This window comes from Mucilaginibacter sp. UYNi724, assembly GCF_054057495.1.
In genome coordinates this window covers 1-56,437 of record NZ_JBSRZI010000005.1, presented here as the reverse complement: position 1 = coordinate 56,437, position 56,437 = coordinate 1, and the positions used below count along the sequence as shown (strand labels likewise).

Sequence of the window (56,437 nt, the reverse complement as noted above, 5' to 3'; positions counted from 1 at the left end):
ATACTTTCTGGCGCGCACATGACGGTTTTCCCCAATGTGATGGCTTTGATAAAAGAGAAAAAGATGGATGATGTGCTGCTTACCGGCGGCGGCATTATCCCTGCCGATGATATGGCAGAACTGAAAAAGATCGGCGTGGGCGAACTGTTCCCACCGGGTACCAGCACTGCCGATATTGTAACTTACATTACCAACTGGGTACATACCAACCGCAATTTCTAACCATCAAAATCATGGCATTCGAAAACATCCTTGTTCAAAATAAAGGGCGCATCCAATACATTGTCATCAATCGCGAAAGCAAACTGAACGCGCTAAACAAGATCACACTTGGCGAGTTGCACGAAGCTTTGACAGATGCGTTTAAAAATAACAGTGTTGGTGGTATCATCATCACCGGCGCGGGCGCTAAAGCCTTTGTTGCCGGTGCCGATATTTCTGAATTTGCAGACCTGGATGTAAAAGGCGGCACCGACCTTGCCCGCACCGGCCAATCTACCGTGTTTGATGTAATTGCTAACGGCAACAAGCCTGTAATAGCCGCTATTAATGGATTCGCGTTGGGTGGTGGGTTAGAATTGGCCATGTCCTGCCACATCCGCATCGCGTCTGATAATGCCAAAATGGGCCTGCCCGAGGTTACATTGGGCTTGATTCCTGGTTACGGTGGCACCCAGCGTTTAACCCAACTGGTTGGCCGCGGCAAAGCGCTTGAACTGATCATGACCGCCGATATGCTTACCGCTGCAGAGGCGCTGCAAGCAGGCTTGGTAAACCACGTAGTGTTCCAGGATGATCTGTTGCCAAAAGCCGAAGAAATCATGAACAAGATACTTACCCGCGCGCCTCTTGCGCTGGCATCAGCCATAAAAACCGTTAATGATTTTGGCACCGAGTGTATCAACGGTTTCGAGACCGAGATCCGCGAATTTGGCAAATGCTTCGGCACCGAAGATTTCAAGGAAGGTGTAGCTGCCTTTATGGAAAAACGCAAGGCCGATTTTAAAGGGAAGTAATACTGTTTGTGCGGTATGCAAAACCTTACCATCATAGAAGCCCCTACCAATTTGGGTTTAAAACAGCTAACCGCGGCTGAACCCGGCGTTAACAAACTGCCCCGCTGGCTAAAACAGCATGGCCTATATAATGCATTACAGCCACAAAACATTTTCCATGTTGCTGCCCCGCCCTACCGTGTGGAGCTCGACGAAGAATCGGCCGTGCTAAATGCAGATGCTATTATAGCGTATTCAAAAAAATTATCGGCAGAGATCACAGCGGCACTAACAGCAAAACAATTTCCGTTGGTTATAGGTGGTGATTGTAGTATTTTAATAGGTTGCGCGCTTAGCTTAAAAAGCCTTGGTAACTACGGCCTTTTCTTTTTAGACGGCCATACCGATTATATAACCCCATCCTTTTCTGAAACTAAAGCCGCAGCCGGTATGGACCTCGCCATCGTAAGCGGTAACGGGCCGGATAAACTCACCAATATCAATTCCCTCCACCCCTATTTTGAACAAGCGAATGTTTTTGCTGTAGGCAACCGTTGCCTGGAAGGTGATTATGTAAATCTTATCACTAATAGCAATGTCAATTATCACCCGTTGCATGCAGTTCGTAAACAGGGCATCAATAACATCGTATCACAGTTTTTAGAAAAGACTGCCCATCTCGATGGCTTTTGGATTCACCTTGATCTGGATGTTTTAGATAATGAGGTAATGCCCTGTGTTGATTCGCCGCAACCTGGTGGGTTAACCTATCCCGAACTATTTGCTCTTCTTTCCCCCCTCTTTCGCTCGCCAAAAGTCGCGGGAATAAATATCACCATTCTTGATCCAAATCTCGACCCCGAGGGTATTTACACAAGCAATTTCATCAAGTATTTCGTGACACTTTTTGGGGTATAAAACTACCGGATCACCTGCCTCTAAATTTCAAGCCTTTCTTCTAAAAATAACTATTTCATCTAAATTTCATTCGTTTCTGGCCCGTATGACACTATTCTGACCAAATAAAGCAAAAAGTCAAAAAATAAAATACTGTTAATCAATCGATTGAATTAACGTGACAATAGGATGAAAAATCAGTACCGGTTTCATGCTTTACTTTGCCCCGTGCTAAACAAAAAAGCACATAATCTAATATCATAATATCATGAAAAGTACATTAAAAATCGCAACATTGGTTTTAGCCTTCGCCGGATTATCATTCGCCGCTAAAGCCCAAACAACAACTTCGACTTCTACAAGCACTACTACTAAAAGCGGTATACGCTATAGCATCGGTGTTGATGCAGGCATCCCTGTGGGCGACCTTAAAGACACCCACAAATGGAACCTTGGTGGTTCGGTACAGGCCGATATCCCGGTAGCAAGCCAGGTATTTGTAACTATTAACGCTGGTTACAACAACATTTTTGGTAAAAAAGATGTAGGCGGTGTTGCCGGCATTGACGTTACGGATATTAAATTATTGCCGGTTAAAGCGGGTATCAAATTCTTCCCTGTTCAAAATTTCTACATCCAGGGTGAAGCAGGTGCAGCGTTCTTGTTAAATAGCGATGATACATACCATGACAAATCTGTAGCGTTTGTTTACGCGCCGCAAATTGGTGTTCAATTCCCGGTTAGTGCAAACGGTAACTTTATTGATGCCGGTGTACGTTACGAGGCTACCACCAAATTCAACAGCGCTGTTGATAACAGCAAACCAAGCTTTGTAGGTGTGCGGGTTGCTTACGGTTTCTAAAGCCCTAAACATCTACCTATAAAACAATAAAAAAAGGAGGCTTATGGCCTCCTTTTTTTATTGTAAAGCCATTTTGGATATACTATCAATTATAATTCTGATAACTTAGCAAATATTTGTAATTTAACCTGCAAATACATTTACCTGTACACACGTATACTGCTATGAAGAAAATACTCATCATTGATGATGAAGTTAACGTAGGAATTTTGCTATCAAAATTTTTGGTGCGCAATGGCTTTGAGGTAAGTACGGCTGCTAACGGCAGCACCGGAATGGAGTGTTTAAAAAAGGCCGATTTTGACCTGGTACTGTGCGATTTTAGGCTGGAGGATACCGATGGCCGCGAGATGCTTAAAAACATCAAAGCCCTATATCCAAAAACAGGTGTTATTATTATTACCGGCTACTCGGATATTAAGATGGCCGTTGAACTTATCAAGATGGGAGCTTACGATTACATCACCAAGCCCCTCTACCCAGACGAGATCCTAAACACCATTACCAAGGCGATTGAAACCCAGTATGCCTTACAGGAAATGGCCGCTCATGATTACAGCGCCGACAGTAACGGCAAACCGCAGAAAGAAAACAAAAAGCAGATCCTATCCGGCGAGTTTGTAGTGGGTACCAGCCGGGCATCAAAAGAATTATTAAAGCAAATTGAGTTAGTAGCACCAACCAATTACAGCGTAATTATATTAGGCGAAAGCGGTACCGGCAAAGAGTCGGTAGCCAAGAGCATCCACCTGAACAGCCCGCGCCATAACCAACCTTTTGTTGCTATGGATTGTGGGTCGCTTACCAAAGAATTAGCCGCAAGCGAATTTTTTGGGCACGAAAAAGGGTCATTTACCGGCGCTTTATATACTAAAATTGGTCACTTTGAGATGGCCAACGGCGGCACTTTGTTTTTAGATGAAGTTGGCAATTTGTCTTACGAGATCCAGGCGGCATTATTGCGCACCGTACAGGAGCGTAAAGTAAAACGCATAGGCAGTACCAAAGAAATAGACCTTGATGTCCGCATCATCATTGCCACAAACGAAAACTTGCAGGATGGTATCAGTAAAGGCCGTTTCCGCGAGGACCTTTACCACCGCTTTAACGAGTTTAGTATACATATGCCGCCACTGCGCGAGCGTGGCAACGATATTATGATGCTTGCCGAGCATTTTCTAAAAATTGCAAATCAGGAGCTTGACCGCAACGTAACCACTTTTGCCCCAGAGGTAATAGAGTGTTTTATGAACTACCGCTGGCAGGGGAACATCCGCGAGATGAAGAACGTGGTGCGCCGTGCAACTTTGCTAAGCGAAGGCAATGAAGTCACGATGAAAACGCTGCCGCTGGAGATCTCTAATTTTAAAGTATCGGCATACGAGCCCTCAAATCCATTGGCCGCAAACGAGGCCAAAGAGCCAAAGCACGATCTTAAAAATGCAGCCCTTGGTGCCGAACACGAAACAATTTTAAAGGTGCTGCGCGAGGTAAATTTTAATAAAACTAAGGCTGCCGAAATTTTAAACATCGACCGTAAAACGCTTTACAATAAAATGAAAGCCATCAATCTAAAATAACATGGGCGAGAGCGAACAAAACAAAGCGGTAAGCAGCGACGCGATGGATATGCTAAAGCACGACATCAAGAACCAACTCTCTAACATTTACCTTGCTTTAGAGGGGTTACGATACGAGGTGGAAGACAAAGGCGGCGACCTGGAATTGTACATGGATAGCATCACACAATCTGCCCAAAAAATAGATAAACTACTGGGCGGCTTTTAACCTAAAATATGCAAGAGCGCTAAAAACTTTTTGGCGCTTTTTTGTTATATATTCGTATCACAATTAGCTTTCCGGGGGTAACAATGTCCATTTTTAATTATAAGCAGCGCAACAACATTATACTGGTGAGTATAATTGTGCTCGGCTGTTTTTTATTGTACGCCCTAAGCGATCTTTTTAGCTCTATACTGGGTGCCATTGTGCTCTTTACCATCTTCCGCCCGTTTTATTTGTATATGACCGAAAAGCGGAAAATTAACAGTGCACTCGCTGCCATTGTCATCATCCTGATATCGCTTATCGTTATCGTGATCCCGTTCCTTTCGTTAAGTATAATGGTGATAGGTAAAATCGGCAGTATCAACCGCGAATCTATCAACATTGATAAATGGACCGAGAAGATAGACGCTTTTACCGGGGCAAACATAAACCAGCCCCACTTTGCAGAAGAAACCCTGCAAAAGCTTGGTGCTTACGCGGCCGATTTGTTCCCTTCATTATTAGGCAGCGCTGCAAGCATTGTACTTACCCTTTTGGTTATGTACTTTTTGCTATACTTTATGTTTGTGCAGATGCACGCGTTTGAGGTTGGCCTGTTAAAATACGCCCCCTTTCGCGAACAGCATGCCTTAAAATTCGCTACCGAGTTGCGCAACTCTACCTACTCTAACGTTTTAGGGCAGGGGGTTATAGCGCTTACGCAGGGCACATTACTGGCCATGGGTTTTTACGCGTTTGGCATCCCCGATGCTATATTCTGGGGGGTAATAGGCTCGTTCTTGTCTTTCCTGCCGGTGGTTGGTGCGCCAACCATGTGTATACCTGCAAGCGTTATACTTTTTGCAGGCGGACATAATTTAAAAGGCATTTTACTTTTGGCTTATGGCCTGCTGTTCATTGGCAATGTAGATAACGTGCTGAGGCTCATTATTAACAAACGCATTGGCAATACACACCCTATCATATCCGTTATAGGAGTTTTTATAGGATTGCCGCTTTTTGGTATTCTTGGCCTGGTTTTTGGGCCTGTGTTGCTTTCCTATTTCTTATTATTATTAGAGATTTATGAAACTAACCGTATGGCGGCCGATAGGCTGGAGCGAATACGGCCCGGGCCGGAAATGCAATAAAGCGCCCATATATATACCGAGATAAAAATTTATTTAATAATTAATAAAACAAATATTCAACTTAAAAATTAATACAATATGAACGATAACACAAAAGTGGTTGTCGCCCTACTTGCAGGATTAGCGGCAGGAGCGGCACTGGGAATCTTATTTGCACCAGAAAAAGGTACCGAAACACGCGACAAACTATCTGAATCATTAGCAAACCTTGGCGATTCTATCAAAGAGACTGCTGCTAACGAAATTGATAAGCTGGTAGGCCTTAAAGACAAGGTTGTTGACAACATTAAAACAAAAGTAAAAGGCGCCGAAGCAGAATATCAAGACGACCTGGAACACGCATAATTTACCGTTACGGTCTTATTTGATACGCCGTAACTAATAACACGATATGGAACCCGAAAAAGAAGAAGCAACGCGCCCGATTGTCGACCAGATAAAGGATTACGCCGAAACACGTTTTAAGCTTATTAAATACGAAGTTATTGAGCGCAGCACCTCCATCATAGCCGATGTTATAATCGAGATCGTAATTATAATAACCGGGGTGCTAACCTTTTTATTCGCAAGTTTTACCCTGGCTTTGTTCCTTGCAGATATACTGCATTCCTACTGGCAGGGGTTTGGCTGCGTGGCGTTACTGTATCTGTTAATTACCGTTTTAGTTATGGTTGCCAAACGTGGTTTTGAGCGCCCAATAATTAACGCGATGATAAGAAAGCTATTTAAATAAGACCATGGAAACACCGATCAGAAATATATTTGAACTACAGGGCGAAATTGGCCGCCTTAAAAATTTAGAGGCTGAGCAGGCTGTTGCGTTAAAGGCGCGCTTTAGCGGCCCGGCTGCTATATTTTCAACTGCAATGTCATTGTTCCCGGGTTCATCAACTATTGACGGGGTTAAAAATGCCGGCTTTTTTCAGCAGGATTTTTTAGGCCTGATATCGCGTTTTGTGCTGCCGTTAGCTTTGAATAAAACCTTGTTCAAACACTCTAACTTTATTGTAAAGACGTTGGTGGGTATCCTTTCGCAAAAGGCATCGCATTATGTTAGTGAAGATAACGTAGTTGGTGTTTGGGATAAAGCAAAGGGCTTATTCAACAACCTTTTCAAAAAGAAAGAAAAGAACGAAACCGAAATATTACTTGATAAAGACGACGTGCCGGCATACCAGGCATATTAAAATAATCATCCTGTTGCGAAACAAGACATTGAAGGGATAAGCTTATATAGTTTATCCCTTTTCTTTTGTTAACCTTTTCTACGAGGGACATACAGATTACCTACTTAAAAATTTATGTACTTTTGCCTTTTTATGGGAAAAGACAAGATAAGGCGCTTCGCCGAAATAGAAACTTTCAGTAATGTATTGCAACTGGATGCCGGCAAACCTTATAAAGGCAACTGGGCTACCGGTTTTTTTAAGAACAACAACCCGGTGGTTTTAGAACTCGCCTGCGGCAAAGGTGAGTACACGGTTAACCTGGCCACCATGTTCCCCGATAAAAACTTTATCGGGATAGATTACAAGGGTAATCGCATTTGGCGCGGCGCAAAAACCGCTACCGAAGATGGGGTGAACAACGTTGCCTTTTTACGCATCCAGATAGAGAACATGGTAGATTACTTTGGCCCCGGCGAAGTAGACGAGATCTGGATCACCTTCCCGGACCCGCAGCCCCAATTGAGCCGCGAGAAGAAACGCCTCACCTCTCCCCGCTTTTTGGATATGTACCGCATAGTGCTTAAACCGGGCGGTTATATGAACCTAAAAACCGATAATGACCAACTGCATGCTTATACAGCCGAGAAAATAACAGAGCTTAACTTACAGCTATTCGCTAAAACCGAAGACCTTTACCATTCGGAATATGCGGACGAGGTGCTCTCCATCAAAACCTACTACGAGAAAAAATACCTGCAGCATAATAAAAACATCAACTACCTTAAGTTTACCTTTTAACCCCTGCAATGGCCGACTACAACTTTTTCGATAATGTTTATGATGTGGTCAGACAAATCCCGAAGGGCAGGGTAACATCTTACGGGGCAATCGCGGCATATCTTGGGTCAAAGCAATCATCGCGTATTGTGGGTTACGCCATGATGGCCAGCGGAACGGCCAACCCGCCGGTGCCGGCGCAAAGGGTAGTAAACAAACAGGGTTTGCTAACCGGTAAATTCCATTTTGGTGGCGATACCATGGAACAAATGCTGCAAAACGAAGGCGTTGAAGTGATAGATAACCAGGTGCAAAATTTTAAAGAAATATTTTGGGACCCTGCTATAGAATTGGCGCTTTAACACCATCACTCTTTTTGCTGTAGTCGGTAAAAATCGCTACAATAAGCCAAAATATCCCCAGCGCAGTATGGTTTCGCACGCTCATCATACAGGAAAATGGTAGAAGCCGCTACGAGCATCCGATACTTACCAACAGTTCAATAACCTGGTGCACCCGTAAATCAGACCAATGATTTTAAAGCAGCTGCAACAATTCCATGCGGTTACCAAATGGGTCAACGAAAGCAAAACGGCGGCGGCCGGGTATAATAGGCTCTTCTATAATTTCAACATCATTATCTTTTAGGTACTTGCGGGCAGCATCAACATCTGATACCTCCATCGCCACATGGCGTATGGTGCGCGGCAGGGCAGCTTCCACGCCTATGTGCAACTGTACGTCGCCTATATTTAACCAGTAACCCGGCGATGAAAAAAGATGATCGGGCCTATCAATTAATTCCAACCCCAACACTTCGGTGTAAAAGGCTTTTGCTTCTTCCAGCCTTTCGGGCGGTACGCAAACGTGGAAATGGTCAACCCGTTTAAAGCTTATCATTTATTGGTGCTCTGCAAATGTTAACACGTAGTTGTTGTTATCTGATATCGAAAATTCGGTAGCGCCGTAAAAGGTTGTTTCGAGGCCTTTAAGCACGGTAACTTTATCTTTTATATCTTCAAAAAACGCATTGATATTTTTCACATTGATATATAACAATAACGACCCACCATCCGTTCGGCTTATTTGCGGCAACTCTTCGGCCAAGCTCTCAAACGACTGGAACATCATGGTAACCGCGCCGTTTGCCATCATAGCCCACACCAGCTCGTCGCCGGTTTCGGGTACGGTCATGGTTAGTTCAAAGCCTAATATCTTGTAAAAAGATACAGTGGCTTTCATGTCGGTTACAAAAATATTGGGAGATATGCTTTCCATGTGGTTACTATTATGCGGTAAATTTATGATTTATAGGGCCGGATGAAAATAAACATTAATAAGCAAATCCTTTATGCAAGAGGTACAATTGTCCTAAAAAGATTGCTTTGTACCTCACAATGGCGATTATTATTTAATGTTAAATTTGATGCCTATGCAAACTACAAACTCAAAATCGCAAACTGACCTAACCCGCTGCACCTGGTGTGGAACCAACCCACTTTACATGGAATACCATGATAAAGAGTGGGGCAAAACTGTGCACGACGATGGTGTTTTCTTTGAGTTTCTCACACTCGAAGCTGCACAGGCCGGCTTAAGTTGGATCACTATTTTGCGTAGGCGCAATGCGTATAGCAAAGTATTCGCCGGGTTTGATGTGAAAAAGGTGGCCGCCTTTGATGAAGTGGATAAAGAGCGTTTATTAAACGATGCCGGCATCATTCGCAACCGCTTAAAAATAAGTTCGGCCATCAGGAACGCGCACTTATTTATGGATGTGCAAAAGGAATTTGGCTCGTTTGATACATATCTGTATAGCTTTATGCCCGGCGGCAAACCCGTTACCGAATATACCGGCCCGCACGTCAGCACACCCGAATCTGACGCGATAAGTAAGGACATGAAAAAGCGCGGCTTCAAATTTTTCGGTACCACTATTTGTTATGCCTTTATGCAGGCCACAGGGATGGTTAACGACCATGTGCCAAACTGTTCGTTCAGGTAAATAATAAAGAACATCGCCCCCTTAATTTAAAACACCGAAATATTTCATCATTCAATATTCGGCATTCTGTGTTCGATATTAACCTCTTGAAATCGTATTTTTGAAATCATCGGTGTAATCCCAAAATCATCGGTACAATCAACAAAAAATGAAAAAGCTTTTTCTATTGGATGGTATGGCCCTGATATACCGGGCGCATTTTGCTTTAAGTAAAAACCCGCGTTTTACATCGGGCGGCTTTAATACGTCGGCAGTGATGGGTTTTACAAACACCCTGCTGGAGGTTTTACGTAAAGAAAAACCCACCCACATGGCCGTGGTTTTTGACACCGATGCACCAACAGAACGCCATACCGATTTTGCAGGTTATAAAGCCCACCGCGAGGCCATGCCCGAAGACCTGAGCAAAGCCCTTCCCTACATTTTTAAAGTAGTACTTGGTTTCAATATCCCGCTCATCACCAGCGACGGTTACGAGGCCGACGACATTATAGGCACCCTTGCCAAAAAAGCCGAAAAGAAAGGTTACCAGGTTTATTGTATGACGCCCGATAAGGATTTTGCGCAGCTGGTATCTGATAATATCCGCGTTTACAAGCCTGCCCGTATGGGTAATGATATGGAGATCTGGGGTGTTAAGGAAGTACTGGCCAAATGGGAAATAGAGCGCCCCGAGCAGGTGATAGATATCCTGGGCCTTTGGGGTGATGCGGTAGACGGCATCCCCGGCATCCCCGGCGTAGGCGAAAAAACTGCCAAGCTTTTGATAAAACAATATGGCTCGGTAGAGGAAATCATCGCCCACAGCCACGAACTGAAAGGTAAACTGCGCGAGAACGTAGAGAACTTTGCAGAGCAGGGCCTGATGTCGAAAAAGCTGGCAACCATCAACCTAAACTCACCGGTAGAACTGGACGAAGAAGGGTTGGAAATGTGCGCGCCAAGCAAGGATCTGCTTGAGCCACTTTTTGCCGAACTGGAGTTCCGTACGCTGGGCCGCCGTGTGTTTGGCGATGATTTCAGCATTACCGAAACCCGGGCGGTGTCGGGGCAAACTGATTTATTTGGCAATGCTACTGCCGAGGGCCGCACAACCCTATCTGTAGATGTGCAGGATATTTACGAAGCACCCGAGCCGGTTGACATCAAGAACATCAACACGGTTGAGCACGAATATATTTTAGCCGATACCTTTGAGAAACGTGCCGAACTCATCAACATCCTAAAACAACAAAAGCACTTTTGCTTTGATACAGAAACCACGGGTACAGATGCTAACCATTGCGAGTTGGTGGGCCTATCCTTTGCTATCAAACATCACCACGGCTGGTACGTACCGGCACCACATGACGAGGCCGAGGCTAAGAAAATAGTTGCCGAGTTTAAACCCGTATTTGAGGATGTAAACATTGGCAAAACCGGGCAGAACCTGAAGTTCGATATCCTGATGCTGAAATGGTATGATGTAGAAATGAAGGGGGACCTGTTTGATACCATGATGGCACATTACGTGATAGACCCGGATACCCGCCACGGTATGGATATCCTGTCAGAAAATTACCTGCAATACAAACCTATTTCCATTACAGAACTGATTGGCCCCAAAGGCAAAAACCAAGGCAACATGCGCGATGTGGAAATAGAAAAGATAAAAGATTACGCCGCCGAAGATGCCGATGTTACGCTACAGCTCCGCACCGTATTTGAGCCAAAAATAAAAGAAGTTGAAGCCGAAAACCTGCTGCATAAAATAGAGAACCCGCTAATATATGTACTGGCCGATATTGAGCACGAAGGTGTTAAAATAGACCACGAAACTTTAATTGAATTTTCAAAAGAACTGGAAATAGACATAGCCAAACTTGAGAAAATAGTGTTCGAAAAGGCTGGCGTACGTTTCAACATCGCGTCGCCAAAACAACTGGGCGAGGTATTGTTCGAGAAGTTACTGCTCGACCCAAAAGCCAAAAAAACCAAAACCGGCCAATACCAAACCGGCGAGGATGTGCTTTTAGGCCTTGCTGCCAAAAGCGACATTGTAAGGGATATCTTAGATTTTCGCCAGTTGCAACAGCTAAAATCAACCTATGTAGACGCTTTGCCTACCATGGTGAACCCGAAAACAGGCCGTGTGCATACCAGCTACAACCAGGCGGTAGCCGCAACCGGGCGTTTAAGTTCCAACAATCCAAACCTGCAAAATATTCCTATCCGTACCGAGCGTGGCCGCGAGGTGAGGAAGGCGTTCATCCCGCGTGATGCCAACCACAGCATCGTATCTGCGGATTATTCGCAGATAGAGCTTCGAATAATAGCCGAGATCAGCAAAGACCCTAACATGCGCCAGGCCTTTATCGATAATATAGATATCCACACCGCTACCGCCGCCAAAGTTTACGGCATAGGAATTGAAGATGTGGATAGCACGCAGCGCCGTAATGCCAAGGCGGTAAACTTCGGGATCATTTACGGGCAGTCGGCATTTGGGTTATCACAAAACTTGGGCATCCCGCGTAAAGAAGCTGCCGAGATCATTGAAAACTATTTTGCCCAGTACCCCGGCATTAAACAATACATGGCCGATACCATGGAATTTGCCCGCCAAAATGGCTACGTAACTACGCTGATGGGCCGCCGCCGTTACTTGCGCGATATTAACAGCGCTAACCAAACCGTACGTGGCTTTGCCGAACGAAATGCCATTAACGCCCCCATCCAGGGTTCGGCTGCAGATATGATCAAGATAGCCATGATCAACATCCACCGCGAGTTTAAAGCACTAAAGCTGGATGCCCGCATGACCATGCAGGTGCATGATGAATTGGTGTTTGATGTGCCCAACCACGAGATAGAAATTGTAAAACCCATCATCCTGGAAAACATGAAAAACGCCATCAAAACCGAGGTACCCATTATGGTAGAGATCGGTACAGGTTCGAATTGGTTGGAGGCACATTAACAAGAGCTTGCCAGGCTGAGCCTGTCGAAGACTTAACTAATTTGCTGGTCGAGATGCTCATTCTGACGTGTTTATTGATTCTCTAATTCGGCTTTTGCCTTCTGTATCCAATCGTCGTTTTCTTGAAGATATTTTGCCGGTTTTATGCCTATATTATCAATTCCCTGGCTAACATCAATTCTGCGGCTACGCGAACTCGAATAGCCAATTATATAGGGCATGCACGGGAAAGGAGCCGTCAGCACATTGGAGTAATCTAAAGTACCGGAAGTATTTTTACCCATGAGTAACACCTTTTTACTTTGGCGGGCTTCCAATAAAAACTCTTCAGTTGAACTGCCGCACCCTTTATCTATCAATATCACTACTTTGTTAGGGCTTGCCAAAGTGGTGTAACCTGTAATGTCAAAATCTTTTGTATTAGTTACCATCTTCCCCTTATTAGCTTCAAGGCTTTTAATGATCGTACGGATGCCTTGTTTATTCTCTTCCGACCTGTCTTCATCCGTAAGGAAACTTTTCCAACCTTCAATGTTAGCATCTGTTGATAACAGATCGTTACCAATATGTTTAACCGGGCCGGAGTAAACAAGGTTCATTAATGGTGCAAACGTCCAGTCAGATCCGCCTCCGTTACCCCGTAGATCAATTATCAGGTTAGGCATAATATTAAGTAATGCCTTGTTGGCGTTGATTATAGAATCTATATTTTTCCCGTTAGAGGAATCGAATGTAGATACTTTTAAGTAAGCCGTTTTAGGCGATAGTTTTTTGAAAGCAACAGGCTCATATTTGTACGAAGCCGGGTTTTCAACCGTGGTACCTTCGCGGTGCCAGTCGCCGTAAATTCTGTCGCCTTTGAAATAAAAACCCTCCCATTTTGGCATCCCGTTTAACACATATAAAACGCCCCGGGCCATTGTATCATTTATCATCTTACCTTCCCACTTGATCATTCCGGGTTTCCAGCCGGGCAGGTTAGAGCTGATGATCACCGCCACATAGTCTCGCAGCGGGGTTTTATCTTTCATAACCGCTATCTTATACTTTGCAGGATCATGAAAATCGTAAACCCCTTCAAAGCCATGTGATTGACGTAACTCTGCTATTTTTTTATCAGATAAAGGGATGATCTCTCGCTGGGCCATGTAAACCGAATCGAGCTTGGTTGCGTCGAATTTGGAACGGACAGAAACATGGTGATCTTTAAACTGCTGTAAATATTGTGAAATGATCATGAGACAATGTTCATCTGCATGCGGCCCCTTAGCTAAGGTCAAATACTGTTTAAACATCTTATCGTAGCCGGCTTTAGTCATAATGGCTTGCTTGTCTTTAAAGCCCGCATAATTCTTTTCCATAAAACCGGCAATGCTTTTTACTTCCGTTTCGCAGTTGCATTTTTGGGAATATGCGTTAATGCTTAAAACGGCGAACACACTTATAATAATAAGGTTCTTGAACATGATATTAATTTAAGTTGACCCAATTTAGGATTTTTATCACATTGAAGAAAGTAATCCATTCATTATTAGTTGTAACATTTTCTTTGCTTTCCGGCTTACCCCCTCATCTCGATTAGTCATTGCTAATTTCACAATAGACACCACCCACCAATTAGCATTAATGCCGATATTGTAATTAACCCTTGTTTCTAATTAAATAATATCACTTTTTTAAACACATTTTTCAAATTATGTGTTTGTTCCTTTGGGGAAATGTTTAGTACCTTAACCATCATATAATCCCGAATGAGAATTTTTCACCTGAGTGCCGAATGCTACCCTATTGCTAAAGTTGGGGGACTTGCCGATGTGGTTGGCGCGTTGCCAAAATACCAAAACCAGGCAGGGATGCAAGCCGCTGTGGTAATGCCTTTTTACAACCGCAAGTTTGTTCATGAAAACACTTTTGATATTGTTTTTCAGGGTACAACGCTACTGGGTACACGCAGGATCTATTTCGAGATATTAAAGGAACAAACCGATAAACTGGGTTTTGAGCTTTATCTGGTAAAGATCCCCGGGTTGCTGGACCGTGAAAATATTTACAGCTACCCGGATGAAAGGGAACAATTTCTGGCGTTCCAGATCTGCTTTCTGGATTGGATAAACTGGAGCGGACAAACGCCCGACCTGATCCACTGCCATGACCACCACTCGGGCCTGGTGCCCTTTCTGATGTATAATTCTTATTTGTACCGCAGGCTGTCGCACATCCCAACGGTGTTTACCATTCATAACGGCCAATACCATGGCGCGTTTGGCTGGGAAAATTTACATTATCTGCCCGAGATCGACTTTTATAAGACCGGCCTGCTGGACTGGAACGGCGGCATTAACCCGCTGGCATCTGCAGTAAAATGCTGCTGGAAGTTCACCACCGTATCGCCAAGTTATTTGCAGGAACTAAGTATCAGTTCTAACGGGTTAGAGTACCTGTTTTATGTAGAGCGCGATAAAGGAGTAGGCATCATCAACGGCATAGATACCGAAGTTTGGGATGCCGATACCGATCCTATGCTGCCCGAACACTTTAACGAGACAACTGTTACTAAAGGCAAGCAAAAAAATAAAGAGATCCTTTGCGAGCGTTTTGGCTTGTCGTTAGATAAACCTCTAATAGCTTTTATAGGCCGTTTAGTAGTCGAAAAAGGTTCAGATCAGCTACCTGCGGCTATAGAACGAAGCATAAAAGAACACGGCGATAAAGTAAACTTCCTGATACTTGGCGCAGGCGATAGCGCTACCGAAATATCGCTAAACTTATTGAAGGAACTGTACCCAAAAAACTGCAATGTGTTTATAGGCTATGATGAATCGCTGGCGCATTTAATTTACGCCGGGGCAGATTTTCTGCTGATGCCATCGCGCGTAGAACCATGTGGCCTAAATCAAATGTACTCGATGCGTTACGGCACCATGCCTATAGTGCGCAGTACCGGCGGCTTAAAAGATACCGTGATTGACTTTGGCGAAGAAGGCGGTTACGGCATACGCTTTAACAATGTTACGGTTGATGATATTTGCGTATCCATCAACCGCGCGGTTGTACTGTATAGAGACACCCGCAAAATGCAAACCTTGCGCAAACGCATGATGAACCTCGATTTTTCGTGGGACCGCTCGGCAAAAGAATATATAAACCTGTACCAAAGTTTAATTCCTAAGATATGACATCTAAAGTAATCAGTATTGTACTTGGAGGCGGCCAGGGCAGCCGTTTGGCACCACTTACACAAACCCGTTCAAAACCGGCAGTACCAATTGCGGGTAAATATCGTTTGGTGGATATCCCTATCTCTAACTGCCTGCATTCGGGTATCAACCGTATTTTTGTTTTAACGCAGTTTAACTCGGCATCGCTTAACAAACACATAAAAAACACGTATCACTTTAGCACGTTTAGCAAGGCATTTGTTGACATTTTAGCTGCCGAGCAAACGCCTACAAGCGGTGGTTGGTTCCAGGGTACGGCCGATGCGGTTAGGCAGAGTTTACACCACCTGGCTACGCACGATTTTGAATACGTGCTGATCCTATCTGGTGACCAACTGTACCAGATGGATTTTGAAGAAATGATACAGCAGCACATTGATAAAAAAGCTGATATATCTATCGCAACCATCCCGGTGAACGTAAGCGATGTGCCCGGTTTTGGCATCCTGAAAACAGATTCTGACAGCCTGATCACTTCATTTGTGGAGAAACCAAAGTCAGGTTTCGAAAGCCTGGTATCTGATGTTAGCGACGAAATGAAGGCCCAGGGCCGCATTTACCTCGCATCGATGGGGATCTACATTTTTAACAAAAACCTGCTTTACGAGTTGCTGGAAGGAAATGAACATACCGATTTTGGCAAGGAAATAATCCCGCAAGCTATAGCAGGCCACAAGGTTATAAGTTACCAGTACGAAGGGTATTGGACGGATATCGGTACTATCAAATCATTCTTTGACGCCAACCTTGGCCTTACAGATGATATCCCGCAGTTTAATCTGTTCAACAAAAACCAGATCTATACGCGTGCACGCATGTTGCCGCCAACCAAAATATCGGGTACGCTGATAGACCGCTCTATCATTGCCGACGGCTGTATTATTAACGCCGCCCACATCATCCACTCCATTATTGGCATCCGTACCCGTATTGGTGTAGAGAGCGAGATAGAAAGTTGTTATGTGATGGGTAGTGATAATTACCAAACGCTTGAGGAGATCGCGGTAGCGAAAGAAAATAATCAACCTATTATGGGTATTGGCGACAGGTGCTGCATCAAAAATGCCATCATCGACAAAAACACTTATATAGGCGACGATGTGAAGATTAATTGCGGCGAGCCGTTAGCAGATGGGGATTTCCCCACTTATACGGTTACCGATGGTATTGTAATTATTAAAAAGCGCGCCATTATACCAAACGGCACTGTTATTTAATTTAAAAGATAGCACAACAATTATGAGTTAATGAAGTTTAATTAATAAACTAAATAACTTAAAATTAACTCATTATGAAAAAGACTATCTGTATGATCGCGGTTGCCGCGATCACTTTTGGGAGTGTAGAAGCATTCGCCGCAACGCCTCTGCAAGCACAACAGGACACTACTAAGAAAAAACCGATGAAGAAAAAAATGAAGAGTAAGAAAATGATGAAGGACACCATGATGAAGAAAGACACCGCAATGAAGATGTAATTTTTTTAATCCTTTAAAGTATTTTATTCTTATAACAAAAAATCCCTCCCAACGTACGTCAGGAGGGATTTTTTGTTGATAGAGCTATAACATTACAAGTCTAAACTATCGCCAACGTTAGGCAATTTTAGATTGAGGCCTGCTTTGATAAATTTTTGGGCTACCTCATCTTTATCAATCTTAATAACCGGGAATGAATCGTAATGCACCCCGATAATGTTTTTACAGTTGATGAAATCTGCTGCTTTGATGGCATCATCGGCACCCATAGTGTAGTTATCGCCAATTGGCAATAATGCCCAATTTATGTTATCATCGGCCAATAATTTCATATCGTAGGTAAGCGCGGTATCGCCTGCAAAATAAATCACTTTACTTTCCGAGTAGATCAGGAAACCTGCAGGGTTACCACCTGCAGAACCATCCGGCATAGTGCTCGAGTGTACGGCGTTTACCATCTTAACGCGGCCAAAATCAAAGTTAAAGCCACCGCCAATGTTCATACCATGTACATTATCTACACCTTGTTTGCCCAACCAACCCGCAATTTCGGCAATGCAAATAACTTTTGCGCCGCTGCTTTTAGCAATGGTAACCAAGTCGGCAACGTGGTCGCCGTGCCCGTGCGATACCAGGATATAATCAGGCTTTAGGCTATTTATATCGATGTTCTTTGCCAGTTCGTTTGGTGTGATGAACGGGTCGAAGAGCAATGTTTTGCCATCGGCCACCAATTCAACGGTCGACTGCCCGTAATATGTAAGTTTCATAGTGTTGTAGCTGTTTTAGACGTAATAGTTTTATTTGCCAAACAGATTACCCAAGCCACCCATTCCGCCAAGCATTGCCTGGGTCATGGCTGCCATTTCGGTTTGGCTCAGATTTTCGGCTTGCTCAATAGCTTTGTTTATGGCAACAACCAAAAGCTCTTCAAGTTCTTCCTTATCGGCATCTTTTAATAAATCCGGATCAATAACCACCGATTTTACAACCTTATTACCATTTGCAGTTACGGTAATTTTTCCACCTTCAGCAGTGCCGGTAACGGTTATGGCATCTAAACGTTGTTTTACTTCGCCAGCCTTTTGCTGGGCTTCCATTAATTTATCGAACATAATAATTAAAATGTGCAGATATGTAAATGTGCGTATTTGCAGATAATTGCATATCCAGGTAAATATCTTTTCAATTCTCCATCTGCACATCTGCATATCCACGCATCTGCACATCCGAAGCTTAATCCTCAGCGGTATCGCCGGCCCCGTTGTAGGCGCCTTTGCGCACTACAGGCATGCCTGTCATTTTAAACAGGTCGTCCAGGTGCAGCAGGCTGCCGTTTACTACATTACCTAACAAAACAATGGTGACATCGTTTTTCATATCGCGCAAAAATATATGGCGGAAACCGTGCCACCAGCCGGTATGGTAAACTACTTTTTGGCCTGGGCTGGTAAACAAGCGCCACCCGTAACCGTAATTGAAATGCCCACGCACCATAGGGTTACGGTCTGTATAAGCCGAATCTTGCGTAGCTTGTTTTATTAAACGGCCTGCTTTAAGGGCCTGGTCAAAAACAAACAGATCGCCAACGGTACTGTAAATCCCTTTATCGCCCACTGGCCCATCTAAAAAGTTTTGCGCTACCGAGTATTTCCAGCTGTTACGGTCGTGCCCAACAACATCCACCGGGATCTTATCGTAAACCGCTTTAGAATAAACAGCAGTGTGCGTCATCCCCGCAGGTTTAAAAATATTTTCTTTCATGTAATCTGCATAATTCATGCCGGTCACTTTCTCTATAATGGCGCCAAGCACCATAAAGTTGCTATTGTTGTATAAAAAGCTGGCGTTTGGCTTATTAAAGCGTGCTGGCTTGTATTGGGCTATCAACGCCATGGCCTCTTTATTGGTAACACCTTTCTTTTGGTTAAGGTGCTGGCTACGATAAATGTTATCTAAAAAATAAACGTAATTCATCATACCGCTGCGGTGGGTAAGCAACAGGCGGATGGTTACCCCATCGTACGGAAAATCGGGGAAAAAGTCTTTAACGTTTTGGTCGAGTTTGATTTTGCCCTTTTCCCAAAGCTGCATAATGGCAGTACCCGTCATGGTTTTGGTTACCGAAGCAAGCTCGAACTGCGAGTTTAACTTCAGGCTGTCGCGTGTTAAGTGGTTAGCCCAACCGAAAGAGCCCTCATACACTATTTTACCTTTTTTTGCTACCAGTACGTTTCCGTTAAAGCCACTCACCTTGTGCAGGTGCTCCATAAATTCTTCTATCTTTTTATCGCCTTTTGCAGGGTCATATTTAAGTAGTTCGGTAGTATTAAAAGGTTTGCCGTTATCGGCGATGCCTTGTTTATTATCGCCTTTTCCGCGGGAGCATGAGGCTAAAGAAAGTAAAGAAAAAGCAAGGGAAATGACAGTTGTGCACACTTGTCTCATAGGTAAAAAATCAATCACAAAACGAAAGGCGAAAATTAAAAATTATATAAGTGGTAAAAGATTAAAATCTGATTAATGTTTCAAAAATATTAATAAACCGTAAATTTGGGTATGAGATCATTGGCGTGCCTAATATTATTTTTAACTGTTTTTACGGGCATTACATCTGCACAAGACGTGGCCAGCCTTAACAAAGAGGGCCAGCAACTGTACCGCCAAAAACAATATGCCGCCGCGATAGAGAAATATAAAAACGCGTTAGTTACCGAACCTGCAAACGCCCGCGCCAATTACGAAATGGCTTTAACCCTATTTAGCAGCGGCAAAGGGCCGGATGGCATCCCCTTCCTGGAAACGGCCATTAAAACGAATGCAAGCAACACACTTACCGCCGCATCTTATAGTTTAATGGGGAGTATTTACGGCAATGCAAAACAGCTGCCCAAAGCTATTGAAGCTTATAAGAATGGTTTAAAAACCGATAGTACCAACCAACGTATTTACTATAATTTAGGCATTGTACAATATCGCAGTAAGCTTTACCCAGATGCCGAACAAAGTTTTATTGGCGCCATTAAACGCGATTCTATGGATGCGGGCAGCACCAGGATGTACGCGCTGGTCACCTTTCATGAAAATAAGCGCGTGGATGCCGTGCTTGGCTTTTGCCGCTTTTTACAATTAGAGTCAAAGTCAGCCCGTAGTAAAGAGGCCTTTGGCAACCTGCAAAGCATGCTGCAACGCGGTACACTCGAGGCCGAAGTTGGTTATATACCAACAGCCACCACCAAAGCCGAAGCCTTTGCCCAAAACAAAACCATTACCAAAGTATTAGCCGGGTTTATGACGCGTAAATACGCTTCGCCCACTGCGTTGCTTAACGCGCAATTAAAAGAACTTTTTACCGCGTTTGCTGCCACGTCAGGTAAACAATATAAGTACGCGCAATATTTTTACAAGCTATCGCAGACGGATAATTTTGACACATTTGTACGGGTAATAAGCCAGGCTACCATCCCTGAAAACACAGCATGGGTAAAAGATAATGCGGATAAAGTTATGGCGTTGGATAGCTGGGCAAAAAGCAACGCTGTTAATTAAATAACGCCCGATAAGGCAAGCTTTACTTTCTCGCGATTTAATTTGCTTACCGGGACTTTAGTATTATCCGTCAGCAATAAACTGCCGCCGTCCTCGCGGAGCCAGCTTTTTATGAAGGTAATGTTTACGAGGTGCGATTGATGCGCGCGGATAAAGCCCTGCCCGGTTAGCATATCGGCATATTCCTTTAGTGTTTTTGATACCAGGATCTGTTCGCCGCCCGCAAGCACAAATTTGGTGTAAGTATTATCTGCCTCGCATCGTACAATGTCCACAATGTTTACGTAGCGCGTTTCGCTAAACATGGGCAGGGCGATGCGGACTGGCGCCTTTTTATCATCCCTCAAATAATCCAGTAAGTGATTAAGCCGGTCGTTCTTTTGTTTTTGGGCTATGGCTTTGCGGGCCTTATCCACTGCCAGCTTCAGTTCGTCAATATCTATCGGTTTTAGCAGGTAATCTAACGCGGCAAATTTGATGGCCTGTATAGCATACTGATTATAGGCAGTCACAAATATGATCTCGAAATTGATATCGCCCAATTGCTTCAACAGATCAAACCCTGATTGGGCATGCAACTGTATATCCAGGAACACCAGCTGTGGTTGGTGGAGTATAATTGCTTTCAGCGCGTCGTCAACACTATCGCTTAAAGCAGCTACCTGCACATCGGGCGCGTAAACCTGCAACAGCTGCTGCAAGTTTTCCCGGTTGGAGGTTTCGTCGTCAATTATCAGCGCTTTCATTATAGCCAGTTTTGCAGTTCAATGGTTATTAATGTCCCGTTATTATTTGATATTTTGTGCATCACAATGTTGGCGGTTTTATAAATGCTGTTCAGCAGTTTTATCCGGTCGGCACAAAGTTTCATACCCATGCCGCCAGTTGTATCTCCGCCAAAGCCATTGCCGTTATCTGTTACTGATAGCACAAGTGTAGCATCCGTTTTAATTATCGCAACATCGATCTTGCCTTTATCGCCCAATGCCGAAACCCCGTGTTTTACCGCGTTTTCTACAAAAGGTTGCAGCAACATGGCGGGAATCTCGATCTGCTGGTCTATCTCCTTTTCATCAACCGCGATACTAAACTTAAAGCCGAAGCGCATCTGCTCCATCAGCAGGTAATCGTTCAGCAGGTCGGTTTCATGCTCAATAGAGGTAAGTTCATTATTGGCATCATCCAACACATTACGGGTAAGGCGGGCAAACTTGCTCAGGTATTTATTGGCGTTCTCTATCTCATTTTTATTCATCAGGTTTTGGATCCCCGCCAGGGCGTTAAAAATAAAATGCGGGTTCAACTGCGCCCTTACCGATTGTAGCTGCAATGATGCTATCTGCCTATTTTGTGCTTCCTGTTTTAACTTTCGTTTTTGGCTATCGCGATACATGGCAAACATAAAGCCACCTGTAGTTAAAAATATCACTAATATATAACCTAATGTTTTTATAGAAATAGTGCGCTGTTTATCCAGTGGGGGCAACACCGTAAATTTAATGTTTGTGGCCAGGCTACGGAGTAATGTTATAGGCTCGCCACCCGGCTGGTATATTTTGGGCGTAAACGTAATTTGATATGTACCGGGCTTTTTCCAAAATTCTTTATAAAGACTAAACCTTGTATTGTTCTCACCTAAATTAATGCTGTCGGTATGTCCATCCACAGTTCTTTTAAGGCTAACCTTGTAATTATAAGCCCTTTCGCCATTACGTATAAAAAAACTCATGTTTTGAACAGAATCATCAGCTCTGAACTTAAGGTTGCTTTTTGATGTGGTTTCAATAAAGTCTTTATATCGTACAGGTCTTTGTTGCATTGTGTACTTTCCATCAATAAGCTTCCCAAATTGCTCTACAGTACGTTGGGTATCTGTTAATACTTTTGAATAATAACCATTATCGGGAATGTGCGAATGTTTGCTGACGTAATCAACAAAACTATTTACCGTTGCAGGCTCAACTTTTCTCCAGTCGATAAACACGGCGTCCTGCTCACTAAAATTTTTGATATTATAAATCTCCACCTTAATGAACTGGCCGGGCGTATAATCAAATTTATCTAAGTAAGCGTACCTGGTGCCATCGGCCAGGGTTTTGATATTGAAGGGCGGCCTCCAACCAATAAGCTCCTGGTTATTATTCTTAACAACCCGATATAAGTAATTTAACGCCTGGGGCTCCGATTGGATATTTTGGATGATAACCTCTGCAGAAGTTGTCCCGTCAATTAAGATGCTGGTAAATTCCCGCCCATTAACGGTTTGCTTTAGGCCTTCGTAAATTTTGCTTTTGCTTGTGGTGTCAAAACGTATCCCGATGTTTTGTTTACCAAGCCAATTAAAGTAGAAATGCTCGTTAGCAAATTTATTTAACCGCACTTGCTTATGGTAAAACTCCATTTTTTCGGGTGTTGAATTTGTGGTATCAACATAAGTTTTACCAACCAGGGCAAAGTGCCTCTCTTGCCCTGCATTAGGTTGGCGTTTTTGCGCTATGCTTCTACAACAAAGCGCGAGTAAGCACAAAATTATAAAAGCGGTCTTGGTAATTAGGAGTTTCATGATTCGCGGTGTTAAGTTAGTATTTGTTTGTTGATATAAAACTGCAGGGTTTACGCGTATTGCACAATCATGAAACAGTATCTGGCAGGGTTGCCTTAGTATCCGGCATTTTACAGTGTTTTAATTTTATTGCAACTGGCTTAAACCCACATAAAACCCTAAATTTGCCCTCGCAAAAACATACTATCCATATGAGTTTCAGAACCGAACATGATACCATGGGCGCGGTACAGGTACCCGCCGACAAATACTGGGGCGCACAAACAGAACGCTCGCGCAATAATTTCAAAATTGGCCCCGAGGCATCAATGCCGAAGGAAATTATAGAGGCGTTTGCCTTCCTTAAAAAAGCGGCGGCTTATACAAATACCGATCTGGGCGTATTGCCTGCCGATAAACGCGACCTGATAGCACAGGTATGTGACGAGATATTAGCAGGCGGGCTTGCCAGCGAGTTCCCGCTGGTGATCTGGCAAACCGGATCTGGCACACAATCAAACATGAATGTGAACGAGGTAGTAGCAAACCGTTCACACGTTTTACAGGGTAATAAACTGGGCGAAGGCAAAACTTTTATCCATCCCAATGATGACGTGAACAAATCACAATCATCAAACGATACCTACCCAACCGCTATGCACATCGCGGCCTACAAGATCCTGATCGATGTAACCATCCCGGGGATCGAAAAATTGCGCGATACCTTAAAGGCAAAAAGCGAGGCTTTTAAAAGCGTTGTAAAAATTGGCCGTACCCACTTAATGGATGCTACGCCGCTTACTTTGGGCCAGGAATTCTCTGGCTATGTATCGCAGCTTAACCATGGTTTAAAAGCTTTGCATAATACCTTCGATCACCTTAGCGAGCTTGCCCTTGGCGGTACTGCTGTTGGTACGGGCATCAACACGCCAAAAGATTATGATGTTAAAGTTGCCGAGTACATTGCCAAATTCACCAACCTGCCGTTCATCACGGCCGAAAATAAGTTTGAAGCCCTTGCAGCGCATGATGCAATTGTAGAAAGCCACGGCGCGTTAAAACAGATAGCGGTATCGTTAATGAAAATAGCTAACGACATCAGGATGCTGGCATCGGGCCCGCGTTCGGGTATTGGCGAGATACATATCCCGGATAACGAGCCGGGGTCGTCAATTATGCCGGGTAAAGTTAACCCAACCCAAAACGAGGCGGTTACCATGGTTGCCGCGCAAGTTATGGGTAACGATGTTGCCATTAGCATTGGCGGCTCTAACGGCCATTATGAGCTTAACGTTTTCAAACCGCTTATGGCGGCAAACTTTCTGCAATCGGCAAGGTTAATAGGCGATGCCTGCGTATCGTTTAACGACCATTGCGCGGTTGGTATCGAACCAAACTACGACGGGATTAAAAAGCACCTCGAAAATTCGCTGATGCTGGTTACCGCGCTTAACCCGCACATTGGTTATGAGAACGCGGCTAAAATTGCCAAGACTGCCCTAAAAGATAACCTATCGCTGCGCGAAGCCTCGGTTGGCCTGGGTTACCTCACCAACGAGCAATTTGACGAGTGGGTACGCCCCGAAGATATGATAGGGAGCTTAAAATAATCAGCCCCCCGGCCCCCTTAAGGGGAGCAGAATTTAGCCTCTTTCCGTTTTGGGGAGAGGCTTTTAAATTATCCCTTTCATGAAAAAAGCTTTCGCCTTTTACCTCCTGATAGCTATCGGGATAGCTTTCACCTTCTTATGGCAAACTGCCTGCAAGTTTAACCCAGATATGCAAACGCCGGGCGAGAGCTATTTGCAGGGCGAGTGGCAGCAGGATAGTGTAACAATGCAGCAACAATTGGTAAGTTATTCTTTATATAACCTTAAGTTTAATTGCGATTCGTTTTTTGTGAGCATCAAAACTATCAGTAAAGCAAACACCGGTGCAGATAGCTGTACCAAAAGCGGCCAATGGACAGAATATGCTAAAGGCGTTTACGAGCAGCGGAACGATACCCTGCATGTGCGCGGCCTGTTCTGCAATGCCGACTACAGCTATAAAGACCCATCGGGCTGCTTCCGATCGGGCATTTACGAAGAGCGGTTTAAGATAGTGAAGAAGTCAGATTCGCTTGTTCAGTTCAACCCAACATCAAGCGTGATAGCCATTAATACACGTTTAGTAAAAAGAAACTCCTGTACACCAAAGCCATTGTAAAAAATATGAAAACCAGCATTTTCAAAAAAATCATTTTAGGCATCGCCATCATTTACCTGCCTATCCAAACCATGGCATGGGGCACCAACGGCCACCGCATCAGCGGCCAAATTGCCGATAGTTACCTTAACGCAAAAGCCCGCGCCGCCATTAAAGCCATACTGGGCAACGAGTCCATAGCGATGACCAGCAACTGGGCCGACTTCATCAAATCAGACCCTCAGTATAGTTATTTGTACAACTGGCATTTTATAAACTTTGATAAGGAATACAGCTATCCCGAAATGCAGGCATTTTTAAAACAAGATACTGCTACCGACGCCTATACCAAGATCAACTTTTTAGTTGGTGAACTTAAAAAGAAAACCACCACTAAAAGCAATAAACTGCTTGCCCTACGTATGCTGATCCACGTTGTAGAAGACGTTCACCAGCCCCTGCACACCGGCCACCTGAGCGATAAAGGTGGTAACGACGTTAAGGTTATGTGGTTTAATAACCAAACCAACCTGCACTCTATCTGGGATAGCCAGCTGATAGATTTTCAGCAATTAAGCTATACCGAATATAGCATTTGGATAAACCATACAACTGCCGCGCAACGCGCCGAATGGCAAAAAGCACCGGTTAGCCAGTGGCTGTTCGAGTCTAAACAAATAGCAGCAAAGATTTATGCAAGCAATAAAGATGGCGATAAAGTAAACGTATACAGGTACAATTTCGAATACATCGGCACCCTTAACCGGCAGCTTGTAAAAGGCGGCGTTAGATTAGCGGGGTTATTAAATCAAATATTTGGGGCATAGCCCGATGTGCAGATACGGGGATATGCAGATATGCAAATTCCTTAATCTGCATTTGCATATCTGCATATTCGCATCATGAAAATACTAATGGTTTGCTTAGGCAATATATGCCGTTCGCCATTGGCGGAGGGTATTATGCAGAACCTGGCAGATAAGGCCGGGCTGGACTGGCAGGTAGATTCGGCAGGTACGGGCGACTGGCATATTGGCCGAGCGCCCGACAGGCGATCTGTAAAAGCTGCTGCCGACCAGGGCGTAGATATCAGCAAGCAAGTATGCCGTTTGTTCCGTACCAGCGATTTTGACGCGTTCGAACTGATATTGGTGATGGATAAAAACAACTTGAGTAATGTGCTTGCCATGGCGCGAAACAATGCCGACCGACTGAAAGTTAAAATGCTTTTGGGCGATCAGATAGTTCCCGACCCATATTACGACGATACGCAGTTTGTCCCGATTTTTAAACTGATAGAGGCAGGATGTAAGGAGATCATCAAACAATACAGCCATTAATTGATACCTTAGGTGGATGAACACTAAACCTATCATGATGGCGAGTGCCATTTTCCTGGCGTTTATTGGTGTTGCCTTCACCTTTATGCCGCAAGAGATTGCCACCTACACCGGCATGGGCTTTTCCAAACTTTACCAGTTGCAATTACAAATTTTAGGGGCGTTGTTTTTCGGTTTTGCTATGCTTAACTGGATGGCTAAGGGTGCCATTATTGGCGGCATATATAACAAGCCAATAGCAGTAGCTAACTTTGCGCACTTTTTTATAGGCGGCCCGGCTTTGGTAAAAGCCATTATTAGCAATATACACCTGCATTACATCGTTTGGATAGTAACGATTTTTTACGCGATTTTTGCGATATTGTTCGGTACCATATTTTCAAAGCATCCTTCCAATACATAAAATTATGAAAGCAATATTTTTGGCCCTGCTATTAAGCTGCACCATATTAATGGCAAACGCACAAAACGCGGCAATTGATAAAGTAACCACCTCATACATCGGTGTAAAAAACGCTTTGGTTGGCAGTAACGCTGCATTAGCTAAAACCCGCTCTGCGGAGCTATTAGAAGCGTTATCTGCATCGGTTAAAGGTTTAAAACCTGCACAGCAAAAGCTGTTGGCTACCTATCTGGATAAACTAAAATTTGATAGCCGCCATATTAGCCAAACCACGGTTATTGACCATCAGCGCGAGCACTTCGAAAGTCTGTCCAAAAACATGTACAGCCTTTTATCGGCGTTAAAACTTAACGGCACTACGCTTTACCAGCAGTATTGCCCCATGAAAAGAGCCGCGTGGTTAAGCGAAACCGAAGACATCCGCAACCCATATTATGGCGATGATATGCTGGATTGCGGAAAGGTAACAGCAACTTTAAAAGTGACGAAATAAGTCTTGTATAAAAAGGGATTATATTTTATTTCCAAACATTGGACAATAAATAAATGCTTTACAAGTTTGAAATGAGGCAGTTAATAGTGTACTTTTGTTTTAATGATAAAAAAGGGCGGCATATTGTTTATGGTATTGATGTACGTAATTACATCAACCGGCTTTGCCCTTAACTTGCATTACTGTGGTAATCACGTTGCCGATATCAAAATAAATGCCCCGGCCAAAAGCTGCGTTAAGCCAATGGCTAAAAGCAAAATGAAATGCTGTAAGGATACTAAGCTTGACGTAAAAGTTAAGGATAGCCACGAAAGCCAGCCTAATTCATTTATCCCGAAAGTGTCCCCGGTAACTATTCCGTCATCCACATTTGCCGATTTTATTTTGCCTGTGCATCAGATGCTATTGAATGCGTTTTTTGACCGCGGCCCACCCGACGCGCCAAAACAAAGCGTCCCATCATTTATTAAAAACCGGACTTTGAAAATCTGATAGTGGATCTTTTGCAAGATTAACTTATCAATTTCAAATTCAATTTTAATAACATGAAAACTTTAAAAGTATATATCATTCTACTTATAGCAACCGTAACCGTTGCAAAAGCACAATTTACCAAAGCCGAACTACAAGTTAGCGGCCTTACCTGCTCACTTTGCGCCCGTACAACCGAAAAGTCATTAAAGGCACTTCCCTTCGTTAGCGAGATAAAACCCGACCTGATGCGTAACATCTACGTTATCACTTTTAAAAATGATGTACCGGTAGATTTCGCCCAGATCAGCAAAAAGGTTAAAGACTCGGGCTTCTCGGTAAGTTACCTGAAAACTACCTTTAACTTCGATAATACCAAGGTTGCCGATAATGTTTTTACCTATGGTGCCAACACCTACAAGCTGCTTAACGCCGACAAGGCTTTAGCCGGCCCGGTTACTGTAACCATTGTAGATAAAGGTTTCGCGCCAAATTCGGTTACCAAAAAGCATTTAGGTAAAACCCCCGAAGAGGCAGCTACCGCTACAGGCCGCACGTATCATTTAGCAATTTAAGCACTTTCTTAAGACCAACTTATGAAAGTTATTTTATTGGCTTTTTGCCTTACGGCATTGGCATACTTTGCGCACGCGCAAGAGTTATATGTAAACACCGAACCGGCCAGCAATATGGCCGCCCACTCTTTGGGTATCCGGTTGGAGAACCAGGGTTTTACCGAAGCATCCGTATTTAAAAACCGGACTACTTTAGAAGCCATGTACGGTGCTACGGGCAAGTTGATGTTGCATGGCGCCGTGTACACATCCAACTTTTATCAAAGCAACCAAAGGTTTGAAGGTGGCAGCTTTTATGCCAAGTACCGTTTCCTTTCTGTTGATGCGGTGCAAACCCATTTCCGCGGGGCGGTGTTTGGCAAAGCGGCTGTTAGCCGAAATCCATACCAGCAACAGGAGATTGCATTAGAGGGCGATAATTCGGGCTTACAGAGCGGTTTGGTGTTTACGCAGTTGCTGCATAAGCTGGCTCTGTCTGCATCGGGTAGTTACCTGAGGGGATTAAATAGTGTTAACGATCATGGCACTATTACCGGTGCTAAAGAAGCATTGGCCTACACACTATCTGCCGGTTATCTGGTGCTGCCAAAACAATACAAAAGCTACGACCAGGTAAATTTGAACCTGTATGTAGAATTGCTTGGCAAAAACAACCCGGGGTATAACCAAAACTACCTTGATGTTGCACCTGCAGTACAATTCATTTTCAATAGCGTTTGCCGGCTCGATTTCTCGTACCGAACCCCTTTGTACAATAATATGCAGCGTAACAGCGTCAACATGTACCTGGTACGGTTCGAGTACAATTTTTTTAACTTATAGACTTCTACCCAATGAAAAAATATATCACCATACTTTTTGTACTGATAATATCCTTTGCCGCCAATGCACAGCAAATGGACCATATGCAGCATACTCAAAAAGACACCACCAAAAAAGCCATGCCGCACGATCATGCCAAAATGATGGCCGAAATGCAGCATGATACTACCCGCCACAGCATGAGCATGACCAGCCAGTTCTCGCTCGATCTGCCAATGAACCGTGATGCCTCGGGAACCTCTTGGGTGCCCGACGAAACACCGATGTATATGTACATGATACACGGTAAAAAGTGGATGCAGATGATTCACGGAAGCTTTTTTGCGCGGTATAATAAGCAGGACATTTTTAACAAAGGCAGCCGAGGAGACAGCCAGTTTGATGTGCCCAACTGGTTTATGTACATGGCGCAGCGTAAAGTAGGTAGTAATGGTTTGTTTGCGGTTAACACCATGTTTTCGCTGGATGCCTTCACGGTAGGTAACGGCGGCTACCCATTGCTGTATCAAACAGGCGAATCTTATCAAGGCAAAAAACTGGTTGACCGTCAGCACCCGCACGACCTATTTTCGGAACTGAGCGTAGCCTACACCCAACGTGTCGCCAAAAATACCGACGTATCGCTTTCCGTTGGGATGCCGGGCGAGCCTGCACTTGGGCCGCCGGTATTTATGCACCGCCTATCGGCTATGAATAACCCCGACGCGCCTTTAAGTCACCACTACGCCGATGCTACGCATATCACTTTTGGTACGGCTACTTTAGGTTTTCGATACAAGAACGTAAAACTGGAAGGGTCGATATTTACCGGCCGCGAACCTGATGAGCACCGATATAATTTTGACAAACCTAAGTTTGATTCTTACTCGGTACGACTGTCGGTTAACCCATCAAAAGAGTGGGCATTGCAGGTATCAAACGGCTGGCTAAAGAGCCCGGAAGAAGCCGAGCCGAGTGATGACGTAGACCGCTTTACCGCATCGGCTATTCACACTAAAATGCTTGGTGAGAACAGCTATGTTGCCACTACTTTGGTGTACGGGCAAAACCGCCACCATGGCCGCACGCAGCCTGCTGTATTGTTAGAAAACAGCCTGCAGTTAAACAAAACCGCAATTTACGGCCGGTACGAATACGTGCAGAAAGATGCCGGCGAACTTGATCTGGAAACACTTTACCCCGGCGACCCGAACTTTAGCATTAACGCCATCACACTCGGCACAAACCGTATTGTATCAACGTTTAAACAAACAAACTTGACCATTGGCTTGCAAGCTACGCTGAACGCCTCTCCGCAAGCGCTTAGGCCGCTTTACGGCACAGCACCCATTGGGTTCCAGGTTTACCTGCGCGTTACCCCCAGCCTCATGAAAATGGGCGGCAGCAAACGTAAGATGGATCACGATATGATGGATATGTAAATAGGAAGAGTGCCTACAGCGCCCTTCCTATTTTAAAAGCTTGTCATGCTGAATGATAGTGAAGCATCTGATCTACGCCAAGCAAAATACGATTGGATAGTTCAATAACAGATCCTTCGCTATCGCTCAGGATGACAAAGAAAAAATAGTTTATTCCGCATCTTCTCCCTCGGCAACTTCCAGCAAACTCTCCGACTGTTTAAAGTTGCTTTTTACGAAGTGGCACCAGTCGCAGGTAACTTTACCACAGCCTTTATTAAAATCGTGGGCCATTATTTTTTGGTAAACGGTGGTTATCTGAGTTGTTACGTCTTCAATATCCTGTGGTGTTATCACCACCTTGGCTTTAAAATACTCCCCTTCTTTTTCCGGTTCTACAAAATCAAAAATGGTGTTGATCACTTCCCAATCGTTGGTGCGGTCGTTATCTACCAGGATCTTGTAGAAAACGGCTTGTCGCCAGTAATCGCCGCCATTGGGTTCTTCGTTTGTTGGGCGTTCCAGTTTGGGTTTGGCGTTACGCACGCGGCCTGTCTTGTAATCAACCACGGTTACCTGCTTGCCGTCAAACTCAATCTTATCCAGATTACCTTTTATTGGTACCCCGGCTACTTCAATATTTTTGATGCTGCGCTCGGTTTGGGCAACTTTGTTCCAGGTAGATACATTTTGCTCGTAATATAGCGGCAGTATCTTTTCGCCATAATCAACCCGGCGCTTAAAATCTTCCTTGGTGAACGAATCGCGGTTACGGTACATATACCAACGGAACTCTTTCAGAAATTCTTCGGTAGACAGGAACTCATCGTCGTTCTCTTTTAAGCGGCGATAGGTTTTATTAAGCGCCCAGTGCACGGCCTGCCCAAAGGTAGCCGACGGGCTTTTACCTGATGGCACCCGGATTAAACATTGAAAATAGAACCTAAGCGGGCAATCCAGATAATTGCTCAGGTGTGTAACCGATAGCGTATAATTTTGTAAAAGCTGGTTAATGTAATTCCTATCCAACAACTCCACCACAGGTTTATCAGCCTCGTTAAATTGCGTGGCGAAAAACTCCAGCATATCATCGCTGCTAACCTTTGGATGGTTTACCAGTAGGTGTGTGTCGGCCAATATCTCACCAATAAACTGCGATGGTTCCTGATCTTTTCCGTTCTTATCTTTACCCGCGTAAGAAATATTAAGGCATTGCTTTGAACGGGTAAGCGCCACGTAAAACAGTCGGCGTGCTTCCTCTTTCTGGGCAATGTCGTCAGATGCTGCCCTCGTGAGCGTATCCGGATAGCTGAAACCGCTGTTCCGTCCTTTGCTGTCCCAGGTTTTTTTATCGCAACCAATAAAGAAGACATGCTCAAACTCCAGGCCCTTGGAACCATGGGCGGTAAGAAAGTTGATGCCATTGTCAGAAAAGATAACCTTGTTCAACTCCAGCCTGATGTTGTTTTTGCGCATCAGGTCAATAGTAACAATCAGGTCGGCTATTTTGATTTCGGGGTTCTTACGGCTTTCATCTTTCAAAAAGTCGAAGAAGCTTGTTAATACCTGCATATGCACGCCTTTATCGGGCTGCTGCATAATGTATTTGAGGATGCCCATCTTGGCTATCACATTCTGGAAAAACTGCTGCAACGTAACGCTTACTGCATCGGTAAGCAGGGCATCAATATCGTTTACCAGAAATTTCATTTCCTGCTGGGCAGGCTGCTTACTAAACAGATCGGCCTGGGCTATCAATTTAATTTCGCTGATATAGCGGCGCAGCGATGTTTTTGGCAGGTTGTTACTTGCGGTGGTGAAGTTCTCTTTAGATACCGCTATGCTGGCCTTGGCAATCTCGATAGGCGGGATGCTGAAGAAATCGTAATGCAAGATCTCGAACAGCAATTCATCGCCACTATACGGAGAGTCCAATTCCATACTCAGGTAACGCAGGATATTAATGATCTTCTCGCCAAACGGGATGCTTAGCACATCTATCTTTCGCTTAGTATTTACGGCAATGTGCTGGGTATTTAAAAAGTGTAGTAATTCTTCTACCTGGCTGTGGTTACGGTATATCACCGCGATCTCCCCGGGCGATGTGCCTTTATCTACCAATCTTTTTATACTCAGGGCTACATCTACCAGTTCCTGGCTTGGGTTTTCGTATTCCTTGATGATTGGCTCAACAATCTCCTCGGTAAAACGCGGGTGAGATGCTTTTAGGTTTTTATCCAGCTTTAACTGGGAGGTAAGGCGCTCGTTATTGTTATTGATAAGTGCCCTCGATATATCAAGAATGTGTTGGTTAGAACGGTAGTTATGCTTCAACACAACCGTTTGCAGGGTAGAAACGTAGTCGCCGGCAAAATCCAGGATGTTCTTCATGTTGGCACCCTGAAATTTAAATATCGACTGGTCATCATCGCCCACCACAAACACATTGGGGGTTTCCCAATAATTCAGTAGAAACTTCAACAACTCATTTTGAGAGCCACTCGTATCCTGGAACTCATCCACTAAAATATACTGATAACGTTCCTGGTAGCGGCGCAAAATCTCGTCATTCTCACGGAAGGCTTTTAACACCCAAAGGATCATGTCGTCGTAATCATACCAATTATTATCGCGCATTTTGCGGGAATAGTTTTGATACTCGCTCACGGCGGCCAGCAGTTTGCTCATGGCTTCCTGAACTTTATCTATGTCCTTTTGCTTCGGGTCGCCTATGCTGATGCCTGCTTTGGCATTAGCGCGTTTGTAAACAAACTCATCGCGGTTTGGCAGGTCATCAAGGTATTCCTGTACGGCTTGCTTGATCAGTTCCTCTGTCCAGTTCTCGGTCTTCATGGTCGAGAACAATTTTTTTAACCGCGGGGCATCGTAGTAAACGTCCCCGGTGAAGCGTTTCAGCAGGTGCTCTTTATCAAACTCATCCACAAGTTCACGAAACAACATTGCCGATTCCAGATCTGACAAGGCCTCCAAATTAAGCTTACCAAAATATTCCAGGTTCTCCTGGATGATTTCGTTACAAAAAGCGTGGAAGGTGTAAATATTGATGCGGTAGGCATCGGGCCCAATAAATTCAAACAACCTCTTGCGCATGGCAACAGCACCCGCATCGGTGTAGGTAAGGCACAGTATCTCGCTCGGCAGGGCATCAGTATCGGTTAAGATCTTGCCGATACGCGCCGCCAGAATCTGCGTTTTGCCCGTGCCCGGCCCGGCAACTACCAGCACAGGGCCATCCATTTGATTTACAGCAGCTAACTGCTCGGGGTTTAACCCCGCCAGCGCTTCCTGAAATTTGACGTTATATTTATTGAGTGGAGATTGCATAATTGAATAGATGTAATATTCGATTAAAGATCGAACAAAGGCTCTTGCCTGTTATCCCAAAAGAATAATATGTTTATTGTGGTTTCGTTAACCTCATAAAACATAGAGGTTTATTTGGATATAATAGCCTGCCTTAAATCATGGGTTATTGACGCCCTGAATAAATAGGGTTGATCAGCTATTAAAGTTGAAATATGTTGAACTCGTTTTACAAAGACCCCCGCTTGTTTTAAACCCCATTTATCTTCAAGGATTAACACAATGGCATCAAAAGTCTCATGTGCTTCATCTGTCCAATAAATGGTATGGCTCATAGGTATTTAGCGTACCTGGCCATTATCTCGCTATGCGGAGTTAATTTACCTTCCGATGCTTGTTTTTTAGCGCGCTCAATTCCCTGTTTAACATTTTCTGGTAAGTCATCCCAAAAATCCTTTCCATCGTTATCAAGCACCTGTTTAAGTTGAAGCAATAAACCCTCGTCCTCAACATCTAACAAGCGTTTCGCTAATTCCAATTTTTCGGCGATCAAGTCCATACTCAAATTTAATATTTTAAACTCAGCAAAACAACAAATAGTATAGGCATTCAATTACCCCCCACTTTATCTCCCGGTTCCTGTGCTTTCACTGATACTGGCCGCACGTAAACAAAAATAGCGATGAGTAAACCCATCGCTATTTAATATAAAATTAAAGCTTCTTACTTCTGCCTGAACCAAACCTGGATAGGCGCTCCCGAAAATTCGAAATTGGCACGAAGCTGGTTCTCTATAAAGCGGTAGTATGGTTCTTTTACATACTGTGGCAGGTTGCAAAAGAATGCGAACATTGGTGATGTACCTGCTATTTGCGTAATGTATTTGATTTTTACATACTTGCCTTTTAACGATGGCGGCGGATATTTTTCAATTATCGGCAGCATGATCTCATTCAGTTTACTGGTAGGGATCTTGCGGGCACGGTTGGCATAAACCTGGTTGGCCACTTCAATTACCTTTAACACTCGCTGTTTTTCTAATACCGATGTAAATACGATAGGCACATCGCTAAATGGCGCTAACTTCTGGCGGATCTGTTCTTCAAATACCTTGATGGTTTTGTTGTTCTTTTCTATCAGGTCCCACTTGTTTACCACGATAACCACGCCTTTTTTGTTCTTCTCGGCCAGGTGGAACAGGTTCACATCCTGCGCTTCAAGTCCGTCAACCGCGTCAACCATAATAATCACCACATCGGCTTCTTCTAAAGCTTTGATGGTACGCATTACCGAGTAAAATTCGATATTCTCTTTTACCTTGGTTTTTTTACGCATCCCGGCGGTATCGATCAGCATAAAATCGTGACCGTACTGGTTATAATGGATATGGATAGAATCGCGCGTGGTGCCGGCAATTGGCGTAACAATATTACGCTCCTGCCCAATGAGGGAGTTGATAATTGATGATTTACCTACGTTAGGGCGGCCAATAATGGCATACTTAGGGCGGGTGTTCTCTTCAAAAGGGATATCCTCGAAATGTTTAACAACCTCATCCAATAGTTCGCCTGTTCCAGAACCCGTCATTGATGACAGGGTGTAGATCTCGCCAAGGCCTAAGCTGTAAAATTCGGAAGCATCGGCCAGCTGGGCGTTATTATCCAGTTTGTTTACAACAACAAATACCGGCTTTTTACCTTTACGTAACAGGTTAGCGATCTCGTCGTCTAAATCTGTGATACCTGTGGTAACATCAACCATAAATAAGATTACCGATGCCTCTTCGATAGCGATAAGCACTTGCTCGCGGATGGCTACCTCAAAAAGTTCTTCGGAATTGGCTACGTAGCCGCCGGTATCAATAACCGTGAATTTTTTATCTATCCACTCGGATGTGCCGTAATGCCTGTCGCGGGTTACGCCGCTAAAATCGTCAACAATAGCTTTACGGCTTTCGGTTAAACGGTTGTATAAGGTGGATTTGCCAACGTTTGGCCTGCCTACTATGGCTACTATATTACTCATTTCAATTTTAGATTGCAGATTTTAGATTTACGATTTAACCGCATCTAAACCCTATATGCTAATTTACAAACCCGATCAGCATAAATCTAAAATCGTAATTCGTAAATCGTAAATATTTATTATTCGTATCCGAACTTTTTCAGGTAATTTTTTTTGCTGCGCCAGTCGGGTATAACCTTTACAAACATTTCCAGGAAGATCTTCTTCTGAAAAAAGTCTTCCATATCCCTACGGGCATAAGTGCCTACAATTTTCAGCATCTCCCCTTTGGTGCCTATGATGATATTTTTCTGAGAATCGCGCTCCACAATAATTTCGGCGCTGATTCGATGCAGCTTTTCGCCCTCTACAAACGCGGTAACAATAACCTCGGTGCTGTATGGGATCTCTTTTTTGTATTGTTTAAAGATCTGCGCGCGGATCATCTCTGAAGCGAAGAACCTATCATTCCTGTCCGTCAACGCATCCTTTTCATAATACGCGGGGTGCTCCGGCAAGCCATCCAATACAAAATCCATAACGGCTTTAATATTGTGATCGTGCAGGGCAGATATCGCATAAATCGCTTTCGGGTTCAGTTTTTCCTGCCAGTAGTCTACCTTCTCCTTTACCTCTTCTTCGCTGGATAGATCTATCTTGTTGATCAAAACAACCAATGGGGCCGTTGACCCTTCCAGTTTTTTAATCACATCCTGCTCGTTAAATTCCTCGTGGATATCAGTAACCAGCAATATCAGGTCGGCATCCACAATAGATCCGTCAACCTGGTGCATCATACTCTCATGCAATGCGTAGTGAGGTTTGATGATGCCGGGGGTATCAGAAAACACGATTTGGTAGTCGTCGGTATTAACTATACCTAAAATACGGTGGCGGGTGGTTTGCGCCTTTGGAGTAATTATACTCATCTTTTCGCCCACCAGTGCGTTCATAAGGGTTGACTTACCCGCGTTGGGCTTACCAATTATACTTACAAAACCTGCCTTATGCGCCATAAAAAAATAATTAAAATATTATTTGGACTGCAAAGAAACGAATTATATCTTTGCAGACCAATTAAAAGGAACAGCAAATTGCTTTTTTGACAATTGGAACAAACATTTCGGAGTTATGCCCATTATGTAATACCAACAAAGATAGTGCGGGATGGAGCAGTTGGTAGCTCGTCGGGCTCATAACCCGAAGGTCGTAGGTTCGAGTCCTGCTCCCGCTACCTCAGAATCAGGCAGTTACGTTAGATCGTGACTGCCTTTCATTTTTCTGTTAACGTATTGTTAACGGTTCTTAGCTTTTCCTTTGGCTTGCTTAAAGGTACTTAATACTTACAATATTTCCAATCGTTATCCAAACGCTATTAGCTAGCCCACACTGGACATTTCTCGAAATATTTCTTAGAAGATTTGAGACGATTAGCGTTTTAATCGTCAATAACGATAGCGGTTCGATTCACTACGGGCTACTTATTCAAGCTAATTGGACGATTTAGTTTAGCCCGTAGGGGAAAGAGATCGAACCGCTTTTTAGATGATTTAAAAAGATTAGCGAGTTAAATATGCGTAGGTCGACGACACAGATGTCGCTGACCTACACAGAAATATTTATTTGACAGATTATTTATCTAAATATTAGATGATATCACGTTCGGATAATTTGCCCGAACTACTTTTCTTTAAAAGAAAAGCAGCAAAAGAAACATCAGATTTTAGGAAATCAATCATAAATAAACGGAGTCATTAATAAATTTTCATTAGGTATTACTTGATTAACTATTCAGGATCGGCTTCAGGTTTATCAATTTCAGATGGGTCTAAATCTGTATTAGAGCTAATGGGACGAGGCTTCAATATGAAGTTGCTTTCTTTTTCAGAAAAGCGCTCAATCACGAAACTCTCAAATTCTGTCGGAAATTTTCCATATCCAGTAGTTAAAATTACTTGATAATCTTTTGTTAAACCATCTGGTTGTTTTGCGTAGGCAACAGCGTCATTTAGCAGTGCTAAATTTTGATTTAAATGATCTGTATCAATACCTGAATCCTCTGGTGTGTCTATCAATAAAAATCTAGGATGTTTAACTGAATTAAGTTTCAAAGACAAAGCAAGAATTGTGAAGTAATACATTAGGCGTTTTGGTACATCACTGCTATTCGCCTTGTATTCTCTGTTGTCTATAAAAGGCATATAATCTTCGTCTATAAAAGCCTCATGGCTTTGGTACGATGACTTTGAGAGCAGGTTGCTGTAAACTTGATTAAACTGGGTTATTGTATTCGCATTGTTTTGATCATATAATTCTTTTGCCCTATTTAAGTTATTTTGTGCTAGGCCAAATGCTTTGTTTTTTTCCTCGAAGTCTTTTTTTAGCCGGCTTTGTTCCGAACTATTTTTTAGCCCGTAGTTGATTTTAAGTAATTCGTCTTTGAGCGAAAAGATTCGGTCATTAAAATCATCAATAACCGTTGAATTGCCTGCGAACTCGGCTGTACTAATAATATTTTTTAATTTTCCGGCGTATTCTTCCCAAAGGCTTGTGTTTTTTTTAATGCGTTGTTTTTTTTCTAACAGGTCATCCTCGTAAGCAATTTTTCCTATTGTAATCGCTTTGATACTTTTTTGTTTATGGGAAAGAATGTCTTTGTATTCGTTCGCATTATAAACAAACTTTTCATAATCGTCATTGGAAAACTTAGAACCACATATACAATAACCTTCGACGACATCTTTTTTGGTCATACAAAAAGGACATAGCTCCATAGCAAAAAGATCAAGTTTTTCATGGGTAAAAATAATCTTTTCAATTTGAGCAATTTCATCTTCAAGTCCCCTATGAAGAATGTCAATCTTGGCTTTTTCATTTTCAAGTGATCCAATGGCAATCCTATCTTGAGATAACTTCAACTCCAAGTCCACCAAAATTGATTTTATTTGAGCCAATTCGCCCATTTTATCATCAACCGTGGTATTCTCTTTCAATTGCCCTTTTCTTTCTACTTCAAGGTTTATTAATGTCGATTCTATCTCAACTTTTCTCGACGAAAGTTTTTCAAAATCACCACTTACTTCGTGATTTACCGCAAAATTTTCCCAAAGCGCTTTTGCAACATCTCTATTTTTCATAGCTGCTCTGGCAATATCTATTTTCTTAAAATAATCGGCGGATGAAATTCCTAAGAGTATTTCAAAAATAGATTTTCTGATCACGATAGAGTCTGCGACGAAGTTTTCAGCCAATGGTGCCTTGTAAATTTTTCGAGGCTCTGTATTCTGGTCGTAATTAAGCAACCGGAAAAGGTCATTAAAATTAAAATACCAGTGCACACCTCCCATATAAAGTTCAAATAAAGGTATGCCCAGCTTTCCCAATAGCCAATCGGAAAAGATAAATGGAGCAACTTTTCTATCAAGAGGATACGATTGAGTGCCAGAAGGTTCATCAATAAAGATATCGGAAGAATTGATAAAACGCTTAAATGAATAGGCTATCCCATTTATCGAAAGATCAAGATGGACATAATTATTTGTATCGTTTAAAATTAGAGAATAACGGCCCTCGGCATCATCATCGGTAAAAGGCTTTATCTTACCACCCAAGGCATATTCGATGAAATAACTGAACGTACTCTTTCCAGATCCATTGTCACCTAGAATTATATTGATACCAGGACGCAAATCTGGTGATTCATAAAAATAAGCATCTCCGAAATAACGAATTTTTTTTAAAATCAGACTTCCCATGTGAGCACGTTGTTTTGAGTAAAAATCTTATCTACCAAAGTCTTAATTGCCAATGTCTTAATCTTACTTATTTCTGATTTTAATGTAAGTGCATTAGCATTTTCATTAGCAAACAATGCCGTCTGCAAGAAGTCCACTGGTATAAACTCTTTTCTCAGCCATAGGTCTATAGTTTTTGATGAAAGATTCTTAGAGACGCCAATATAATTTTTGTTTTTAAGTATGATAACCAAATGGTGAAGCAGTTTCTTTTTTATTTGGGCACGTGTATATATTTTAGCCAGAAAGCTTTCGTCAAGCACTTTGGGGTTACCTCCTTCATTCATAAGGTCGATTAGGTAAGCGATTTTCCTAAAATCTTTAAATCTTTTTGTTTCTGATGTACAATCTAGAGCATTAAGTAAAATGATAGTATTATAAGCCAAAAAGTTGTAATCTTCTTTTTGAATAAACATCAGTCGCTTTTTTGCTGCATTTTTATTCTGCATAAATACCCTCCTTATCGAAAGAAAGATAACATTCATTGATAAGATCAAGAACAATGCGATATATCAAATCATTATCTAAAATAGGATACAGATATTTTTTAGATTTAACTTGAATAATTTCAATTGCCTTTTTTGTGAATTGCTGTATTAGCTGATTAACTTGCTCTGTGGTTAGTTCCCCACTAATATTAGTATCGATGAAATTAACTAAATCACCTTGGCATGCTTCGAATATCCGATATTTAATTGCGCTTAAGTCACGCTCAAGGATGCTTGATAATTCCGATTTACCTAACGCGAGTTCTCTGCAATAGCGTTGGATTTTTGCGGAAGACATTTTATCATCTACAGCCGCGATTTTTTCTACCAAATTCCTTGCATCACTTAAAACGAGTTCACCAAACTGGTCGCTTCCCCAATTATCACCGAACACTTCAGTAGAAATATCAAATTTTTCCAAACCTATCGTATCAATAATTAGTTCAAGCGGGCAACACTTAATATCATTATTTAATGCCTCTGACCCGATAACACTTTTTAAAACGCCAATCAAGTAGAACTTATTTTCATTAATGATAAAAGCACCACTTCCAGATAAACCTATTGCATCATCGGTGCCTCTCTTAAATTTATCCTGTTCCGAAAGTGTTATACGAAATTCATTATTTGATATCCCATTTAGAACTCTACTCTTAAATGTCCTGCATTGATCTGGGTTAACATACTGAAATCCGGTGAAAGTAACCGGCATATCTGTTTTAAAAGTCTCAGATATAAGTACCTCAGGAAATTCATCGTCAGCGTAATCTACTTTAAGTAAAACCCAATCACCCTGCTCATCCGAAGCAACTACTTCAACCAATTCTATTTTTTCGAATGGCGTATTATATAAATCTTGACTTTCAATTAGCACTTGTTCAATCTTGACGTCTTTGAACGCATTATAATCACCATAAATACAATGGTAAGCGGTAATTACAAAAAAGCCATTATTGCCTTTTACTAAACAACCACTCCCATGGCTTTTTAGTTCACCGTCAATTACAATTTTGATGCGTACGCAGGGTTTATTAATTATTTTCTCATTCATGTTCAAAAATGTTAGTGCTTTCCACTAATTCCCAATTACCCGTGATCAGGTCTGAGTCTTCAATAAATTTACCTGCCTTTACTTCGATGTTAGCTTTCGGATAGTTTAAGTAAATCTTGCGATGCTTTTCAAAGTTTCTTCTCACTCTCTCCGGATGATAAATGATTCGGGCAATCGTTTCGCGGTCCGGATGCGCATGAGTAGAATTTCCCCCATTGGTAGAGATAATAAATCTATCACAATCAATCATGTCTAAAACATCATTAATCGTATTATTTTTACTACCATGATGAGAAATTTTTACAAGATCAACTTTTAACCTTTTTTCAACTGAATAACCATTACTAATCATCACCTGTTTAATAATTTCAGGATGTGCGTCCCCAAGTAAAAATATGCTGAGGTCAAATGTTTGAAGTACAAACGCGATAGAAGAGCTGTTAAACAAGTCCTGACTAACACTCTTTTCGGGATTGTCATCTTTCGCCGCAAGATCGGGAAGGCTACCTTTACCTATTTGAGACGGGACAATACGGTTTGCGATGTTTATATCGGTCAACTTTTTATTGTAATCATCGGACAGGTCTGGCCACTTGCTGTAAAGTTCTTTGAGCACATCGGCAGTTGGAGACAAGACTTCAATAATAATCCCAGGAGGAAGAGCAGGAGTTACACCAATGTATATGTCTTCGGACCACTTCCCTTTAATTTCTCCTTTATCAATTAACAATTCTTCAAATGACTTTGCCTGCCCGAAACTTATTTTCTCACTATTTCTAAGAAACTTGATATTTTTTGAATTAAACCAATATTTCCCAATTTGGGACGTTTTGAAAAATGGATCTTTTATAAATTTGATTAGACCGGCAATATGGTCTGAATCGATATGTGTCAACACCAAAATATCGATGAACGCTAGTTTTCTCAATTCGAGTTTTAAAGTATCGTCATAAGTTTTTGCTGTCCCTCCATCGATAACCATGTAAAAGGGTTTTCCATCTCCATCGATAGTTTTAACGATGATTGAATCACCATGATAAGCCGGTAAAACTAAAACCTGAGTTTTTGACGGAGTTTTAATAGAAGACAATTGTGGCGGTTTAGTACTATAAGTGACTAAAATAGGAAAAATTAAATATATTGAGATGAGAAGTAATATGAGATGATACAATAATATAACTCGTTAACGGTTAAAGAATGAATGCAGCGACAATCTAAATCTTTCCACCCACACCTTTAAATTTCTCTACAAAAAATTTTGGATTGCTTTTATCCCTTTTTTTATCCACGAACCTTGCTCAAATGTACCCTCATCAACGATTTGAACCATAGAGCAGCAGCAAAACGGCTATATTTAACGAAGACAGTTTGTGCCGCAATTAGGTTATCTGTTGATAAATAAATATAGCCTTCGGCAATTTCAATAATAACATTTTCGGGAATCCTATATTTTAATGTTCTTTCAAAATCATAGCATAATTGGCTAAGGATATCTTTAGTTTCCCTAATAAAGAAATCACCTAAATTTTCATTTCGGATTGTGAATTCTCTGTACAGCTTAAAAAAATCACTGTAAATTTCATCTTGGCTAATAAATTCAAAAAGGGAAGATATTTTATTTTCAAAATCCGCTATTAATTCAGCAATTGCTTCTTCCTTCAGGTTACGCTTCTCGATAACCTTTAAAATATTATACTTGTATTTATTTGGTTGATCCGAATCAGTTGGATTAGTATTTCTCGGCTAAAGCTTTCCAGTATAAAAATCCGTTGTAACGCAATAAAATGGCAGGTTAGGTTAAAACATTTACAATTATCCAAAGGTCAACAGAAACACTGCCATTACAGCACCATCAGAAATACTTTGGCAGGTGTTGATCTTCAGATGAACTGCAAAATGCTACAGATCGAATGTGATGATAAGGTTTAGGTATTGAAACAACAATCTATTTACACTTTACTGGTTTGCAGGCTGTTCTGCACCTGTGCGCTTTACATTTTGGGATAGTACCTGCATAGTCTCCTACAAAATGTAGTGCATGCAACGCTTTGGTTTCTTCAAACGCGTCTACCAGATCCTGCATATCCTGTTCATCTTTCATTCCAAAATAAGGAAAGTGGTGCACAAAGTAACCAAAGATGGTTTCGCAGTCTGAAGCATATTTTTGAGTATCCAGAATATGCTGGTGCCAAAACAGGTCAACAAGCTTATTCGGTACAATTTCCTTTTCGGGATAAGTTCTCTTGAGGGCTAAAAACTTTTTATAGTCTTTTTCGGCCTCATCACATTGAGCGGCGATCCAGCCTAAGCCTTCTTCCTTATCCTGAATTTTTAATTTAACCATTGTGAAATCAATGGCATCGATATCCGCCATAAACAAAGAGGATATTTCGTTGGTGATCGTGAGATTTGTCATTGTATTTAATTTTGTATGATCAAAAATAGATGACCACTATCGGTTATAATTACGGGAAACCGTAACCTGATAAATTATTTAGGGGTAAAAAGGTCCCTAAAAACTACTGGCCACCCCTTGTTGAAATGGCCAGTAGTTTCCGGATAAATTTTTAAGTGGTTGGGCATTCATTAAGGTTAAGCAAATTATTGGGGCTGTAACCATCGCTTTCAGTTTTTAGGTATTTACGATTGTTATGTGTTGCTACGATAACATCGACTGACCTTCCATTGACTGAGACATAAAATTCATATTTTTTGTTTTCAATAGATTTTATAGCGTCGTCTTCCGATAATCTCCAACGGGTATTATCTGCATTGATGCCACCTATGTGTGAAATCCTTTCGTGGGCATCATAATGACTGCCTCTTTTGCTAATACAACTAACTTTGTGTCTTGTTGCCATGATGATTTTGATTGATTTATTTGTTTGTTTAATCAAAATTACCAGAACAAATCGGCGCGTTTTTACGGGAATCCGTAATGGACATAATTTAATAAGGATCAGATAACCTTATAATCTTTACAATGAGCGATAAGCTGTGTATTGTTGGTGAATCCCAATGCGTCTTTGATTTGGTTAAGACATTTTTCGATACTGCTCAGACTGGAGGCCTTCACCTCTTGTTGCTGAAGGTAAAGCGAAATCTGCTTTTGAGATCTTCCTTTCGCAAGTTGCGAAATGATCATGATATCGTAGTCACTAAAGTCATACGCATTTTTTGCCCTGACATTTTGCTGTAATTCTGCGGGTACATATTTTTTGTTTTTGGAAAGACTGACTATCGCATCCTTTAAATGTTCCGCGTCACGGCGCCCCTTGATGATATAGCCATTAATTCCGAACCGCTGATAAAGAGCGGTTATAATAGACGATTGCTGTTCTCCGGAAAAAACAAGAACTTTCAGGTCTGGTTGTAATGCCCTGGCTGCTGCGATGAGCTCTGTACCACTTTTTAGCTTCTGCTCGCGATCGTCCTCGACAAAGGAAAGGTCTGTAACAAGAAGATCAAAAGGCTGGTTGTTTTGAATACCCCATTTGAGTTCCAGAAGCGCATCATCACAGTAATATGCGTGTTTAATGGATTCAAAGCCTAATTCTTCCAGGGTCTGCCGGACCCATTGATTGGCGTTTTGATGATCTTCGGCGATAAGAGCGGTTTGAAGCATACTAATCTTTTTTAATGGCTGGTAAGGTTAATGTAATAAGCAATCCCTTTCCGTCTGAAGTTTCAAAAGTAATTTGTCCGCCAATTTCTTTTATACGGTTTCCCGTATTTTTAAGTCCATTTTTTGGGATAACGCCTTCCTGTATACCGATCCCGTTGTCAAAATAGGTTACTAAACAATGGTTTTCCGCAGGTTCGAATTTAATGGTTACGCTACTTGCGTTACTATGCTTTTGCATGTTGACCATCAACTCCTGTAAAATGTATTTGAGTTCGAACTGATGGGCTTCATTGATCCTGTTCCAAAATTCTTTCTTGTTACCTACAACCTGTATTCTTGTATCGTCATCTCCGAATGATTTTAATAAGTCTGATATCTTTAAATGAAAGTCTTTTTGCGACGGTTGAACAATTTCATAGGAAATATCGCGCGTCCGTATATAGAGATCATTCATATAGTAAAGAAGCCACTCTTTGTCCGGAACGAGATCATGCAGGACGGTTTTCATAATTCGGTAGGTATCATTGGCAAGCGTATCGTGGACTTTTTTTGAGGCGTTTTGTTTCGTTTCTACTATCGCATTTTGCTTATCCAGTTCCTGCTGCTTTTTTCTTCTCCTATACCAAAGGGCTGCAAACAAAGCGATAACGGAGAATGCCAGCAACGTACCATAGAAACGTATGCGTTGCCAGATAAGCTGGAGCTGTTTTTCAGAATTATCTTTTTGCAGTTTTAAATTATCGGCTTTGCTCTTTTCTACGTTGTACCGGATGAGCGCAAATTGATTTTTTGCAGCATTTCTGGCCGTTTGCATACTGTCGTTTAGTTGATGAAATCGGGCAAAGTACACTTTCGTTGCTTTCGCCGGACCCAGATCAATAAGTTTGCTCAGCGCTTGTAATTGATCCCCCGGGCTTTCTAATCGTTTGGCTACTGTGTACATTGTATCTGCATAAGCTAAGGCCAGGTCCGGTCGGGTTTCGTGATAATAATCCGCCAGGTGGGCGAAACTGGAATTTTGTCCCCATTGGTCACTGCTGTCCCGGCGAATCTGTAGGGCGGTCAAAAGCGGGCGTATTGCTTCAAAGCTGGGGTCAGCCATCCATTGAGCTGTAGCCAGGTTTGTCAAAGCACGTGCATAGTTCAGATCTTTTTTGTGTTCTTTTCCCAACAATCCCCGGTAAATCGTGATTGCTTTAGCATAATTCTTTTTTTGCTGATAAGCATAAGCGATATTGTTCCAGGTCAGATCTATCAATGTAGTGTCCCGGGCAAATTCAAGATTGCGCTTGTAAAAGTTGATTGCGCCATCGTGATCATTAAGCTCAGCGCGAACTAAACCAAGGTTGTTGTAATCGCCGGCAAGGTAGGTGTAGTGACTTTTATTATTTTCATTCAGAAACCGGAGAGACAGTAAAAAACTTTCCTGCGACCCGTAGAAATCTCCTGCGTTATATTGAATATTACCCATACTGCTGTAGGCCATAGCGATCTGCAGGCTGTCGCGGGATTTTACGGCAACCTGGTTAAAGTAAAAAAATGCAGAATCTTGCTGTTTTCCTAACCAACTATACGCTATCCGGTAGGTTGCCCAGTCTACTTTTGGGGCCTCATGCCGTTTCTCGTGGCAGGCGCTAAAAAATAAAAGCGTAATAAGAAAATTTAGGGCAAGGTTTTTCAAACTGTTTTTTGTCTAAAACTAAGAAAAACCAAGGAATAAATAAGGCAAGCTTTTTCGCTTGCCTTATGTGAAGTCACTTAGTTGCTGTGTGGCGGCGGAGGGGGCGGCGGAGGAGGGTATTGTCCTTTGTCGCCGCCTGTGTCCGTGTCAAGTGTTGTTACTTGTCCACTGGTGTTGTTATGATGATTATGGTTATGCGCAGGGCATGACAGTGCCATGAAAATGGCGAAAAAAAATCCAAACATTTCTCTAAAAATTAATTGTTAATGATTCTGCCTTCCCGGCGGGACTATCCCGTGGGGTTTTGCAGGTTAATTTTTGGGAAGTGAGCGTTTGGAAAACGGGAGCTTTAATCTGCTTCCCTAGCCGGATACCGGCCCCCGCTTTCGTCGCGCTGTTTAAATCAATTTCGTGCACTGTCCCGGCCGGCCGACCGGGGTTTGTTTTGATTATGAAAGCAAAGGTATAGGCGCTAAATGCCTTTAATGCAGATTCTTCCGTTTCCTCCTTTAATTCCGGTGTTTCTCCGAAAACTCCCTGAAGTTTCCAGAAAAAGATTATTTTTAGTGGTGATTTATACTGAAAGATTTGCCGCTTACAAAAAGACTGTGGTTAATGCTTACCTCCAAAAGCGTAACCAGGCGCAGGAGAACTGGTTGATAAAGCCAACCAGGGGAAGGATTAGACAATTGTGTTGCAAGCTCGTGGAAGACGGTCTTAGCAAACAAGATGAAAAGATGTTATATCAATACCTCGAAATGGAATCCGGCGACCGTGATTTTTTGGCAGCGATCAAAGAAACGGACGCGGACGATTTTCAGGGCTTTGTACAATTCCTGAATAATACAGAAATAAACCCCGCAGAGCCAAAGGTGGAATTGTTGGCCTGGCTAATCGATTTTCCAGCCCGGCCGTATTCGAAATATATTGAAACGGAAAAGGATGGGCCTGCTATAGCAGAAGATGAAGAGAGAGTTAAACCTCCAGTTAAAGATGATGATGAAACTAAACTACCACCAAAGGGTCCGGAACAGGAAACTCCCCCAACACTTCCACCAGTCAATAAAATAGATAAACGGTGGTCGATCGGGATCGTTGCGCTTTTGGTAGGAGGACTGGTATTATGGCGGGTTTGGCCAGAGAAGAAGTGCATGTACTGGAGCGACGACCGTTATGTAAAGACATATTGTGATGTCCCAAGATCGGATCAACCACTACTTCCTCTTGACCGGGCAAAGTTAGAGGGCTTTCAAAAGATCAAAAAGACCGACACCCTGAATTCACCTTACGCCCTTGATCATTTTTGGTATACCCGGGTAGCAGATAGTCTGGAGGTGTACACTGCTCGTGGAACGCATCCTTTACATCCTGATCAACAATTACAGCCAGTTACCGACTACGTCGTGAATTTTTGTAAGAACCATAGCAAATACGGAAAACCGTAATAAAGCTCATGGGGGAAATTTTATTTTTGATTCATCAGAAATAAAACGAAATTTAGCCTAAACTATTGAGGCCTAATCCTAAACGCTCATGAAAACCCTGTTCCTGCTGATGGCCCTTTGGGCGCATACACAAACACCGTCAAAAGGCAATGTGTATATCTGCGACAGTCCTTATGCGAAGAAATACCATCTGAAGAACGATTGTCGCGGGCTTAGAAAGTGTACCCACCGCATTATCGAGATCACGCTGGAAGAGGCGAAGAAAAGAAAATTTGAACTTTGTAAAATTGAGGACTAACTATCCAGTTCGTTTGTGTTTGGCGGCCTCAATTTGATGGACAAAATCGATCAGCGCGGCTGTTGGCATATTTTCCGTACGGAAAATAATCTTACTGCTGCCGTCCGATGTGATCGTGCAGACATGCCTGCTCGAGATAAATAACCCACGATCAGGAAAAATGCGATAAATAAAGAAACAACCACCTCGGGTGTGCCGTCATTATGTGAAGTTGCCATTAATAAGCCGATAACGCCGATCAGTACGCCAAGTATCCACAGCAGTGGATAAGAAATAGACAATACTTGTACAGAACTGATCTTTTCCAGCATGATGGAGATGAAATTGGACTGCCCCCAGATCTTATTGTTATACCTGATGCGGTGAGTAGTCAGGGTAACCATCCCATTTTCGGTAAAAAAAAGCACGGACTCTTCGGGTAATAATTGCTCGTTATTCATTATGGTATTATCTGATGGTTGGAATAGCAGGTGTCGGAATAAAAGCTTGCAGAAATATCCCCAGGGAAAACAGCAAAACAATCGCAAGCCCCGTTAACAGGACAGCTCTTACGATGGCCACACCAATATTATTCTCGCTTAATTCAACAGACAGGGATTGCCCTTTATATATCTGGCCCGATAAAAAACCCTCCAGACCGGCAGCAATGCAGTAAGCAAAGAACAGACCACAGCAGCAGATCAGTAAAAAACTCCAGGATGCCGCCGAATTTAAACCGCCCTTGCCGGTGGATATCAGCAAAAAGTCACGTACCGGCGCGAAAAGACCGGTGATCAATATCAGGGAGGCGAGCAGCCTGCCGGCGAGCACAATGGCCTGGGCAAGATTGGGGGACGCTTTTGGATAATGTTTTTTTCTGAAATAATAAGCGATCAGGCTGATCAGCAAATAGCTGAGGATTAAACTCAGGCCAAAGGCTACTCCCCCGGAGATTAAAAATGATGATTTCATATCGATGGTTTGTTGATAAGGTTAATATCCCAGTAGTCCATGTGATCTATCTCCGGGCTGAGTTGCCCGGGAGAAAAACCCCTGGAAGTGGTCTCCCAAAGCACATAACGGTCTTGTCCGGCTGTTTTTGCGGATCCGGGCAAGGGCAGGTCAATGCCCAGCAGCGAATGCCGGAAGGCATTACTGCCAGCGATCGCGACTTTATAATGGTAATGGTTCAATACGGTAAATAAAAAAAGCGTCCGGGTGTCACAGTCGCCCTGGAAGTTGGCCATAAACTCGACAGGCGATTGAACTCCGTAAGGTACATGGCCCCGGCAACCTGCAATATTTCCAGCAGGGGATGCCGAAAGCCATTCAGTGTTATCTGCCGAACAGGTGCCGTCTGTGATCGTATTGTAGGGGATGTCCTGGACGAAACTTACCAACATGCCCGCGAAGTTCGCCTCATCAAGATTCCTGGCTTTGCGTAGGCTGTCAAACAAAGGGTAGATCCCCTGCATTCTATTTTCATCCGATAAACTCATGTTCCGATAAACGTCGGATAAGCTGCTGACATTTTTCATGCGCAGGTGTTCGGTCTCCGCTGCCCGGAAGGCGGAGGTCAATACCCTCACATCACCCTCATATTGATTACCGCTCAGATCTTCCCAGGCCCGGTGATGAATGATCCACTGGTCAGCGGCTGTTGTATCCTTGTTGGTTTCTTTAATCAGCTTTTTCACAGGTTTCGTGCGCGAATAATCCCGCGTGTCCGATTGATGCACCGGGGCTTTTACCGGGATCCTTTTTGAACTGCGAAAAACGGAAACGGCCAACCCTCCGAAGTACAATAAGAAAAAGAGCAGGTAAATAACTGAGGAAAAAATGGTCGAGAAACGCCGGTTGGTCAATCGGCAGATTAACAATAGCAATAAGACGATCCCGATAAAAATAATCCCGGGCCAGGACAAACTGATCAAAAAGAACAAAAGGAAAATGCAAAGCAGGATACCCGCCAGGAGCCCGAATGCGGAACCTGTAGTGATTCTGTTGTTCGGGACGGCATACCAGTTCCCCCACTGCAGGCTACCGGTATGATAGCGATATTGGTCACGACGGTACCGGGTGCCACCGTTGTAAGAATATTCGTGTCCCGCGGTCCTAGTCCAGTCGGGGTGCTTGCTGAGCGGCATTGCACCGGTGGGCGGCGCGACCGGTTCGGGTATAAAATGCTCTTTCCGGACAATAGTTTCTTTCATTTCTAAAAGAGAGCCGTAAAGCGTCCCAGCGATACTTCCCAGTTGTTCCGTCCCTTCTTTGGTGACCAGTGATATTTTGGGATCGGCGATCTTTGGTTCGGAAATGTTGAGTTTGAAAAATGATTCGGATTTGCGATCGTAACAATTGACGGATTGCGCGAAAGTACCACTGAAAGTTCCCAGGCTTTTGTTTTCCGGGAAATCGCCCTCCGCATCGTTCCTGACCTGTTCTAATATAACCTCGACATCGTAAACGTGCATGTCGAAGAACTCGGTCTTTGCCCGGCTAAGTTCATCTATCCGCTGCGCGTGATATTTACCCCGGAACGTCCCTTTAATATACGTCCTGTTGGCTACCATGACTTTTTCCTCCGACCAGTAACTTTTCATCGGTATAACTTTAAGAAATCTTCCTGCCCGTGGAAGGTCCGGCGATCTGCTATCTTTTTCGTGTTATATGGCGCGTCCGCATAGGTTTCATGCACTTTGGTCTCAATACCGTATTTTTCAAAAAAGATCCTCTCCAAATCAAGCTTGAAATCCCGGTAGGCATTGATCACGATGGAATTATAAACGTCGCTTTTATGTTTAAAATAGGGGTTGGCCAGGTTTAAGCTCCTCTTCAAATAAATAGGTAACAGGAAAACAAAAATGATTAACAGCGTGAATAACCAGGCTACGATAAAAGAACGGTTACCCGTAACTAGCTCCAGGCGCTGAACGAAATAGTCGGCACGTCCAATGACGAATTCGATCCTTTTAAAGGCTTCTGTCTGTTCGGCTCTTAATTTATCGAGTTCGGCACGGAGCGGTGCTATATCGGCCTCAGGGTAATGCAAGGCTTCCTTTTTCCTGATCTTTGCTGATAATGCTTTTTCTTCGCGCGAGGCGGCCTTTACGACCTTTTGCTCCGCTTTCCGGATACTTGCCTTTTTGATCAGCTCGATCTTTTCAGAAAGTAGCGGTTCAAAGAACCAGGCTTCCAGCGGTTTGGAAATAAAAATGGCGAATAGGATGACAAAGCCCGCACGGAGGCTAAAGGAGAGGTGTTTGATCACCCCTTTATTTTTGAACTGCAGGACGGGTTTTGCGAGCGTGGTCAGCAAGAGCAAATAAATGTTGTTGATCATCCAGGCAAAGAAAAAGGCGACAGGTACTGCCAGCCATGGGTTATCAAATAACATTTGGAAGGTATACCAGCAGGAAAAAAAGCTAATGATGAAAACAACCAGCGTGATCGCGCCGATCAGGGCAAAACGATCCCTAATCCCACGGTGAGCGCAGATCCGGATGATCCCAATGTCCTCACCCGAGAACCGCCAAAAATAATTGGATTGCTCGGTCATGCTGTTACGATAAGGTAAACCCTGTATCTTTTTGTGCCTCTTCTTCTTTAACAGGTTCCTGCCGACTATCATTATCTACAATAGGGGCCGTTTCACCGGTGAGCGTGGTTACATAAGCTTCCAGGTTATTGTCAATGGCTTCTTTTTGCTTTGCTTTCCAGCTATTGATGATGTATTCATTCAATTCTTTTTGCGCCTGGACCACCCGCACCTTCATACTGGTCATCCGGTCTACTTCATGGTGAATGACCAGGTCCCGTTCCAGCCCTTCTTTATCCTTATAGTAATCGTGCTGGATCTCAATGCCGTTTTGCGCCTTGACCAGATCTTTAATATTTTCCTCCATATAATCGTATGGCCCTTTGATCAGCATGAGCTTGAAAAAGATCGGTGTCAGTTCGATCGCCATAAACAGCAGGGTAATAAAAAGGGAAATACCGGGCGCGAGCTCGTGAGAGATCTTGATGCGTTCGAGCAAACCGTCAAGGCCGGCCGATACCGTTTTGTTCTTTTTCAAGGCGATCTCCAGTTCGCCGTTCATTTGTGTCCGTCTTTTCTGGATATCGTCGATCTTCGACTTATTCAGCGATATAAACCGGTTCATTTCGCCTTCCACACGGTCCCTTTCTGCTTTATAAGAACGTGCCATAGGGCCTTCACCTTCACCCCGACCGCCCTGGCCTTTGGATGTTTCCAGGTTCCATAGAGAGTCTTTTACGGCGATCACCTTCATATAATGCTCAATGTTATTCTGAATCCCGGAGTTCTCCTTATCCAGGTCCTTGATCCGGTCTTCGAAGTTTTTCCGGGTTTTGATCTCATATTGTTTTTGTGCCTCCAGCTGAGTCTGGTAAAGCTGCGCATCGATCTCACTTTTGAACATGCGAATCTCCACGGGTTTGGAAATGGTGAAAGCGATGATCGTGCCCATGATCAGCCGGGGCAACGCACTTTTCAGTTCCTGACGCGTGATCGCCTCCGTTCCGTCACCCTTGCCGGTGCTGGTGACGATAAAACGGTCGATATTGAAAATGATCGCGCCCCAGAATAGGCCAAATATCGTAGCCAGTACTAGCGTAGGTATATCAGTCGGGTCGTAGTGTCCGGAAGCGGCAATTGTTTTAATGTCATCGATAGCATCGCCCTTGGGCGCAAAAATGGTGTAAAACGCATAGCCGCCAGCGAGCGCGGCCATAGCGCCGGTTGCCAGTACAATGCCACCCATACAAGTATACTTCACCTGGTCCGAATAGGTGCTGCGTTCGAGGATATAGCGGTCCCCGCCGGAAATCTTCCAGAATTGCCTCATCAGCCAGCTTGGCCTTGGGTTTTTATAAAACGATGTTTCCATAATATGGGATAAGGGTTTGGTTGTCAGTCTTGATTTGTGCGTGATCCAATTGTGTGAAAAGTTCCAGTTCAGACTGCTGCATCCGGGCTGTTTCGATATCGATGGCCGGTTGCCAGATCATAGGATATTGGCTAACGGGATAAGCGTGCCGGATCATGGGGCGTAAAGATTTGATCATATCCGGCTGCCTGACGACAGGCAAGTTCAGTACTGCTGCCGGCGCGGGGCGGTAGTGAAGTGCTGCGACATGAGGCCTGATCTCTTCAATCCGGTTACGGTATACGCCAATCGCTTTAATGAGGATAATTTCGTTTGGAATTAGGGGGATAAAGGGTGATTCCGCAGGCAGGAAAGTGCCAATCCGAAGACCATTACAGTAAACTTTGACCATGCAGGCGCCCGTGATATCCCAAAGCAGGCGGCAAGTGGCGCCTGAAAACAGGAGTTCCTGATCAGTTTCCAGCGAGCCGATACGGGCCTTTTGGAAACTGGCCGCCAGCCAAAGCCAGCGCAAAACCACTTTGCAGTAAATTTTAAATGACATGGTTTAGGTATTGCCTCTTTAACGGCAATAATGTAAATCTAATTAATTTATCGATCATGCAATAAAAATAGCTACGCCTGCCGCATCTTTTTTACGGAAAACCGTAAAGCGTTTTTATTCATGCAATTCATTGCCACAATGCGGGCAACAAGCGACGGTTTTGGCTTCTTTCCGTTTGAATTCCTCTGAAAAACCGGAGGCTAATATACCCGCGGGCAGGGCAAACATACCGATGCCCAGAATCGAGATACATGCGGTCAGCGTTTTTCCGATACCGGTGATGGGGTAAACGTCACCATATCCAACTGTAGTCAGCGTGGCGACGCTCCACCACATGGTTTCCGGGATACTAGAGAATTTGTCCGGCTGCGTGTCATGTTCTACGAAATACATCGCACTGGCCGCCAATATGATCAGCGTGAAAACAAGCAATACACTGATCAGCAACTCTTCCTTTTTCGACGCGAATACCCGGCGGATCACCCGGGAAGCGTTGAGAAAACGCCCAAGTTTGAAAAAGCGCATGAACCGTATCATTCGTAAAATACGCAAGGACCGGAGGTCGAGCCCCGATAACGGTAAATAGAACGGCAGGATCGCCGCCAGGTCGACCAGTGAACCTGGTGATAGCACATACCACAAGCGACCCTTCAACGGATGACTGTATTTCCTGATACTGGTGCAGGACCACAGCCGCAGCACATATTCAACAGAAAACACGGTGATTGAAAACAATTCGAAATTTCTAAACAACGAACGGTATTCCCGGTAAAGACTTTCCACAGTTTCCAGGCAAACTGCAAACAGATTTAACAAGATCAAGCCGACGATCACACTATTGATGACCTGGTCCCAGAGTGTGCCACCGTCCGTCGGATCGAGCAATAAATGAACTTTTTTCTTCAAACGTTTGTATGCGCGGTCGCGCTTGTTTCTGTTCAGGGTTTGGTTAGTGGCGTACATAAGGATAAGGTTTGATCAAATTTAATGATTTACAAGAAAAGTATTTTCCATCTTTACAGCTTCTATGAGACAGCAGTTTACCGTACTCGATTTTAACGCGATGGCGATTGATGAACAGGCAAATATCGCCATCACCGGCAATTTTCTGGGGGACAGAAGAGAAGGCAAGCTCATCGTGCAGCTGCACCGCCTGGACAATTTTTACGTGGAAGTTTTTTATGACCCACTAAAAAACGAGATCGTCCGGTACGAAGGGTTTACCAATACGAACCGGCTGGCCCCCTATATAAAACTTAATTAAATATCGCTTTTGGGTCAAATCCGAGTTTTTTAACTAATTCCGGGTAGCTGATCAGCCGCTGCTCAAGCAAGTTTCTTTTCTCACCGGGATCATTTGGCATCCAATAACAAAGTACAATATCACCTCCGACGTTATGGTCGTTGTATTGGATGACCTTATAATAATGACTGGGCACAGTTGCCGTCAATTTACCTAGGGTGTAGGTTTGTTTGCTGCCAAAAGTACCGCACCATATCCTGACGCTGTCCGTTATGGACACCCCTCTAAATCCTGTTAATTTGCGGCAAAACTCCTCGGTCGCCAGTTCGGTACCGATATTCTGTCCCTGGTATTCCATGCTTGCATTGAAGGTGTAAGTGTCCGAAAGGATGGCGGCATCTACCGACCAGGCCATCAGGATCCAGGCCTGGCAATGGCCTTTGGCAATCATATCCGTACTGTTCTTATTCGCATATTGGTAAAGTTTTGTTTCATTAAGCTGCCCGTCGGCCGCATGCCAGGCTGCATAGATACCCGTACGTGGCAGATCTAAATCTTCTTGTTCCAGTCGGTGTGCTTTGGTATAAACGTAATGGGTAAGTAGCGGCCTGTGCGCCGCAGTATCCGCGATGGACTTATAATAAGGGTTGACCCATAGTTTACATCCGGCACAGAGATTCGATTTTTGAGTAGGGTATTTTCTATAAAGTGCTTTCACATAGGCGGCATTGATCTCCTGGGCGGAAATATTTCCAGCGAAATAGCAAAATGCGACCAGGAAGGTAATAAGTGATTTAGGCATGATCAAATATAATCATTGGCAGGGAAAGGAGTTTTACGGTTTCCCGTAAAAGCATATGATACTTTATTTTTTTCTTTATCAAAAATTAAATAGACATTTGATATTCCGGGGATGTTGACCACCTGATTCCGTGGCAAATTGACCAGGCAATTAGCTGGCGAACGATAGCAGCGAGAGCTGTAAAAGCGTT

The 56,437-nt window shown here is 43.3% G+C and carries 61 protein-coding genes and 1 tRNA gene (1 of these 62 cut by a window edge); 32 read left to right on the top strand and 30 right to left on the bottom strand.

Translation table 11 applies throughout. The features are described from left to right. The 12 genes from ACVW0P_RS09210 to ACVW0P_RS09155 form a co-directional block, all read left to right on the top strand. On the top strand, positions 1-222 hold the 3' portion of the coding sequence (locus tag ACVW0P_RS09210; protein WP_457131817.1) for a cobalamin B12-binding domain-containing protein. It extends 201 nt beyond the left edge of the window; only the last 222 of its 423 coding nucleotides appear in the window; its start codon lies beyond the left edge, outside the window; it ends in the stop codon at positions 220-222. Positions 223-233: 11 nt separating this feature from the next. Then, complete coding sequence (locus ACVW0P_RS09205) at positions 234-1,016, top strand: enoyl-CoA hydratase/isomerase family protein (protein ID WP_457131816.1); 783 nt, start codon at positions 234-236, stop codon at positions 1,014-1,016. Positions 1,017-1,031: 15 nt separating this feature from the next. Continuing rightward, positions 1,032-1,913 (top strand): arginase family protein, encoded by an 882-nt coding sequence (locus ACVW0P_RS09200; protein ID WP_457131815.1) that lies wholly within the window; start codon positions 1,032-1,034, stop codon positions 1,911-1,913. Positions 1,914-2,160: 247 nt separating this feature from the next. Further along, positions 2,161-2,754 (top strand): hypothetical protein, encoded by a 594-nt coding sequence (locus tag ACVW0P_RS09195; RefSeq protein WP_457131814.1) that lies wholly within the window; start codon positions 2,161-2,163, stop codon positions 2,752-2,754. 164 nt (positions 2,755-2,918) lie between these two features. Beyond that, positions 2,919-4,334, top strand: a complete 1,416-nt coding sequence (locus tag ACVW0P_RS09190; protein ID WP_457131813.1) for a sigma-54-dependent transcriptional regulator — start codon at positions 2,919-2,921, stop codon at positions 4,332-4,334. A 1-nt stretch (position 4,335) separates the two neighbouring features. Continuing rightward, on the top strand, positions 4,336-4,542 hold the full coding sequence (locus ACVW0P_RS09185; RefSeq protein ID WP_457131812.1) for a hypothetical protein: 207 nt from the start codon (positions 4,336-4,338) through the stop codon (positions 4,540-4,542). An 83-nt stretch (positions 4,543-4,625) separates the two neighbouring features. Further along, entirely contained in the window at positions 4,626-5,672 is a 1,047-nt protein-coding gene (locus ACVW0P_RS09180) for an AI-2E family transporter (RefSeq protein ID WP_457131811.1), read from the top strand. A 78-nt stretch (positions 5,673-5,750) separates the two neighbouring features. Next, the gene (locus ACVW0P_RS09175; RefSeq protein ID WP_354426738.1) at positions 5,751-6,017 is read left to right on the top strand and encodes a YtxH domain-containing protein; all 267 of its coding nucleotides are present in this window, start codon (positions 5,751-5,753) and stop codon (positions 6,015-6,017) included. 46 nt (positions 6,018-6,063) lie between these two features. Further along, positions 6,064-6,405, top strand: coding sequence for a phage holin family protein (locus ACVW0P_RS09170; protein ID WP_457131810.1), 342 nt, complete (start codon positions 6,064-6,066; stop codon positions 6,403-6,405). A gap of 4 nt (positions 6,406-6,409) precedes the next feature. Then, positions 6,410-6,859 carry a hypothetical protein gene (locus tag ACVW0P_RS09165; protein ID WP_354426740.1) on the top strand — a complete coding sequence of 150 codons (450 nt, stop codon included), beginning with the start codon at positions 6,410-6,412 and terminating at the stop codon, positions 6,857-6,859. Between the two features lie 132 nt (positions 6,860-6,991). Further along, complete coding sequence (gene trmB, locus ACVW0P_RS09160) at positions 6,992-7,639, top strand: tRNA (guanosine(46)-N7)-methyltransferase TrmB (RefSeq protein WP_457131997.1); 648 nt, start codon at positions 6,992-6,994, stop codon at positions 7,637-7,639. An 8-nt stretch (positions 7,640-7,647) separates the two neighbouring features. Further along, entirely contained in the window at positions 7,648-7,980 is a 333-nt protein-coding gene (locus ACVW0P_RS09155; protein WP_457131809.1) for an MGMT family protein, read from the top strand. A gap of 175 nt (positions 7,981-8,155) precedes the next feature. Here ACVW0P_RS09155 and ACVW0P_RS09150 read toward each other — a convergent pair whose 3' ends face one another. Together ACVW0P_RS09150 and ACVW0P_RS09145 are read right to left on the bottom strand one after the other, a co-directional pair. Then, positions 8,156-8,518 carry a VOC family protein gene (locus ACVW0P_RS09150; protein WP_457131808.1) on the bottom strand — a complete coding sequence of 121 codons (363 nt, stop codon included), beginning with the start codon at positions 8,516-8,518 and terminating at the stop codon, positions 8,156-8,158. Further along, complete coding sequence (locus ACVW0P_RS09145) at positions 8,519-8,896, bottom strand: VOC family protein (RefSeq protein ID WP_457131807.1); 378 nt, start codon at positions 8,894-8,896, stop codon at positions 8,519-8,521. Between the two features lie 154 nt (positions 8,897-9,050). Here ACVW0P_RS09145 and ACVW0P_RS09140 point away from each other — a divergent pair, with 154 nt between their 5' ends. Both ACVW0P_RS09140 and polA read left to right on the top strand, forming a co-directional pair. After that, positions 9,051-9,623, top strand: a complete 573-nt coding sequence (locus tag ACVW0P_RS09140; protein ID WP_457131806.1) for a DNA-3-methyladenine glycosylase I — start codon at positions 9,051-9,053, stop codon at positions 9,621-9,623. A gap of 148 nt (positions 9,624-9,771) precedes the next feature. After that, positions 9,772-12,582, top strand: a complete 2,811-nt coding sequence (gene polA, locus ACVW0P_RS09135) for a DNA polymerase I (protein ID WP_457131805.1) — start codon at positions 9,772-9,774, stop codon at positions 12,580-12,582. Positions 12,583-12,653: 71 nt separating this feature from the next. On the opposite strand, the gene ACVW0P_RS09130 is transcribed toward polA, so the two are convergent. Then, positions 12,654-14,048 (bottom strand): S41 family peptidase, encoded by a 1,395-nt coding sequence (locus ACVW0P_RS09130; RefSeq protein ID WP_457131804.1) that lies wholly within the window; start codon positions 14,046-14,048, stop codon positions 12,654-12,656. A 285-nt stretch (positions 14,049-14,333) separates the two neighbouring features. Between ACVW0P_RS09130 and ACVW0P_RS09125 the strand changes: the two genes are divergently transcribed. The 3 genes from ACVW0P_RS09125 to ACVW0P_RS09115 all read left to right on the top strand — a co-directional run bounded on the left by ACVW0P_RS09125 (position 14,334) and on the right by ACVW0P_RS09115 (position 17,277). Further along, a complete protein-coding gene (locus tag ACVW0P_RS09125) occupies positions 14,334-15,758 on the top strand; it encodes a glycogen synthase (RefSeq protein ID WP_457131803.1) in 1,425 nt (474 codons plus the stop codon). Next, positions 15,755-17,017: a glucose-1-phosphate adenylyltransferase gene (locus ACVW0P_RS09120; RefSeq protein WP_457131802.1), complete on the top strand. Its 1,263-nt coding sequence runs from the start codon at positions 15,755-15,757 to the stop codon at positions 17,015-17,017. Before ACVW0P_RS09125 ends, ACVW0P_RS09120 begins: the two co-directional genes overlap by 4 nt. A gap of 74 nt (positions 17,018-17,091) precedes the next feature. After that, positions 17,092-17,277, top strand: coding sequence for a hypothetical protein (locus tag ACVW0P_RS09115; protein WP_457131801.1), 186 nt, complete (start codon positions 17,092-17,094; stop codon positions 17,275-17,277). 92 nt (positions 17,278-17,369) lie between these two features. Here ACVW0P_RS09115 and ACVW0P_RS09110 read toward each other — a convergent pair whose 3' ends face one another. The 3 genes from ACVW0P_RS09110 to ACVW0P_RS09100 all read right to left on the bottom strand — a co-directional run bounded on the left by ACVW0P_RS09110 (position 17,370) and on the right by ACVW0P_RS09100 (position 19,725). Further along, positions 17,370-18,047, bottom strand: coding sequence for a metal-dependent hydrolase (locus ACVW0P_RS09110; RefSeq protein WP_457131800.1), 678 nt, complete (start codon positions 18,045-18,047; stop codon positions 17,370-17,372). 30 nt (positions 18,048-18,077) lie between these two features. Beyond that, complete coding sequence (locus ACVW0P_RS09105) at positions 18,078-18,392, bottom strand: YbaB/EbfC family nucleoid-associated protein (protein ID WP_457131799.1); 315 nt, start codon at positions 18,390-18,392, stop codon at positions 18,078-18,080. A 121-nt stretch (positions 18,393-18,513) separates the two neighbouring features. Continuing rightward, a complete protein-coding gene (locus tag ACVW0P_RS09100) occupies positions 18,514-19,725 on the bottom strand; it encodes a serine hydrolase domain-containing protein (RefSeq protein WP_457131798.1) in 1,212 nt (403 codons plus the stop codon). A 111-nt stretch (positions 19,726-19,836) separates the two neighbouring features. Between ACVW0P_RS09100 and ACVW0P_RS09095 the strand changes: the two genes are divergently transcribed. Beyond that, complete coding sequence (locus tag ACVW0P_RS09095; RefSeq protein WP_457131797.1) at positions 19,837-20,826, top strand: tetratricopeptide repeat protein; 990 nt, start codon at positions 19,837-19,839, stop codon at positions 20,824-20,826. On the opposite strand, the gene ACVW0P_RS09090 is transcribed toward ACVW0P_RS09095, so the two are convergent. Further along, a complete protein-coding gene (locus ACVW0P_RS09090; protein ID WP_354426755.1) occupies positions 20,823-21,572 on the bottom strand; it encodes a LytR/AlgR family response regulator transcription factor in 750 nt (249 codons plus the stop codon). The two genes, ACVW0P_RS09095 and ACVW0P_RS09090, sit on opposite strands and share 4 nt — an antisense overlap. Next, entirely contained in the window at positions 21,572-23,389 is a 1,818-nt protein-coding gene (locus ACVW0P_RS09085; protein WP_457131796.1) for a sensor histidine kinase, read from the bottom strand. The genes ACVW0P_RS09090 and ACVW0P_RS09085 overlap by 1 nt, the downstream gene beginning before the upstream one ends. 191 nt (positions 23,390-23,580) lie before the next feature. Here ACVW0P_RS09085 and fumC point away from each other — a divergent pair, with 191 nt between their 5' ends. From fumC to ACVW0P_RS09035, 10 genes are all read left to right on the top strand, one after another. After that, on the top strand, positions 23,581-24,978 hold the full coding sequence (gene fumC, locus ACVW0P_RS09080; RefSeq protein WP_457131795.1) for a class II fumarate hydratase: 1,398 nt from the start codon (positions 23,581-23,583) through the stop codon (positions 24,976-24,978). Positions 24,979-25,057: 79 nt separating this feature from the next. Continuing rightward, positions 25,058-25,576 (top strand): fumarate hydratase, encoded by a 519-nt coding sequence (locus ACVW0P_RS09075; protein WP_457131794.1) that lies wholly within the window; start codon positions 25,058-25,060, stop codon positions 25,574-25,576. 5 nt (positions 25,577-25,581) lie between these two features. Further along, the gene (locus ACVW0P_RS09070; protein ID WP_457131793.1) at positions 25,582-26,382 is read left to right on the top strand and encodes a S1/P1 nuclease; all 801 of its coding nucleotides are present in this window, start codon (positions 25,582-25,584) and stop codon (positions 26,380-26,382) included. A 75-nt stretch (positions 26,383-26,457) separates the two neighbouring features. Continuing rightward, positions 26,458-26,895, top strand: coding sequence for a low molecular weight protein-tyrosine-phosphatase (locus tag ACVW0P_RS09065; RefSeq protein WP_457131792.1), 438 nt, complete (start codon positions 26,458-26,460; stop codon positions 26,893-26,895). A 16-nt stretch (positions 26,896-26,911) separates the two neighbouring features. Beyond that, positions 26,912-27,298, top strand: a complete 387-nt coding sequence (locus tag ACVW0P_RS09060; protein ID WP_457131791.1) for a hypothetical protein — start codon at positions 26,912-26,914, stop codon at positions 27,296-27,298. Positions 27,299-27,302: 4 nt separating this feature from the next. Then, entirely contained in the window at positions 27,303-27,791 is a 489-nt protein-coding gene (locus ACVW0P_RS09055) for a DUF3347 domain-containing protein (RefSeq protein ID WP_457131790.1), read from the top strand. A 102-nt stretch (positions 27,792-27,893) separates the two neighbouring features. After that, positions 27,894-28,283: an HYC_CC_PP family protein gene (locus ACVW0P_RS09050; protein ID WP_457131789.1), complete on the top strand. Its 390-nt coding sequence runs from the start codon at positions 27,894-27,896 to the stop codon at positions 28,281-28,283. A gap of 53 nt (positions 28,284-28,336) precedes the next feature. Further along, positions 28,337-28,837 (top strand): heavy-metal-associated domain-containing protein, encoded by a 501-nt coding sequence (locus ACVW0P_RS09045; protein WP_457131788.1) that lies wholly within the window; start codon positions 28,337-28,339, stop codon positions 28,835-28,837. 21 nt (positions 28,838-28,858) lie between these two features. Then, positions 28,859-29,659 carry a hypothetical protein gene (locus ACVW0P_RS09040; RefSeq protein ID WP_457131787.1) on the top strand — a complete coding sequence of 267 codons (801 nt, stop codon included), beginning with the start codon at positions 28,859-28,861 and terminating at the stop codon, positions 29,657-29,659. A gap of 11 nt (positions 29,660-29,670) precedes the next feature. Then, positions 29,671-31,080, top strand: a complete 1,410-nt coding sequence (locus tag ACVW0P_RS09035) for a hypothetical protein (protein ID WP_457131786.1) — start codon at positions 29,671-29,673, stop codon at positions 31,078-31,080. 150 nt (positions 31,081-31,230) lie between these two features. On the opposite strand, the gene ACVW0P_RS09030 is transcribed toward ACVW0P_RS09035, so the two are convergent. The 5 genes from ACVW0P_RS09030 to era form a co-directional block, all read right to left on the bottom strand. Next, the gene (locus ACVW0P_RS09030; protein WP_457131785.1) at positions 31,231-34,404 is read right to left on the bottom strand and encodes an ATP-dependent DNA helicase; all 3,174 of its coding nucleotides are present in this window, start codon (positions 34,402-34,404) and stop codon (positions 31,231-31,233) included. Between the two features lie 110 nt (positions 34,405-34,514). Then, a complete protein-coding gene (locus ACVW0P_RS09025; RefSeq protein ID WP_457131784.1) occupies positions 34,515-34,718 on the bottom strand; it encodes a hypothetical protein in 204 nt (67 codons plus the stop codon). Next, a complete protein-coding gene (locus ACVW0P_RS09020; protein WP_457131783.1) occupies positions 34,715-34,942 on the bottom strand; it encodes a hypothetical protein in 228 nt (75 codons plus the stop codon). Before ACVW0P_RS09020 ends, ACVW0P_RS09025 begins: the two co-directional genes overlap by 4 nt. 164 nt (positions 34,943-35,106) lie before the next feature. Next, on the bottom strand, positions 35,107-36,408 hold the full coding sequence (der, locus tag ACVW0P_RS09015; RefSeq protein WP_457131782.1) for a ribosome biogenesis GTPase Der: 1,302 nt from the start codon (positions 36,406-36,408) through the stop codon (positions 35,107-35,109). A 119-nt stretch (positions 36,409-36,527) separates the two neighbouring features. Continuing rightward, entirely contained in the window at positions 36,528-37,403 is an 876-nt protein-coding gene (gene era, locus ACVW0P_RS09010; protein ID WP_457131781.1) for a GTPase Era, read from the bottom strand. Between the two features lie 145 nt (positions 37,404-37,548). Here era and ACVW0P_RS09005 point away from each other — a divergent pair. After that, a tRNA-Met gene (locus ACVW0P_RS09005) sits at positions 37,549-37,621 on the top strand. Positions 37,622-38,174: 553 nt separating this feature from the next. Here ACVW0P_RS09005 and ACVW0P_RS09000 read toward each other — a convergent pair. The 8 genes from ACVW0P_RS09000 to ACVW0P_RS08965 all read right to left on the bottom strand — a co-directional run bounded on the left by ACVW0P_RS09000 (position 38,175) and on the right by ACVW0P_RS08965 (position 47,026). Then, on the bottom strand, positions 38,175-40,142 hold the full coding sequence (locus ACVW0P_RS09000; RefSeq protein ID WP_457131780.1) for an AAA family ATPase: 1,968 nt from the start codon (positions 40,140-40,142) through the stop codon (positions 38,175-38,177). After that, positions 40,130-40,630 carry a hypothetical protein gene (locus tag ACVW0P_RS08995; RefSeq protein ID WP_457131779.1) on the bottom strand — a complete coding sequence of 167 codons (501 nt, stop codon included), beginning with the start codon at positions 40,628-40,630 and terminating at the stop codon, positions 40,130-40,132. Before ACVW0P_RS08995 ends, ACVW0P_RS09000 begins: the two co-directional genes overlap by 13 nt. Then, positions 40,620-41,720, bottom strand: coding sequence for a hypothetical protein (locus ACVW0P_RS08990; RefSeq protein ID WP_457131778.1), 1,101 nt, complete (start codon positions 41,718-41,720; stop codon positions 40,620-40,622). Before ACVW0P_RS08990 ends, ACVW0P_RS08995 begins: the two co-directional genes overlap by 11 nt. Then, positions 41,713-42,810 (bottom strand): ComEC/Rec2 family competence protein, encoded by a 1,098-nt coding sequence (locus ACVW0P_RS08985; RefSeq protein WP_457131777.1) that lies wholly within the window; start codon positions 42,808-42,810, stop codon positions 41,713-41,715. The genes ACVW0P_RS08990 and ACVW0P_RS08985 overlap by 8 nt, the downstream gene beginning before the upstream one ends. Positions 42,811-43,665: 855 nt before the next feature. Further along, a complete protein-coding gene (locus ACVW0P_RS08980) occupies positions 43,666-44,136 on the bottom strand; it encodes a glycine-rich domain-containing protein (protein WP_457131776.1) in 471 nt (156 codons plus the stop codon). A 151-nt stretch (positions 44,137-44,287) separates the two neighbouring features. After that, positions 44,288-44,581, bottom strand: a complete 294-nt coding sequence (locus ACVW0P_RS08975) for a DUF3892 domain-containing protein (RefSeq protein ID WP_457131775.1) — start codon at positions 44,579-44,581, stop codon at positions 44,288-44,290. A gap of 98 nt (positions 44,582-44,679) precedes the next feature. Beyond that, entirely contained in the window at positions 44,680-45,345 is a 666-nt protein-coding gene (locus ACVW0P_RS08970) for a response regulator (protein WP_457131774.1), read from the bottom strand. A 1-nt stretch (position 45,346) separates the two neighbouring features. Further along, positions 45,347-47,026, bottom strand: a complete 1,680-nt coding sequence (locus ACVW0P_RS08965; RefSeq protein WP_457131773.1) for a tetratricopeptide repeat-containing sensor histidine kinase — start codon at positions 47,024-47,026, stop codon at positions 45,347-45,349. Positions 47,027-47,511: 485 nt separating this feature from the next. On the opposite strand from ACVW0P_RS08965, the gene ACVW0P_RS08960 reads away from it, so the two are divergent. Both ACVW0P_RS08960 and ACVW0P_RS08955 read left to right on the top strand, forming a co-directional pair. Beyond that, a complete protein-coding gene (locus ACVW0P_RS08960) occupies positions 47,512-48,471 on the top strand; it encodes a hypothetical protein (protein WP_457131772.1) in 960 nt (319 codons plus the stop codon). A gap of 88 nt (positions 48,472-48,559) precedes the next feature. Further along, entirely contained in the window at positions 48,560-48,769 is a 210-nt protein-coding gene (locus tag ACVW0P_RS08955; protein ID WP_457131771.1) for a hypothetical protein, read from the top strand. A 50-nt stretch (positions 48,770-48,819) separates the two neighbouring features. On the opposite strand, the gene ACVW0P_RS08950 is transcribed toward ACVW0P_RS08955, so the two are convergent. From ACVW0P_RS08950 to ACVW0P_RS08920, 7 genes are all read right to left on the bottom strand, one after another. Beyond that, positions 48,820-49,209 (bottom strand): hypothetical protein, encoded by a 390-nt coding sequence (locus tag ACVW0P_RS08950; RefSeq protein WP_457131770.1) that lies wholly within the window; start codon positions 49,207-49,209, stop codon positions 48,820-48,822. Positions 49,210-49,216: 7 nt separating this feature from the next. Then, positions 49,217-49,720, bottom strand: coding sequence for a DUF350 domain-containing protein (locus ACVW0P_RS08945; RefSeq protein WP_457131769.1), 504 nt, complete (start codon positions 49,718-49,720; stop codon positions 49,217-49,219). After that, positions 49,717-51,351: a hypothetical protein gene (locus ACVW0P_RS08940; RefSeq protein ID WP_457131768.1), complete on the bottom strand. Its 1,635-nt coding sequence runs from the start codon at positions 51,349-51,351 to the stop codon at positions 49,717-49,719. Before ACVW0P_RS08940 ends, ACVW0P_RS08945 begins: the two co-directional genes overlap by 4 nt. Then, positions 51,348-52,307, bottom strand: coding sequence for a DUF4407 domain-containing protein (locus ACVW0P_RS08935; RefSeq protein ID WP_457131767.1), 960 nt, complete (start codon positions 52,305-52,307; stop codon positions 51,348-51,350). The genes ACVW0P_RS08940 and ACVW0P_RS08935 overlap by 4 nt, the downstream gene beginning before the upstream one ends. 4 nt (positions 52,308-52,311) lie before the next feature. Further along, positions 52,312-53,658: a DUF4407 domain-containing protein gene (locus ACVW0P_RS08930; RefSeq protein WP_457131766.1), complete on the bottom strand. Its 1,347-nt coding sequence runs from the start codon at positions 53,656-53,658 to the stop codon at positions 52,312-52,314. Then, on the bottom strand, positions 53,639-54,202 hold the full coding sequence (locus ACVW0P_RS08925; protein ID WP_457131765.1) for a hypothetical protein: 564 nt from the start codon (positions 54,200-54,202) through the stop codon (positions 53,639-53,641). Before ACVW0P_RS08925 ends, ACVW0P_RS08930 begins: the two co-directional genes overlap by 20 nt. Before the next feature lie 114 nt (positions 54,203-54,316). Next, positions 54,317-55,165, bottom strand: a complete 849-nt coding sequence (locus ACVW0P_RS08920; protein WP_457131764.1) for an ion transporter — start codon at positions 55,163-55,165, stop codon at positions 54,317-54,319. A gap of 64 nt (positions 55,166-55,229) precedes the next feature. Here ACVW0P_RS08920 and ACVW0P_RS08915 point away from each other — a divergent pair, with 64 nt between their 5' ends. Then, positions 55,230-55,466: a hypothetical protein gene (locus tag ACVW0P_RS08915; protein ID WP_457131763.1), complete on the top strand. Its 237-nt coding sequence runs from the start codon at positions 55,230-55,232 to the stop codon at positions 55,464-55,466. Here the strand turns inward: ACVW0P_RS08915 and ACVW0P_RS08910 are convergent. Beyond that, positions 55,459-56,247, bottom strand: a complete 789-nt coding sequence (locus ACVW0P_RS08910) for a DNA/RNA non-specific endonuclease (RefSeq protein ID WP_457131762.1) — start codon at positions 56,245-56,247, stop codon at positions 55,459-55,461. The genes ACVW0P_RS08915 and ACVW0P_RS08910 overlap by 8 nt on opposite strands. Before the next feature lie 2 nt (positions 56,248-56,249). Beyond that, on the bottom strand, positions 56,250-56,437 hold a 188-nt coding region (locus ACVW0P_RS08905; RefSeq protein ID WP_457131761.1), incomplete at its 5' end, for a hypothetical protein.

What these genes read in the sequence shown, in the direction of transcription:
- ACVW0P_RS09025 (WP_457131784.1), bottom strand. Translation starts at nt 34,718, where the DNA reads ATGAGCCATACCATTTATTGGACAGATGAAGCACATGAGACTTTTGAT.
- ACVW0P_RS09190 (WP_457131813.1), top strand. Translation starts at nt 2,919, where the DNA reads ATGAAGAAAATACTCATCATTGATGATGAAGTTAACGTAGGAATTTTG.
- ACVW0P_RS09090 (WP_354426755.1), bottom strand. Translation starts at nt 21,572, where the DNA reads ATGAAAGCGCTGATAATTGACGACGAAACCTCCAACCGGGAAAACTTG.
- ACVW0P_RS09175 (WP_354426738.1), top strand. Translation starts at nt 5,751, where the DNA reads ATGAACGATAACACAAAAGTGGTTGTCGCCCTACTTGCAGGATTAGCG.
- ACVW0P_RS09140 (WP_457131806.1), top strand. Translation starts at nt 9,051, where the DNA reads ATGCAAACTACAAACTCAAAATCGCAAACTGACCTAACCCGCTGCACC.
- ACVW0P_RS09105 (WP_457131799.1), bottom strand. Translation starts at nt 18,392, where the DNA reads ATGTTCGATAAATTAATGGAAGCCCAGCAAAAGGCTGGCGAAGTAAAA.
- ACVW0P_RS09155 (WP_457131809.1), top strand. Translation starts at nt 7,648, where the DNA reads ATGGCCGACTACAACTTTTTCGATAATGTTTATGATGTGGTCAGACAA.
- ACVW0P_RS09110 (WP_457131800.1), bottom strand. Translation starts at nt 18,047, where the DNA reads ATGAAACTTACATATTACGGGCAGTCGACCGTTGAATTGGTGGCCGAT.
- ACVW0P_RS09165 (WP_354426740.1), top strand. Translation starts at nt 6,410, where the DNA reads ATGGAAACACCGATCAGAAATATATTTGAACTACAGGGCGAAATTGGC.
- ACVW0P_RS09000 (WP_457131780.1), bottom strand. Translation starts at nt 40,142, where the DNA reads ATGGGAAGTCTGATTTTAAAAAAAATTCGTTATTTCGGAGATGCTTAT.
- ACVW0P_RS08960 (WP_457131772.1), top strand. Translation starts at nt 47,512, where the DNA reads ATGCAGATTCTTCCGTTTCCTCCTTTAATTCCGGTGTTTCTCCGAAAA.
- ACVW0P_RS09100 (WP_457131798.1), bottom strand. Translation starts at nt 19,725, where the DNA reads ATGAGACAAGTGTGCACAACTGTCATTTCCCTTGCTTTTTCTTTACTT.
- ACVW0P_RS09120 (WP_457131802.1), top strand. Translation starts at nt 15,755, where the DNA reads ATGACATCTAAAGTAATCAGTATTGTACTTGGAGGCGGCCAGGGCAGC.
- ACVW0P_RS09050 (WP_457131789.1), top strand. Translation starts at nt 27,894, where the DNA reads ATGATAAAAAAGGGCGGCATATTGTTTATGGTATTGATGTACGTAATT.
- ACVW0P_RS08995 (WP_457131779.1), bottom strand. Translation starts at nt 40,630, where the DNA reads ATGCAGAATAAAAATGCAGCAAAAAAGCGACTGATGTTTATTCAAAAA.
- ACVW0P_RS09035 (WP_457131786.1), top strand. Translation starts at nt 29,671, where the DNA reads ATGAAAAAATATATCACCATACTTTTTGTACTGATAATATCCTTTGCC.
- ACVW0P_RS09085 (WP_457131796.1), bottom strand. Translation starts at nt 23,389, where the DNA reads ATGAAACTCCTAATTACCAAGACCGCTTTTATAATTTTGTGCTTACTC.
- ACVW0P_RS09055 (WP_457131790.1), top strand. Translation starts at nt 27,303, where the DNA reads ATGAAAGCAATATTTTTGGCCCTGCTATTAAGCTGCACCATATTAATG.
- ACVW0P_RS08930 (WP_457131766.1), bottom strand. Translation starts at nt 53,658, where the DNA reads ATGGAAACATCGTTTTATAAAAACCCAAGGCCAAGCTGGCTGATGAGG.
- ACVW0P_RS08910 (WP_457131762.1), bottom strand. Translation starts at nt 56,247, where the DNA reads ATGCCTAAATCACTTATTACCTTCCTGGTCGCATTTTGCTATTTCGCT.
- ACVW0P_RS09065 (WP_457131792.1), top strand. Translation starts at nt 26,458, where the DNA reads ATGAAAATACTAATGGTTTGCTTAGGCAATATATGCCGTTCGCCATTG.
- ACVW0P_RS08990 (WP_457131778.1), bottom strand. Translation starts at nt 41,720, where the DNA reads ATGAATGAGAAAATAATTAATAAACCCTGCGTACGCATCAAAATTGTA.
- ACVW0P_RS09185 (WP_457131812.1), top strand. Translation starts at nt 4,336, where the DNA reads ATGGGCGAGAGCGAACAAAACAAAGCGGTAAGCAGCGACGCGATGGAT.
- ACVW0P_RS08975 (WP_457131775.1), bottom strand. Translation starts at nt 44,581, where the DNA reads ATGGCAACAAGACACAAAGTTAGTTGTATTAGCAAAAGAGGCAGTCAT.
- ACVW0P_RS09125 (WP_457131803.1), top strand. Translation starts at nt 14,334, where the DNA reads ATGAGAATTTTTCACCTGAGTGCCGAATGCTACCCTATTGCTAAAGTT.
- ACVW0P_RS09195 (WP_457131814.1), top strand. Translation starts at nt 2,161, where the DNA reads ATGAAAAGTACATTAAAAATCGCAACATTGGTTTTAGCCTTCGCCGGA.
- ACVW0P_RS09045 (WP_457131788.1), top strand. Translation starts at nt 28,337, where the DNA reads ATGAAAACTTTAAAAGTATATATCATTCTACTTATAGCAACCGTAACC.
- ACVW0P_RS09170 (WP_457131810.1), top strand. Translation starts at nt 6,064, where the DNA reads ATGGAACCCGAAAAAGAAGAAGCAACGCGCCCGATTGTCGACCAGATA.
- era (WP_457131781.1), bottom strand. Translation starts at nt 37,403, where the DNA reads ATGGCGCATAAGGCAGGTTTTGTAAGTATAATTGGTAAGCCCAACGCG.
- ACVW0P_RS08935 (WP_457131767.1), bottom strand. Translation starts at nt 52,307, where the DNA reads ATGACCGAGCAATCCAATTATTTTTGGCGGTTCTCGGGTGAGGACATT.
- ACVW0P_RS08920 (WP_457131764.1), bottom strand. Translation starts at nt 55,165, where the DNA reads ATGTACGCCACTAACCAAACCCTGAACAGAAACAAGCGCGACCGCGCA.
- ACVW0P_RS09060 (WP_457131791.1), top strand. Translation starts at nt 26,912, where the DNA reads ATGAACACTAAACCTATCATGATGGCGAGTGCCATTTTCCTGGCGTTT.
- ACVW0P_RS08925 (WP_457131765.1), bottom strand. Translation starts at nt 54,202, where the DNA reads ATGTCATTTAAAATTTACTGCAAAGTGGTTTTGCGCTGGCTTTGGCTG.
- der (WP_457131782.1), bottom strand. Translation starts at nt 36,408, where the DNA reads ATGAGTAATATAGTAGCCATAGTAGGCAGGCCAAACGTTGGCAAATCC.
- ACVW0P_RS08950 (WP_457131770.1), bottom strand. Translation starts at nt 49,209, where the DNA reads ATGAATAACGAGCAATTATTACCCGAAGAGTCCGTGCTTTTTTTTACC.
- fumC (WP_457131795.1), top strand. Translation starts at nt 23,581, where the DNA reads ATGAGTTTCAGAACCGAACATGATACCATGGGCGCGGTACAGGTACCC.
- ACVW0P_RS09030 (WP_457131785.1), bottom strand. Translation starts at nt 34,404, where the DNA reads ATGCAATCTCCACTCAATAAATATAACGTCAAATTTCAGGAAGCGCTG.
- ACVW0P_RS09145 (WP_457131807.1), bottom strand. Translation starts at nt 8,896, where the DNA reads ATGGAAAGCATATCTCCCAATATTTTTGTAACCGACATGAAAGCCACT.
- ACVW0P_RS08955 (WP_457131771.1), top strand. Translation starts at nt 48,560, where the DNA reads ATGAAAACCCTGTTCCTGCTGATGGCCCTTTGGGCGCATACACAAACA.
- ACVW0P_RS09200 (WP_457131815.1), top strand. Translation starts at nt 1,032, where the DNA reads ATGCAAAACCTTACCATCATAGAAGCCCCTACCAATTTGGGTTTAAAA.
- ACVW0P_RS08970 (WP_457131774.1), bottom strand. Translation starts at nt 45,345, where the DNA reads ATGCTTCAAACCGCTCTTATCGCCGAAGATCATCAAAACGCCAATCAA.
- polA (WP_457131805.1), top strand. Translation starts at nt 9,772, where the DNA reads ATGAAAAAGCTTTTTCTATTGGATGGTATGGCCCTGATATACCGGGCG.
- ACVW0P_RS08915 (WP_457131763.1), top strand. Translation starts at nt 55,230, where the DNA reads ATGAGACAGCAGTTTACCGTACTCGATTTTAACGCGATGGCGATTGAT.
- ACVW0P_RS09130 (WP_457131804.1), bottom strand. Translation starts at nt 14,048, where the DNA reads ATGTTCAAGAACCTTATTATTATAAGTGTGTTCGCCGTTTTAAGCATT.
- ACVW0P_RS09095 (WP_457131797.1), top strand. Translation starts at nt 19,837, where the DNA reads ATGAGATCATTGGCGTGCCTAATATTATTTTTAACTGTTTTTACGGGC.
- ACVW0P_RS08980 (WP_457131776.1), bottom strand. Translation starts at nt 44,136, where the DNA reads ATGACAAATCTCACGATCACCAACGAAATATCCTCTTTGTTTATGGCG.
- ACVW0P_RS09040 (WP_457131787.1), top strand. Translation starts at nt 28,859, where the DNA reads ATGAAAGTTATTTTATTGGCTTTTTGCCTTACGGCATTGGCATACTTT.
- ACVW0P_RS09075 (WP_457131794.1), top strand. Translation starts at nt 25,058, where the DNA reads ATGAAAAAAGCTTTCGCCTTTTACCTCCTGATAGCTATCGGGATAGCT.
- ACVW0P_RS09070 (WP_457131793.1), top strand. Translation starts at nt 25,582, where the DNA reads ATGAAAACCAGCATTTTCAAAAAAATCATTTTAGGCATCGCCATCATT.
- ACVW0P_RS09150 (WP_457131808.1), bottom strand. Translation starts at nt 8,518, where the DNA reads ATGATAAGCTTTAAACGGGTTGACCATTTCCACGTTTGCGTACCGCCC.
- ACVW0P_RS08945 (WP_457131769.1), bottom strand. Translation starts at nt 49,720, where the DNA reads ATGAAATCATCATTTTTAATCTCCGGGGGAGTAGCCTTTGGCCTGAGT.
- ACVW0P_RS09180 (WP_457131811.1), top strand. Translation starts at nt 4,626, where the DNA reads ATGTCCATTTTTAATTATAAGCAGCGCAACAACATTATACTGGTGAGT.
- ACVW0P_RS09020 (WP_457131783.1), bottom strand. Translation starts at nt 34,942, where the DNA reads ATGGACTTGATCGCCGAAAAATTGGAATTAGCGAAACGCTTGTTAGAT.
- trmB (WP_457131997.1), top strand. Translation starts at nt 6,992, where the DNA reads ATGGGAAAAGACAAGATAAGGCGCTTCGCCGAAATAGAAACTTTCAGT.
- ACVW0P_RS08940 (WP_457131768.1), bottom strand. Translation starts at nt 51,351, where the DNA reads ATGAAAAGTTACTGGTCGGAGGAAAAAGTCATGGTAGCCAACAGGACG.
- ACVW0P_RS09115 (WP_457131801.1), top strand. Translation starts at nt 17,092, where the DNA reads ATGAAAAAGACTATCTGTATGATCGCGGTTGCCGCGATCACTTTTGGG.
- ACVW0P_RS09205 (WP_457131816.1), top strand. Translation starts at nt 234, where the DNA reads ATGGCATTCGAAAACATCCTTGTTCAAAATAAAGGGCGCATCCAATAC.